At 50.6% G+C, this 57,671-nt stretch carries 46 protein-coding genes, 1 tRNA gene, 3 rRNA genes and 1 other annotated feature (2 of these 51 only partly in view); of the genes, 47 read left to right on the forward strand and 3 right to left on the reverse strand.

The window, feature by feature from the left end; translation table 11 throughout:
- The 11 genes from rfbD to MKX70_RS08745 form a co-directional block, all read left to right on the forward strand.
- A protein-coding gene (gene rfbD, locus MKX70_RS08695) for a dTDP-4-dehydrorhamnose reductase (RefSeq protein ID WP_340841637.1) crosses the window boundary here: on the forward strand, nucleotides 1–605 show its 3' portion. The gene continues 256 nt to the left of window position 1, outside the view; 605 of the gene's 861 nt are visible here — the last part of the coding sequence; its start codon lies off the left edge, out of view; its stop codon occupies nucleotides 603–605.
- A 160-nt stretch (nucleotides 606–765) separates the two neighbouring features.
- The gene (locus MKX70_RS08700; RefSeq protein WP_445323701.1) at nucleotides 766–1,665 is read left to right on the forward strand and encodes a glycosyltransferase family 2 protein; all 900 of its coding nucleotides are present in this window, start codon (nucleotides 766–768) and stop codon (nucleotides 1,663–1,665) included.
- Nucleotides 1,662–3,062: an undecaprenyl-phosphate glucose phosphotransferase gene (locus tag MKX70_RS08705; RefSeq protein ID WP_340839918.1), complete on the forward strand. Its 1,401-nt coding sequence runs from the start codon at nucleotides 1,662–1,664 to the stop codon at nucleotides 3,060–3,062. The genes MKX70_RS08700 and MKX70_RS08705 overlap by 4 nt, the downstream gene beginning before the upstream one ends.
- 121 nt (nucleotides 3,063–3,183) lie before the next feature.
- Nucleotides 3,184–4,050 (forward strand): phosphatidylinositol-specific phospholipase C/glycerophosphodiester phosphodiesterase family protein, encoded by an 867-nt coding sequence (locus MKX70_RS08710; RefSeq protein ID WP_340839919.1) that lies wholly within the window; start codon nucleotides 3,184–3,186, stop codon nucleotides 4,048–4,050.
- A 219-nt stretch (nucleotides 4,051–4,269) separates the two neighbouring features.
- Nucleotides 4,270–4,980, forward strand: coding sequence for a heptaprenylglyceryl phosphate synthase (locus MKX70_RS08715; protein WP_340841638.1), 711 nt, complete (start codon nucleotides 4,270–4,272; stop codon nucleotides 4,978–4,980).
- Between the two features lie 222 nt (nucleotides 4,981–5,202).
- The gene (gene pcrA, locus MKX70_RS08720; RefSeq protein WP_340839920.1) at nucleotides 5,203–7,560 is read left to right on the forward strand and encodes a DNA helicase PcrA; all 2,358 of its coding nucleotides are present in this window, start codon (nucleotides 5,203–5,205) and stop codon (nucleotides 7,558–7,560) included.
- A 76-nt stretch (nucleotides 7,561–7,636) separates the two neighbouring features.
- Nucleotides 7,637–9,649 (forward strand): NAD-dependent DNA ligase LigA, encoded by a 2,013-nt coding sequence (gene ligA / locus MKX70_RS08725; protein ID WP_340839921.1) that lies wholly within the window; start codon nucleotides 7,637–7,639, stop codon nucleotides 9,647–9,649.
- Nucleotides 9,650–9,876: 227 nt separating this feature from the next.
- Nucleotides 9,877–11,598 (forward strand): alkaline phosphatase, encoded by a 1,722-nt coding sequence (locus tag MKX70_RS08730; protein WP_445323702.1) that lies wholly within the window; start codon nucleotides 9,877–9,879, stop codon nucleotides 11,596–11,598.
- A gap of 2 nt (nucleotides 11,599–11,600) precedes the next feature.
- A complete protein-coding gene (locus tag MKX70_RS08735) occupies nucleotides 11,601–12,329 on the forward strand; it encodes an ABC transporter ATP-binding protein (RefSeq protein ID WP_340781918.1) in 729 nt (242 codons plus the stop codon).
- Nucleotides 12,326–13,600: an ABC transporter permease gene (locus tag MKX70_RS08740; RefSeq protein ID WP_042240037.1), complete on the forward strand. Its 1,275-nt coding sequence runs from the start codon at nucleotides 12,326–12,328 to the stop codon at nucleotides 13,598–13,600. The genes MKX70_RS08735 and MKX70_RS08740 overlap by 4 nt, the downstream gene beginning before the upstream one ends.
- Nucleotides 13,601–13,613: 13 nt before the next feature.
- Nucleotides 13,614–14,558, forward strand: coding sequence for a hypothetical protein (locus MKX70_RS08745; RefSeq protein WP_340781920.1), 945 nt, complete (start codon nucleotides 13,614–13,616; stop codon nucleotides 14,556–14,558).
- Nucleotides 14,559–14,661: 103 nt separating this feature from the next.
- Here the strand turns inward: MKX70_RS08745 and MKX70_RS08750 are convergent, their stop codons facing one another.
- On the reverse strand, nucleotides 14,662–15,936 hold the full coding sequence (locus MKX70_RS08750; RefSeq protein WP_340839923.1) for a molybdopterin-dependent oxidoreductase: 1,275 nt from the start codon (nucleotides 15,934–15,936) through the stop codon (nucleotides 14,662–14,664).
- Between the two features lie 183 nt (nucleotides 15,937–16,119).
- On the reverse strand, nucleotides 16,120–17,370 hold the full coding sequence (locus tag MKX70_RS08755) for an MFS transporter (RefSeq protein WP_042240029.1): 1,251 nt from the start codon (nucleotides 17,368–17,370) through the stop codon (nucleotides 16,120–16,122).
- Between the two features lie 402 nt (nucleotides 17,371–17,772).
- Between MKX70_RS08755 and MKX70_RS08760 the strand changes: the two genes are divergently transcribed.
- The 12 genes from MKX70_RS08760 to pssA all read left to right on the forward strand — a co-directional run bounded on the left by MKX70_RS08760 (nucleotide 17,773) and on the right by pssA (nucleotide 33,068).
- Nucleotides 17,773–19,330, forward strand: a 16S ribosomal RNA gene (locus tag MKX70_RS08760).
- Between the two features lie 103 nt (nucleotides 19,331–19,433).
- Nucleotides 19,434–19,509, forward strand: a tRNA-Ala gene (locus MKX70_RS08765).
- A gap of 301 nt (nucleotides 19,510–19,810) precedes the next feature.
- Nucleotides 19,811–22,741 (forward strand): 23S ribosomal RNA (locus MKX70_RS08770).
- Between the two features lie 127 nt (nucleotides 22,742–22,868).
- Nucleotides 22,869–22,985 (forward strand): 5S ribosomal RNA (rrf, locus tag MKX70_RS08775).
- Together the 16S, 23S and 5S rRNA genes with 1 tRNA gene alongside form the textbook arrangement of a ribosomal RNA operon.
- A 435-nt stretch (nucleotides 22,986–23,420) precedes the next feature.
- Nucleotides 23,421–24,593: a GNAT family N-acetyltransferase gene (locus tag MKX70_RS08780; RefSeq protein ID WP_042240025.1), complete on the forward strand. Its 1,173-nt coding sequence runs from the start codon at nucleotides 23,421–23,423 to the stop codon at nucleotides 24,591–24,593.
- A gap of 364 nt (nucleotides 24,594–24,957) precedes the next feature.
- Nucleotides 24,958–25,419: a CtsR family transcriptional regulator gene (locus MKX70_RS08785; RefSeq protein ID WP_039298529.1), complete on the forward strand. Its 462-nt coding sequence runs from the start codon at nucleotides 24,958–24,960 to the stop codon at nucleotides 25,417–25,419.
- A gap of 30 nt (nucleotides 25,420–25,449) precedes the next feature.
- Nucleotides 25,450–25,974 carry a UvrB/UvrC motif-containing protein gene (locus tag MKX70_RS08790; protein WP_039298531.1) on the forward strand — a complete coding sequence of 175 codons (525 nt, stop codon included), beginning with the start codon at nucleotides 25,450–25,452 and terminating at the stop codon, nucleotides 25,972–25,974.
- Nucleotides 25,975–26,003: 29 nt separating this feature from the next.
- Entirely contained in the window at nucleotides 26,004–27,068 is a 1,065-nt protein-coding gene (locus MKX70_RS08795; RefSeq protein WP_039298534.1) for a protein arginine kinase, read from the forward strand.
- Between the two features lie 36 nt (nucleotides 27,069–27,104).
- A complete protein-coding gene (gene clpC, locus MKX70_RS08800) occupies nucleotides 27,105–29,582 on the forward strand; it encodes an ATP-dependent protease ATP-binding subunit ClpC (RefSeq protein WP_042240021.1) in 2,478 nt (825 codons plus the stop codon).
- Nucleotides 29,583–29,804: 222 nt separating this feature from the next.
- Nucleotides 29,805–31,172, forward strand: a complete 1,368-nt coding sequence (gene radA, locus MKX70_RS08805) for a DNA repair protein RadA (protein WP_340839924.1) — start codon at nucleotides 29,805–29,807, stop codon at nucleotides 31,170–31,172.
- Between the two features lie 13 nt (nucleotides 31,173–31,185).
- Entirely contained in the window at nucleotides 31,186–32,262 is a 1,077-nt protein-coding gene (gene disA, locus MKX70_RS08810; protein ID WP_039298543.1) for a DNA integrity scanning diadenylate cyclase DisA, read from the forward strand.
- Between the two features lie 65 nt (nucleotides 32,263–32,327).
- Nucleotides 32,328–33,068, forward strand: coding sequence for a CDP-diacylglycerol--serine O-phosphatidyltransferase (pssA, locus tag MKX70_RS08815; RefSeq protein ID WP_039298546.1), 741 nt, complete (start codon nucleotides 32,328–32,330; stop codon nucleotides 33,066–33,068).
- A gap of 123 nt (nucleotides 33,069–33,191) precedes the next feature.
- Here pssA and MKX70_RS08820 read toward each other — a convergent pair whose 3' ends face one another.
- Nucleotides 33,192–33,587, reverse strand: a complete 396-nt coding sequence (locus MKX70_RS08820) for a hypothetical protein (protein WP_039298549.1) — start codon at nucleotides 33,585–33,587, stop codon at nucleotides 33,192–33,194.
- A 212-nt stretch (nucleotides 33,588–33,799) separates the two neighbouring features.
- Here MKX70_RS08820 and MKX70_RS08825 point away from each other — a divergent pair, with 212 nt between their 5' ends.
- The 24 genes from MKX70_RS08825 to fusA form a co-directional block, all read left to right on the forward strand.
- Nucleotides 33,800–34,888: a PIN/TRAM domain-containing protein gene (locus MKX70_RS08825; RefSeq protein ID WP_042240017.1), complete on the forward strand. Its 1,089-nt coding sequence runs from the start codon at nucleotides 33,800–33,802 to the stop codon at nucleotides 34,886–34,888.
- A 94-nt stretch (nucleotides 34,889–34,982) separates the two neighbouring features.
- Nucleotides 34,983–35,681, forward strand: a complete 699-nt coding sequence (gene ispD, locus MKX70_RS08830; protein WP_042240015.1) for a 2-C-methyl-D-erythritol 4-phosphate cytidylyltransferase — start codon at nucleotides 34,983–34,985, stop codon at nucleotides 35,679–35,681.
- The gene (gene ispF / locus MKX70_RS08835; protein ID WP_042140144.1) at nucleotides 35,678–36,166 is read left to right on the forward strand and encodes a 2-C-methyl-D-erythritol 2,4-cyclodiphosphate synthase; all 489 of its coding nucleotides are present in this window, start codon (nucleotides 35,678–35,680) and stop codon (nucleotides 36,164–36,166) included. Before ispD ends, ispF begins: the two co-directional genes overlap by 4 nt.
- A 55-nt stretch (nucleotides 36,167–36,221) precedes the next feature.
- Nucleotides 36,222–37,685, forward strand: coding sequence for a glutamate--tRNA ligase (gene gltX, locus MKX70_RS08840; RefSeq protein WP_042240012.1), 1,464 nt, complete (start codon nucleotides 36,222–36,224; stop codon nucleotides 37,683–37,685).
- A gap of 519 nt (nucleotides 37,686–38,204) precedes the next feature.
- Nucleotides 38,205–38,897 carry a serine O-acetyltransferase gene (gene cysE, locus MKX70_RS08845; protein ID WP_340781923.1) on the forward strand — a complete coding sequence of 231 codons (693 nt, stop codon included), beginning with the start codon at nucleotides 38,205–38,207 and terminating at the stop codon, nucleotides 38,895–38,897.
- Nucleotides 38,898–38,949: 52 nt separating this feature from the next.
- Nucleotides 38,950–40,356 carry a cysteine--tRNA ligase gene (cysS, locus tag MKX70_RS08850; protein WP_042240007.1) on the forward strand — a complete coding sequence of 469 codons (1,407 nt, stop codon included), beginning with the start codon at nucleotides 38,950–38,952 and terminating at the stop codon, nucleotides 40,354–40,356.
- A complete protein-coding gene (locus MKX70_RS08855) occupies nucleotides 40,353–40,790 on the forward strand; it encodes a Mini-ribonuclease 3 (protein ID WP_039298565.1) in 438 nt (145 codons plus the stop codon). Before cysS ends, MKX70_RS08855 begins: the two co-directional genes overlap by 4 nt.
- A 60-nt stretch (nucleotides 40,791–40,850) precedes the next feature.
- A complete protein-coding gene (gene rlmB, locus MKX70_RS08860; protein ID WP_042140140.1) occupies nucleotides 40,851–41,612 on the forward strand; it encodes a 23S rRNA (guanosine(2251)-2'-O)-methyltransferase RlmB in 762 nt (253 codons plus the stop codon).
- Nucleotides 41,613–41,614: 2 nt separating this feature from the next.
- Nucleotides 41,615–42,136, forward strand: coding sequence for an NYN domain-containing protein (locus MKX70_RS08865; protein WP_042240004.1), 522 nt, complete (start codon nucleotides 41,615–41,617; stop codon nucleotides 42,134–42,136).
- Between the two features lie 138 nt (nucleotides 42,137–42,274).
- A complete protein-coding gene (gene sigH, locus MKX70_RS08870; RefSeq protein WP_020427086.1) occupies nucleotides 42,275–42,919 on the forward strand; it encodes an RNA polymerase sporulation sigma factor SigH in 645 nt (214 codons plus the stop codon).
- A 364-nt stretch (nucleotides 42,920–43,283) separates the two neighbouring features.
- Nucleotides 43,284–43,433, forward strand: coding sequence for a 50S ribosomal protein L33 (gene rpmG, locus MKX70_RS08875; RefSeq protein WP_074086515.1), 150 nt, complete (start codon nucleotides 43,284–43,286; stop codon nucleotides 43,431–43,433).
- A gap of 20 nt (nucleotides 43,434–43,453) precedes the next feature.
- Nucleotides 43,454–43,645, forward strand: a complete 192-nt coding sequence (gene secE / locus MKX70_RS08880) for a preprotein translocase subunit SecE (RefSeq protein ID WP_020427085.1) — start codon at nucleotides 43,454–43,456, stop codon at nucleotides 43,643–43,645.
- A gap of 21 nt (nucleotides 43,646–43,666) precedes the next feature.
- Nucleotides 43,667–44,200 (forward strand): transcription termination/antitermination protein NusG, encoded by a 534-nt coding sequence (nusG, locus tag MKX70_RS08885; RefSeq protein WP_020427084.1) that lies wholly within the window; start codon nucleotides 43,667–43,669, stop codon nucleotides 44,198–44,200.
- 75 nt (nucleotides 44,201–44,275) lie between these two features.
- Nucleotides 44,276–44,701 (forward strand): 50S ribosomal protein L11, encoded by a 426-nt coding sequence (gene rplK / locus MKX70_RS08890; RefSeq protein ID WP_020427083.1) that lies wholly within the window; start codon nucleotides 44,276–44,278, stop codon nucleotides 44,699–44,701.
- A gap of 81 nt (nucleotides 44,702–44,782) precedes the next feature.
- Nucleotides 44,783–45,475: a 50S ribosomal protein L1 gene (gene rplA, locus MKX70_RS08895; protein ID WP_039298583.1), complete on the forward strand. Its 693-nt coding sequence runs from the start codon at nucleotides 44,783–44,785 to the stop codon at nucleotides 45,473–45,475.
- A gap of 68 nt (nucleotides 45,476–45,543) precedes the next feature.
- Nucleotides 45,544–45,696 (forward strand) — a sequence feature (ribosomal protein L10 leader region).
- A 64-nt stretch (nucleotides 45,697–45,760) separates the two neighbouring features.
- Nucleotides 45,761–46,264 carry a 50S ribosomal protein L10 gene (rplJ, locus tag MKX70_RS08900; protein ID WP_042240002.1) on the forward strand — a complete coding sequence of 168 codons (504 nt, stop codon included), beginning with the start codon at nucleotides 45,761–45,763 and terminating at the stop codon, nucleotides 46,262–46,264.
- 63 nt (nucleotides 46,265–46,327) lie between these two features.
- Nucleotides 46,328–46,687 carry a 50S ribosomal protein L7/L12 gene (gene rplL / locus MKX70_RS08905; protein WP_039298590.1) on the forward strand — a complete coding sequence of 120 codons (360 nt, stop codon included), beginning with the start codon at nucleotides 46,328–46,330 and terminating at the stop codon, nucleotides 46,685–46,687.
- Nucleotides 46,688–46,820: 133 nt separating this feature from the next.
- Nucleotides 46,821–47,417 (forward strand): class I SAM-dependent methyltransferase, encoded by a 597-nt coding sequence (locus MKX70_RS08910; protein WP_340781925.1) that lies wholly within the window; start codon nucleotides 46,821–46,823, stop codon nucleotides 47,415–47,417.
- Nucleotides 47,418–47,846: 429 nt separating this feature from the next.
- Complete coding sequence (gene rpoB, locus MKX70_RS08915) at nucleotides 47,847–51,392, forward strand: DNA-directed RNA polymerase subunit beta (RefSeq protein WP_042239995.1); 3,546 nt, start codon at nucleotides 47,847–47,849, stop codon at nucleotides 51,390–51,392.
- A gap of 112 nt (nucleotides 51,393–51,504) precedes the next feature.
- Nucleotides 51,505–55,116 (forward strand): DNA-directed RNA polymerase subunit beta', encoded by a 3,612-nt coding sequence (gene rpoC, locus MKX70_RS08920; RefSeq protein ID WP_042239992.1) that lies wholly within the window; start codon nucleotides 51,505–51,507, stop codon nucleotides 55,114–55,116.
- Nucleotides 55,117–55,294: 178 nt separating this feature from the next.
- On the forward strand, nucleotides 55,295–55,546 hold the full coding sequence (locus MKX70_RS08925; protein WP_039298604.1) for a ribosomal L7Ae/L30e/S12e/Gadd45 family protein: 252 nt from the start codon (nucleotides 55,295–55,297) through the stop codon (nucleotides 55,544–55,546).
- 134 nt (nucleotides 55,547–55,680) lie between these two features.
- Nucleotides 55,681–56,100, forward strand: coding sequence for a 30S ribosomal protein S12 (gene rpsL / locus MKX70_RS08930; protein WP_020427075.1), 420 nt, complete (start codon nucleotides 55,681–55,683; stop codon nucleotides 56,098–56,100).
- Between the two features lie 46 nt (nucleotides 56,101–56,146).
- A complete protein-coding gene (gene rpsG, locus MKX70_RS08935; protein ID WP_020427074.1) occupies nucleotides 56,147–56,617 on the forward strand; it encodes a 30S ribosomal protein S7 in 471 nt (156 codons plus the stop codon).
- A gap of 47 nt (nucleotides 56,618–56,664) precedes the next feature.
- Nucleotides 56,665–57,671 carry the start of an elongation factor G gene (fusA, locus tag MKX70_RS08940; RefSeq protein WP_340781926.1) on the forward strand. 1,072 nt of this gene lie beyond the right edge of the window, so only the first 1,007 of its 2,079 coding nucleotides appear in the window; it begins with the start codon at nucleotides 56,665–56,667; its stop codon lies beyond the right edge, outside the window.

A 57,671-nucleotide genomic window follows, 5' to 3' on the forward strand; every position in this document is an offset into this window, starting at 1 on the left:
CTCTTGCCGCTGAGAAGGCTGGGGCTAAGCTGGTCTATATCAGCACGGATTATGTGTTCGATGGCATGGGGGTTCAGCCTTACCATGAATATGATAATACGGATCCTAAAAGTATCTACGGTAAGTCTAAACGAGCTGGAGAGATCCTGGTCCAGTCTTTATCGTCCAAATTCTTTATCGTACGTACCTCTTGGGTTTATGGCAAATACGGCAATAATTTTGTGAAAACCATGCTGAAACTAGGGCAGGAAAAGCCATTGCTGCAGGTTGTAGATGACCAGAAGGGCTCGCCTACCTATACGTTGGACCTGGCAAGATTCTTGCTTGAGCTTATCCAGACTGAAAAATATGGTGTATATCATGCTTCGAACAGTGATTCTTGCACATGGTATGAATTCACCCAGGCCATCTTTGCGGAAGCAGAAGATATTCTGGGGCTGAAGTTCACAGCGAAGCTTGAGCCGTGCGCAACCGAACAGTTCCCGCGTCCTGCACCGCGTCCTCGCAACTCGGTGATGGAGCATCTGGCAATCCGTACTAATGGGTTCCAGGATATCCGTCCTTGGCGGGAAGGTCTAAGAGAATTTCTTTTAAGTCTAAAATAAAGAGCGTATCTTCGATTGTAAGTTCATCCCAAGACCGGCATCGCCGGTCTTTTTTGTGTTATAATAATTGTCGATAGATTACTATATTTGTCAGGAGAGTATAGCAGTGAATGTAGATGTTAGTATAATCATTCTTAATTACAACACATGCCGCCTGACGATGGACTGTCTGAGGTCGGTATATGACTCCGAGACCCGCTACTCCTATGAAATTATTTTAATAGATAATAACTCCCATGATCACTCGGTAGAGACGATAAGCAAGGAATTTCCGGATGTGCTGCTGATCGCCAATTCTGAAAATGTAGGGTTTGCCAAGGGTAATAATCAGGGGATGGAAGTGGCCTCCGGGCGCTATCTGCTGCTGCTTAACTCCGATACGGTGGTGCGTAAGGATACACTAGAGACAATGGCCCAGTTTATGGACAGTCGTCCGGATCTCGGCGCGTCGGGCTGCAAGGTGATACTGCCGGATGGTTCGCTGGATAAGGCCTGCAAAAGAGGATTTCCGACACCATCTGCCTCCTTCTATTATGCGTTTGGCTTCAGTAAGCTGTTCCCGGATCGTCCAAGATTCAACGGCTATCAGCTGGGTTATCTGGACCCGGATGACTCTTACCCGGTAGATTGTCTGGTGGGAGCGTTCATGCTGCTGCGGCGGGAGACCATTGAGCAGGTGGGCGGCCTGGATGAGACGTTCTTTATGTATGGAGAGGATCTGGATTGGTGTTACCGGATCAAAGCGGCCGGCTGGGGGATTTATTACTATCCGCAGACATCGATCGTGCATCTCAAAGGCGGCAGTGCGCGCCGCAGACCGTTTAAGATCGTGTACGAATTCCACCGGGCGATGATTTTATTCCATAAGAAGCATTATAGCAGGCGGTACAACAGTATGATAAACGGAGCGGTATATGCGGGAGTCGGCGTCAAGTTCACGCTTTCGCTGCTGCGCAATGCGCTGATTGCTCCGCGCAAGGTTCCAACACCAGCACAGAGTCTGACAGTCCCCGGGGAAGCCGGTTTACGCAATGAATCGAATGCTGAGGTGAGATTATGATTCGCCGTAATCAGAGATTTTTGACACAGTTATATATGGTTGCCGATTTCCTGGTCATTCAAGTGGCTTTCCTGGCTGCCTGGTGGCTGAAATTCAAAAGCGGTTTGTTGGATTCCTATAGAACACTTCCTGTAGAGTCCTATGCTTACTGGAGTATTATCTACGGAGCTATCGCTATTCTGATCGGAATTGTGCTTCAATTGTATTTGCCGAAGCGCAAGAAACGGTTCATTGACGAATTCATCAAAATCTTTCAGGTTCACGCCATGGGTATCTTCATTCTGCTCGGCCTGATGTTCTTCCTGAAGGAGATTGACGTCTCCCGGCAATATCTCGCAATATATATGGGCTTCAATATTCTTTCCATTATGCTGTACCGTTATGTGCTGAAGAAGATGCTGAAATCGCTGCGTGAAAAAGGCTTCAACCGCCAGTTTGTACTGATTCTCGGCGCAGGTACGCTGGGTAAGAGATTCTACAATAATCTGGAGCAGTATCCTGAGCTGGGGTACGAGGCAATTGGCTTCCTGGATGATTTTCATGAATGGGATGGTCTTGAGGAACAACGGTATAAGCCGATTCTCGGCACCGTGGATCAGCTGGAAGGCATGCTGGAGATGCTGCCGGTCGATGAGGTCATTCTGGCGCTTCCGCTGGATGCCCATTCGAAATATCCGACCATTATTGCTACCTGCGAGAAGGCGGGTGTAAGGACGCTGATTATCCCTGACTTCTTCGACTACCTGCCGGCCCGTCCTTACTTCGATAACTTCGCGGGGATGCCGATGATTAACGTACGCGACATTCCGCTGGATATGGCCGGGAACAAAATGGCTAAGCGGGCGTTTGATCTGGTGTTTTCCCTGTTCGCCATTATTATGTTGTCTCCTGTCATGCTGATTGTAGCGCTGGGTGTGCGCCTAACCTCGCCCGGACCTATTATTTTCAAGCAGGAGCGCGTAGGACTTAACCGCCGTAACTTCATGATGTACAAGTTCCGTTCGATGAAGATGCAGACAGACGGCGAAGTGGATACAGGCTGGAGTACGCGTGAAGATCCGCGCCGCACACGTTTTGGGACCTTTATCCGGCGAACCAGTCTGGATGAGCTGCCGCAATTTTTCAATGTGCTGTTTGGCCAGATGAGTGTGGTCGGTCCGCGTCCGGAGCGCCCGTACTTTGTAGAGCAGTTCCGCGGTGAGATTCCGAAGTATATGGTGAAGCACCATGTGCGTCCGGGGATTACCGGCTGGGCTCAGAGCAACGGTCTGCGCGGGGACACGTCGATTGAGGACCGGATCAAACATGACATTTTCTATATTGAGAACTGGTCGCTATTGTTCGACATCCGGATCATCGCCAAAACCATCCGCAACGGCTTCAAGAACGCTTATTAATAGACGGGTCTCATACTATATTATTCCATAGAAACGGTTGCTGCCCCCCTGAGGACGACACAGCCGTTTCTTCTTGTTTTCAGGCCAACTACTCTAACACTTGCAAAGGAAACCTGCCATCATGGATAGAAAAAAGATTATCGCTTCCGTCATTATGATCGTAGCTATCGCACTCCTGCTTGTACTCACTCTTGGGGGAAAAGAGAAACAGCCGGCTACCGGCTTTGCAGCCCATAGAATTGTAGCTCATGCTATGGGAGGGATTCATAACTATACGTATACGAATACTCTGGATGCTTTTATCGCTAACTATGAGCAGGGAACCCGGGTTTTTGAGGCGGACCTGCTGCTGACAAGCGATGACAAGCTGGTTGCCCGCCATGAATGGACTGCCAATATGAGCAAGCTGCTGGGCCAGCAGGCTGTTCTTCCTGCCGCTAAGCAAGGGATCGTGCTAAATTATGAGGATGTCATGAACAGTCCGGTTCTGGAGATCTACTCTCCGCTGGATATTGAGAAGATAATGAACCTGATGGTGATCTACCCGGATGCCTATATTGTAACGGACACGAAGGAGCTTGAACCGGAACGGGTAACGAAGCAGTTTCAGCTTATCGTGGAAGCGGCGGAGAAGCGGGACCCTGCTCTGCTCAAGCGGATCGTTCCGCAGATATACAGCAGAGATATGCTGGATGTAGTGAACCGGGTGTATGCTTTTCCTGAAGTGATTTTTACACTTTATCAGACGCAGGACAGCGACGAGGTGGTCATCGAATTCGCCAAGCAAGCCGGAGTGGATATCACGATGCCGACGGTAAGAGCTACCAAGAGCTTCGTACGCAATCTGAAAAAAGTAGGTGCAAGAGTCTATGTGCATACAGTGAATGACGAGAAGGAAATTTCGGAGCTGTCCCGGATGGGAGTCGACGGATTCTATACCGATTTTGTCTCTGAGGACGACTTAAGCCGGATCAAGGGTATCCGCTAGTAGTTGAACGTGCGGGCTTCTGTACATCAAAAGCTGCCGCTCCAAAAACGCGAAAAAATGTTCGCATTTTTGTTCGCTTTAAATTGACACCCGCCTTCGTACTGACTTAGACTAGAGATACGGCTTTTGCGTGTGCAGGAGTATATTTGTTGTTATGAAATACATGGAAATAGAATGTTTACTTAAGATGAACATTGAGGATGGACGATAATGAATGGAATGCGGCAAATGATCAAGCCGTGGCGGCATGTGTTCAAGCTGGACCCGGACCGGGAGCTTGCTGACAGGGAGCTGGCGGCTGTCTGTCTCTCGGGAACCGATGCGATACTGGTAGGCGGCTCCACTGGTGTAACTTATGAGAATACGGTGAGTCTTCTCTCGAGAATCCGGCAGTATGACCTGCCTTGTGCGCTGGAGGTGTCGGATCTGGAAGCCGCTGTGCCCGGTTTTGATCTGTATATGATTCCCATGGTGCTCAACACTGCCGATACTTCATGGATTCTTGGCCATCACCGCCGGGCAATTGAACGGTTCGGCAGTCTGATTCCATGGGAATTGCTGCTGACAGAGGGCTACATTGTGCTCAATGGCGATTCATCCGTAGCACGGCTTACAGGAGCAGACCACTCGCTTAGCGCAGACGGGGCAGCGGCTTATGCACAGATTGCGGACAAGCTGATGAATCTGCCGGTGGTTTATCTGGAGTACAGCGGAAGGTTCGGAGATATGGAGACTGTGCGTGAGGTCAGGGCAATGGTCGAGCACAGCCAGCTTTTTTATGGAGGCGGTATTACAGGTGAGGAAGAAGCCATGCAGGCAGCTGCTCTATGTGATACAGTAGTGGTCGGCAATATTATTTACTATGATCTGGAGCAGGCGCTGCTGACCGTTCAGGCGGTGAGAAATACGTCGCAGCTGGACTGGTTATAAACTAATAAAAGCCGAAAGGAACAGAGGGGAAATTTGGAACTGTAGGAGCGGTAGCGACCGCCTTTGTCACCGGATTTCAACCGCAATAAGCGGTATTCAATCAAGAAATCTGGAGACAACAGCGGCCGGAGGGCCAAATATTCACCGCAGTGACGACTAAGGCTAAGTAAACATCTTAACTCAGTTTATACAAGCTTATATTCAGAAAGGAGCATGTCACACATGCAACTTGTTAACATACAAGACGCCGTAAGCCGGCTGAATCCCCCGCAGCGTCAGGCTGTAGAAGCTACCGAAGGGCCTTTATTGATCATGGCCGGAGCGGGCAGCGGTAAGACCCGCGTGCTGACCCACCGGATCGCCTGGCTGATCGCTAACCGCAAGGCACCGCCTTGGGCGATTCTGGCGATTACTTTTACGAACAAGGCCGCCCGGGAGATGCAGGATCGTGTCTCCAAGCTGGTAGGGCCGGATGGCCGGGATATTTGGGTATCCACCTTCCACTCGATGTGTGTGCGGATCCTGCGGAAGGATATTGAGCGGATAGGCTTCACTTCGAACTTCTCCATTCTGGATTCGACGGACCAGTTATCCGTTATCCGCAATTGTATGAAGGATCTGGACATTGATACCAAGAAATTCGAGCCGAAGGCCATTCAGGCTGTGATCAGTACAAACAAGAATGAGCTGATTACACCGGCGCAGTATGAGCAGAAGATCGGCGATTATTTTGAAGGCCTTGTGGCCAAAGTGTATACCAAGTACCAGCAACGGCTGAGAAGCAATAACTCGCTGGATTTCGATGACCTCATCATGAAGACGATCCAATTGTTCAAGGAAGTTCCTGAGGTATTGGATTTCTACCAGAAGAAGTTCAAATATATTCATGTCGATGAGTATCAGGATACGAACCGGGCGCAGTATATGCTCTGCCGGATGCTGGCCGAGGGTCATCACCGGATCTGCGTAGTCGGGGACAGTGACCAGTCGATCTACCGCTGGCGCGGGGCGGATATTTCGAACATCCTTAATTTTGAAGAAGACTATCCCGAAGCCAAAACCATCCTGCTGGAGCAGAATTACCGTTCAACCTCCAATATTCTAAATGCAGCCAATGGTGTTATCGCACTGAATACCGGACGCAAGCCGAAGAAGCTGTGGACCGATTCGGACGAAGGCGCGAAGATCAAGGTGTTCCGCGGGGACTCCGAGCATGATGAAGGTTACTTCGTCACCGGAGAGATCAGCAAGAATGTGAAGCAGGGCCAGGCGTACCAGAATCATGCGATTCTATACCGTACGAACGCCCAGTCCCGTGTAATAGAAGAAATTCTGATCAAATCGGATATTCCTTATCAGATCGTCGGCGGGATCAAGTTCTATGACCGCAAAGAAATCAAGGATCTGCTGGCGTATCTGCGCCTGCTCTCCAATCCTGATGATGATATCAGCCTGACGCGGATTATCAATGTTCCTAAGCGTGGCCTCGGGGATACGACTGTCGGTAAATTGGCGGCAGCAGCGGCTTCCCAGGGAGTATCGATCTTCCGGGCACTGCAGACGGTGGATGATCTGGGCTTTGCCGGCCGGACGCGTAATACGCTGGTGGAGTTCTATGATATGATCGAAGCCCTGCACCGGATGGTGGAATTCCTCTCGGTAACGGAGCTGACAGAGAAGATTCTTGAACTGTCCCAGTACCGACTGGAGCTGCAGAATGAGAATACTCTTGAATCCCGTTCCCGTCTGGAGAATATCGATGAATTCCTGTCCGTAACGATGGAATTCGAGAAGAACAACGAGGATAAGTCGCTGGTCTCCTTCCTGACGGATCTGGCGCTGATCGCTGACATTGACAGCGTGAATGACGAAGAAGAGCGCAGCGATGCCGTCGTGCTGATGACGATGCACAGCGCGAAGGGCCTGGAGTTCCCGACCGTGTTCATCATCGGAATGGAAGAGGGCGTGTTCCCGCACAGCCGTGCTTTCCAGGACAATGATGAACTGGAAGAGGAGCGCCGGCTGGCGTATGTGGGCATTACCCGTGCGGAGAAGCAGCTGTTCCTCAGCTGTGCACGGATGCGCACGCTGTTCGGGCGGACGACCGCGAATGCGCCGTCCCGCTTCCTGGAGGAGATTCCGGAGGAGCTGAAGGAAGACACCGTTAAGGAATCAGACCGCTTCCGGCGCGGAGGCGCGGAGGTTGGCGGTGCTTACGGCGGCCGCGGCTTCGGCGGAGGCAGCCGGGGGAACTTCGGCAGCCGCACCGCTGCTGCCGGGAATGCGCCGGCAGGCGGCGGTGCCGCCAGCTTCGGCAGCGGCAGCTCGGCGAGCGCGGTGCCCGGCGCGGGCCGCGTAGTGGTGACGACCGGAGGCGCGCAGAGCGCTCCGGGAGCAGGGGCCGCAGCGTCCGCCGGCTTCAAGGCGGGCGACAAGGTCTCCCACGGCAAATGGGGCATAGGCACCGTTGTGGCCGTGAAGGGCAGCGGCAACGATACGGAGCTGCAGATTGCCTTCCCGGCGCCGGTGGGCGTGAAGCGGCTGCTGGCCGGCTTTGCACCGATCACCAAAGTTGAATAAAGCAAGCTGCGATTAACGATTGTGTTTTTGGATCACGCTAACCGTAGGAAACCTATTTGACGGAGGGATGTGCCGGATGGATATGATGTTCACGATGGAAGAGCTCGTAGCCGAGCTGAATCAATATAACTATCATTACTATACAATGGATGCGCCGCAGATCAGCGACAAGGAATATGATGCACTCTACGACAAGCTGGTGGCGCTGGAAGCGGAGAGCGGAATGGTACTGCCGCATTCTCCAACCCAGCGAGTAGGCGGGGAACTGCTGAAGGGCTTCACGCCACACCGCCATCTGGCGCCATTGTGGAGTCTTGACAAGGCGCAGAACATTGAACAGCTGCGCACCTGGAACGCCCGTGTGCTGAAGCTGGTGAATGACTACAACACCAAGAATCCGGAGAATCCTCTGCCTGACCCGTGTTATGCGGTGGAGCTGAAGTTTGACGGCTTAACGCTGAACCTGACCTACCGTGACGGCGTACTTGTCCAGGCGGCAACACGGGGCAACGGCGTAACAGGCGAAGGTATCCTTGCTCAGGTGAAGACGATCAAATCCGTTCCTTTGAACATCCCGTTCAAGGAAGGGCTGATCGAAGTGCAGGGCGAGGGGATCATGAACCTGTCTGTTCTGGCTGACTATAATACACGTGCGGCGGAGCCGCTGAAGAATGCACGTAACGGTGCAGCCGGCGCACTGCGCAACCTGAATCCGAAGATGACTGCAGACCGCAGATTGAATGCCTTCTTTTATAATGTGGGGTACTCGGAGGGTGTGCAGTTTGCCGATCACCAGGAAATGATGGATTTCCTTCGCAGCAACCGGTTCAAGGTCAACCCGTATCTCAATTACTTCAGTAATTTCGATGACGTTACCGAGCAGCTGGCTGAGATCGAAGAGAGCCGTTCCGGCCTTGATTATCTGATTGACGGGGCAGTCATCAAGGTGACAGATTTCCGGATCCGTGAAGCACTAGGCTATACAGATAAGTTCCCCCGCTGGGCGGTTGCCTATAAATTCGAGGCGGAAGAAACCACGACAATCCTGGAGTCGGTCAGCTGGAACGTAGGCCGTACTGGCAAAGTGACGCCACTGGCACGGGTAGAGGCTGTGGAGCTGGCAGGTGTTACTGTGCAGAATTGCACACTTAACAACGTGGGAGACATTGAACGCAAGAACCTGAAGTTCGCGCTGGGCACACGGGTATTCATCCGCCGCTCCAATGATGTGATTCCGGAGATTCTGGGCAAGGTGACGGAAGAGAGTGACGGCGGGGAGATTATTTTCCCTGAGAATTGTCCGGCCTGCGGGTTCCCGCTGGAGATGCGCGGTGCGCATCTGTTCTGCAACAACAAGCTGGACTGTAAACCTCAGATTGTTAGCCGGATCACGCATTTCGCGTCACGCGATGCCATGGATATTGAGACATTCAGTGAGAAGACGGCTGCTCAGCTGCATGAAGAGCTTAGTGTACGTGAGCCGGCCGATCTATATGAATTGACCTTCGAGCAACTGGTGAAGCTGGACCGTTTCGGGGAGAAGAAGGCGGATAATCTGCTCCAAGCACTGGAAGAGAGCAAAGGGCGGGATCTCGCTTCCTTCTTATATGCCCTCGGTATCCCGAATACCGGAAAGGCTACCACCAGAATGCTGGCTGACCACTACCGCAGTCTGGAAGCTGTAATGTCCGCAACGGCGGAGGAGCTGGCGGGTCTGCCGGATATCGGCGGGATTGTGGCGGAGAGCATCGTGAATTATTTTGCCGACCCGTTTGTGGTTGTAAGCATTAACCGCATGCTGGCGCTGGGTGTAGAGGCTAAGGCGCCCGAAGCTCCGCGTGTAGTCAGTACGAATACTTTCTTTAGCGGCAAAACCGTTGTGTTGACCGGTTCTCTGCAGAAAATGACCCGCGAGGAAGCGGCCGAGCGTCTGGAGGCTCTCGGGGCTAAGGTGTCCGGCAGTGTCTCCAAGAAAACCGATCTGGTCATTGCCGGCGAGAAGGCAGGCAGCAAGCTGGCTAAAGCGCAGCAACTCGGCATTCAGGTCATTGAGGATGAAGATGAACTGATCCGGCTTTTGGAGATGTAGGTAAGCAGACATTCCCAAATAACCAGTTAAACCCATAGAGTCCTGTAATCATTCGCTTTGCAGCGAAGGTTGCAGGGCTTTTTCTGTGTGAAAGAATTCCGGATAAACGTTATAGCAATATATGAGTAACTGATAATTTAATACAACCCCGTACTTAATTTGACAATTGGTTAACCTTTCCAAGGTAAGCTTGGATAAGAATCACCATAATGAGGAAGGGGTATATGATGAAGAAGCTAATGAAGGGCATTGTCTTTGGAGGATTGGCTGCAGCTGTAGTTTCGGGGGCGACGCTCGCAGGAGCAGCGCAGAGCCCGGCGGGCACTGGGGGGACTGCAAAAGCCCAGTCTAAAAATCTTATCGTTCTGATTGGCGACGGCATGGGCCCGGCCCAAATTTCTGCGGCCAGATATTTTCAACAATACACCAAAAGCGTCAATCATCTGAACCTCGATCCTTACTACGTAGGACAAGCTACTACATATGCAGACCGGGGAGAGGACGGCGGGAAAGTCGTTTCCGGGATCGTCACAGACTCTGCTTCAGCCGGTACTGCATTTGCTACAGGCCATAAAACTTACAATGCAGGCATCAGCGTCTCCAATGAGGACGTATCGAAGCCATTCGCATCCATTATTGAAGCTGCCGAGAGCACAGGCAAGGCAACCGGCCTTGTGACCACAGCCCGCATCACCCATGCTACACCAGCCGTTTACGCTTCTCATGTCCGCAGCCGTGATAATGAATCGGCGATTGCCTCGCAATATCTGGAGAGCGGCGTAGATGTTCTTTTGGGCGGCGGCAAGCAGTTTTTTGTAACCAAAGATGAGAAGGGTAAACGCACAGACAAGAACATCCTCCCTGATTTCAAAGCCAAAGGATACACTGTGGTTGAGAATACTTCGGCCTTAAATGCGCTCACCTCCAAAAACACCAAGGTGCTGGGCTTGTTCGGCAGCTCGCATGTTGCCTATGTCCCGGACCGGACTGCAGAAATTCCGAGTCTGGCGGCGATGACCTCTAAAGCGCTGAATATTTTGTCTACGGATAAAGACGGATTTGTCATGATGATTGAAGGCGGGCGTATCGACCATGCCGGTCATGCCAACGATCTGCCGACGCTTGTTCAGGAAACGCTCGACTTTGATGCTGCATTCAAGACAGCCATTGATTTTGCGAAGAAAAATGGCAACACTTCGGTGGTAGTCACTGCTGACCATGAAACAGGCGGCCTGTCACTCTCGCGCGACAATATTTACGAGATCAACATCGATCTGTGGAACAAGCAGAAGCATTCCTCCGAAAGTTTGGCAGCAGATCTTGAAGCGGCACAGACACCGGAAGAGATCCGCAGTATCGTGACGGCGAATACATGGATTACGGATCTCTCTGAAGAGGAAGTTACTCAGATCATGAATGGCGACGGTTCTTCTTACAAACGTGAAGGTGCGTATAATGCGGTGATTTCCAAGCGTCTGCTGGTAGGCTGGTCTGGTCACGGACACTCGGCTGTGGATGTGGGGGTCTGGGCTTATGGTCCAATTGCGGACAAGGTGAAAGGTCAGGTAGACAACACTCAAATCGCAACGGCAGGCGCAGGTATACTGGGTATCGATTTGAATAAGCGTTCGGCAGAGCTGCAGTCCAAATATGTGTATCCGAAGTTTAAAATCAGCCGTGACAATGAGGTGCTCTACCCGGCAGAGGCTCTGGCCAAAGCGCTTGGAGGAACCTATAAAGGGGATACAGCCGCTGCTAAGCTGACTTTTGCGAAGAATACGATTGATGTTAACCTGACGGATAAGACAGCCAAGCTGAACGGCAAGGCAGCATCGTACACAGTAGATATTGATAATGGCGTGCTGTACCTGCCGCTTAGTGCATTCAACCAGCTGAAGGGAACAACCTTAACTTGGGATGCTTTGTCTGAACGTATTCTATTGAGATAGGAGTGGCCTTATTGCTCCAAATTCGGGATTTGAAAAAACAGTTCAAAGTGGACGGAAGATTTGTGCCGATTCTCGATATCCCCCAGTGGTATGTTGAAAAAGGAGAACACGTAGCCATTACCGGACCCAGCGGGTCCGGTAAAAGCACGTTCCTGCATTTAATTAGCGGAATGATGAGTGCGGACAGCGGCGGGATTGTTGTGGACGGCCAACCGCTTCACAATATGACAGAGTCGAAGCGGGATGCTTTCCGGGCTTCTGCTATCGGCTATGTGCTGCAGGACTTTCATCTGCTTCCTTCGCTGACAGCCAGGCAGAATGTCGAGATTGCTATGACCTCGCGGCTTCCGCATAAGGAGAGGAAGCAGATTGTTGACAGCTTGCTGGAACAGGTGGGCCTGGCGGACCGCAGCAAGCATCTTCCTTCCCAGCTGTCGCGCGGACAACAACAGCGGGTTGCAATTGTAAGGGCATTAGTGAATCAGCCGCCGCTGCTGTTGGCTGATGAGCCTACGGGCAGCTTGGATTGGGAGACTGCAGATGAGATTTCCTCGCTTTTGCTGGACCTTAGTAGGACTCACGGCCATACTCTAATCGTTGTAACACATGATCTCAATATGGCGGACCGTTTCCCGCGCTGTCTGAACATTCAGGAGATTAATAAAGTGCACCGGGATGCACTGCCTAAGCAGCAGGTCCCTCTCGGGAAACGGGAAAAGGTGACGTTATGAGTCTGTTTAGACTGACCCTCCGCAACGTGCTGCACCGGCGGTTCCTGTCCTTACTTACCGTATGTGCAGTGGCCATCACTGTTGGTTTTATCGTTCTGCTGACACTATCCCGCGAGAGCGTGGAGCAGGGGGCGAAGAAAGGCTATGGGCCATTCGACCTTGTTATAGGAGCGGCAGGCAGCGAGACTCAGCTGGTGCTCAATACTTTTTATCATATCGGTGCGCCCACGGGGAACATTCCGCTTGCAGTTCTGGATCAAGCGAAGCAGGATCTGTCTGTCGATGTAGCCTTTGCGATGACAACAGGAGATAACTTCAAAGGTTATCCGATTGTCGGGCTGGATTCCGGTTATTTCTTTACCCGGTATGGTGACAGCAAGCTTCAGGAAGGCACGATGTATGGACATACCGGAGAGACGATTATAGGTTCGTATGTGGCCCGGGCCCTGGGACTGAAAGTAGGAGATACCTTTACGGGGGCACACGGGCTTGTGCAGGACGAAGGTCATGCGGGGGCAGAAACGGAGCATGAGGAGGATCATGGGACTGAGGAAGCAGCTGGACATGTGGAGGACGAAGAGCATGGAGGAGAACATGACGAGGAGCATGCGCACGAGAGCTTCCAATACACCGTTGCAGGCATTCTCCCTGAACTTCACACCCCGGATGACCGTGCGGTGTTTACGACCGTGGACTACGCCTGGGCTGTGCATGGGCTGGCACCTGAGGAGCGGGAGATTACTGCTGTGCTGGTCAAACCGTCCAGCTTGCTTGGAGCTCATGATCTGAAACAGGCGCTTGACGGCAGCAATGGTGTTCAGGCGGCTTATACAAGCAAGGCGGTCTCCGATGTGCTGAATGCGGTAGATCAGGGCTCCCGGCTGCTCGGTGTATTGACGGCTATTTGCGTGCTGCTCGCCGGCATTGCCATTTTATTATCCATGATTGCAGCTGCCTCAGAGCGGACCAAGGATGTGGGGATTTTACGACTTCTCGGGAAATCAAGGGTTTATGTATGGCTGACGTTAACCACTGAAGGCCTGCTCGTGACGGTAACCGGACTGATCACCGGTCTGTTGCTGGGTCATCTCGGAGCCTACCTGCTGAAGGATATGTTATTCTCGCAGGCAGGTATTCAAATAGAGTCTTTCCATTGGACGCCGGAGCATTGGTATATCGTCCTTGGCGCCATTGCCATTGGTCTGCTGTCCTCACTGGGGCCGGCATTCCGGATGTACCGGATGCATCCGCTCGCTTTGTTCAAATCTTAGGAGGGATACACACTTGATACGAGTACAGGGAAGGATGATCCTGATATTGGCATCCGTCATAAGTCTGCTGCTGTTTCCGGCCTGCGGACAGAACAACGCAGCGGAGGGCAGCGGACAATCCTTTGCTGCGGCAGTAGAGGCATCAGATAGAACGGACGAGCCAGCAACGGAAGCACAAGCGGCGGATGTCCCGCAACCAGCTTCTCAAATTGCCCGGGCTCCGGCCTCACCCTCCCCTGCTGTGAAGGATGCTCCGGTAGTGCAATCAACAAATGCAGACTCCGGATCTGAGATAGCAGAGGCTCAAGCGGGTGTCACGTCCCAACCTTCAGCTATGCCTTCTGCAACTTCGGCAATTGAATCTGCTGTGGCTCAGGAGTCTCCCAAGAAGACTGCTGATGATGCTGTCACAAGCTCTGCATCTCCTTCTCCTGTGGAGAGCACAAAGCCGCAGCCGTCACCCGGGCAACCGGCAAAGGTAAAGGACGCGGGGAATCCTAGTGCTGAGCCAGCAGCAGCTAAAGCCGGCGATGTCCCGGCGTCCAGCCCGGCACAGCCTGCCAATACGCCGAATACAGCGGCAGCAGCCCCTGCAGGGAAGACTGATATTGACTGGAACGGTTTCTTTGACGGTGACGATCAGACCCGGCCCTCAGAGAAGTTCTGGGATCTAAGCGGCAGCCACGTTACGATCAAGGGCTTTATGGGCGAAGTCCTTTCTTTTGAAAAGAACTGGTTTCTCCTTATTCCAGAACCGGGTGCAGAGTGCCCGTTTGATAATGGTGATGAGACCTACTGGAACAAGATTATGATCGTCTTTGTCCCTGAAGGCAGCAAGCTCCGTCATACTTCCGGTCCGCTGGAAATATCGGGCCGTCTGGATGTAGGTATCAAGATTGATGAGTCAGGCTACAAAACCATGTTCCGTCTATATGATGCTTCATTCAAAAACTTATAGTACATGAAAACAAGCCTCCGTACCCTGATGGGAATGGAGGCTTGTTATCTTGATGACCACAGCTGCGGTTCAAACCCGCATGATATGGAGGCGCCAGCAGCAGTTATACCCGTTTGGCATTAGGCAGCCAGGCATCAATGTCATACCCGCGCTGTTCCCAATAGCCGACATGATCACCTGCGATCAATTCGATGCGGTTGAGCCATTTAACTGACTTGTAGGCATACATTTGCGGAGTAACCAAGCGTACAGGTCCCCCGAGCTGATTAGGGATAGGTTTGCCGTCATGCATTACAGCCACCATGATATCCTCCATCCGCGCTTGAGCCAGCGTTAGTGAGTCCGTGTAGACCCCGTCTCCCGAGTAGAGCTTGACCGTGACAGCTTCATCCTGCACACCGGCCATATCCAGCAGCTTATAGAGTGGAAGACCCTCCCATGTGTTTTTATAGACGGACCAGCCGGTTACACAGTGAAAATCACTGACCTGCACCTCGCGCTGCAGCTTGACGAATTCTTCCCAGTTCCAGGTGAACTTTTTGTCCACCAGACCATCGATAGTAAAGGACCAGTTGGAGTTATCGAAGGCGGGAATGTCAGTGACGGTGTATACACGAAAGCTGCCTTCGGCACCCCCGCCGATGGGAGGGGTTGATTCCGCCAGCGGAACCGGATCGGGAATCAGGGCATTGGCATTAGAGGCCGCATAATCGGCTGTACCCGGAAGCTGCAGGGATTTGCCGATCCAGCGTACAAAGGTTGGGCCTAGCGTTACGGCGAGACCTGCTCCTACAGCCACTTTGATGAAACCGCGGCGTGTGTACATAGGCTGAGCTTCTGACGAAGCTGCGGGTCGTGGCCGTACAGTAGGTTCAGTATTACTCTCTACAGGTAACGTCTCCGCTACGATAGAGCGCTTCTTAGGCTCCTTCAGCCATTTAACCCGGGTAACGGAATGGTAGATGATCACCGGGAGTCCTATCCAAGTCAGCAGATCATGAATGAACAGCGCACTATTAGCCGCTCTGGGCCCGGCAAGCCTGAATTGCCACAGGACAACTCCGGAGACCAGCCAGCCGGTCAAAAGAGTAAGGACGAAGATGACATTAGCCTTTTGTCCCGTTTTGCCCTTCAATCGCTTCCAATGCTTCGCAGCCAGCAGTAAATAGTAGACTACAGGGATCAGCAGCGCCACTCCAAACACAATATGGCCCCATTTCAGCCACACTCTGCCTTCCCCCAGTATCTCCCTCCAGAAGCCGCCCACCAGCATCAGGCCGCTGAGCGCGAGGAACAAGACCAGCCAGGCATTCCACATGTGAATGGATACTAGCTTTTTACCGTACCCTTTGCGGATTTTCGTAAGTATATTCTTCAATTGCCTACCTCCTTAGGAGTCTTCAGCCTGACGATGATTAATTAAAGTTTAAACTAATTGTACCGCAAAAAAAGTCCCCTGAATAATTCTCTGCGATTGACCGCGTTTTTTACAAAAATAGCCCATCTTTCCCGCTCAGGGAAGGATGGACTGTTCTCATACAGAGATAGCGGGTCCAGTTGTTTACTCTGCCGCCCATTCCTCAAGCTTCCTGTCCCCTGGCAGGAGGAGGGCCAGCAGGCCAAGCAGAGGAAGGAATCCGCAGGCTACGAACACCGTCCCGATTCCGATCGTATCAATGAAATGTCCGATTACAACAGATCCTATACCGCCAAGACCGAAGGCAAGTCCGGTAATCAGACCTGAGACCGTACCGATATTGCCGGGATACAGCATCTGCGCGTAGATCACAGTTACGGAGAAACTGGATAGTAGGATGAACCCGGAGATGATCAGCAGCACTGCCGCCCAGAACTGGCTCACAAAAGGCAGAGCCAGCGCAAACGGCACCGTCCCGATCATCGAGACCAGGATGAGATTGCGGCGGCCGAAACGGTCCGCGAGCGGCCCCCCGAAGAACGTCCCGACTGCACCAGCCGCGAGATACATGAAAATATAGATCTGAGCATCATCAAGTGTCATTCCGTATTTGTCCATTAAGTAGAAGGCATAATAGCCGCCGATGGAGGCACCGTACCAGGATCGCACGAACACAATGAAGACCAGAATGACCGTTGTAATCAGAATACGTTTGCTGCGGGCGGGGTCAATGGAGCGGGACACTGATTTTTTGCGAAAAGTATACCCGGAATCAAGCATCTCCCGGTACCAGCGGGCCACATAAGTCTGGATGGCGATCCCGGCAGCGGCGATTACGGTGAACCCGAGGGCCCCCATCTGCCCGAAGGGGATGAATACCCATTTCATCAGAAGCGGACCCAAGGACTGACCGGCGTTGCCGCCCACCTGAAAAATAGATTGCGACAGCCCCTTCCGTTGACCGGCGGCCATATGGGCTACACGCATGCCTTCCGGATGAAAGGCGGCTGAACCAAAGCCTACGAGCATCACGGATATGATGACAAGTACGTAGTTCCCGGCAAAAGCGAGTAAGAAGACGCCGGCAAAAGTGCAGCACATCCCCAGAGGAAGCAGAATTGGGCGGGGTTTGCGGTCAGCGGCAAAGCCGATAATGGGCTGAATCACCGAGGAGGTGAGGTTAAGCGCGAACGCAATCCAGCCAATCTGGGCATAAGAGAGCAGCATGTTATCCTTCAGTACAGGAAACATCGCCGGAATAAGCGCCTGGATGGAATCATTGAACAGATGAACAAAACTGACTGCGAGTAAAATCCGGTAAATGGTTGCCTGCTGCAAATTGCGGGATTCCTCAATAGCGGTGGCAGGAGCAGCGGGTATAGACTTGTTGGACATAAGGACTCCTTTCAGAGACGGGAATTAGCAGGAGCATCTATAAGATGAAGATAAATCCTATTGTAGCCATAAGCGATGTATTATGGGAATCAATTTGTGCGGTATAGAGGGTATTTATGCGTTCTTGATTTTATTTATAAAAAAGGCTTGCAAACATCTGATTCGCATGATATATTATCTCTTGTGCTTATGAGACATCGACGCTGAAACAAGCGGCGAAGAAAAAATAAGTTGACAAGAAATACGCAAACATGATATGATCTAATTCCTGTGCAAGATACATAGTGTTGAAATGCCGGGAGCAAGTTCTTTGAAAACTGAACAAATGGAACGCGTTAATTTTTACAAGATTCATTTAATGAATCGTCAGTTTCAAAATGAGCAATCGCTCTTTCTAAATACAATTTGGAGAGTTTGATCCTGGCTCAGGACGAACGCTGGCGGCATGCCTAATACATGCAAGTCGAGCGGAGTTCATTTGAAAGCTTGCTTTCAAATGAATTTAGCGGCGGACGGGTGAGTAACACGTAGGCAACCTGCCCTCAAGACTGGGATAACTACCGGAAACGGTAGCTAATACCGGATAATTTCTTTCCTCTCCTGAAGAGAGAATGAAAGGCGGAGCAATCTGCCACTTGGGGATGGGCCTGCGGCGCATTAGCTAGTTGGTGGGGTAACGGCCCACCAAGGCGACGATGCGTAGCCGACCTGAGAGGGTGAACGGCCACACTGGGACTGAGACACGGCCCAGACTCCTACGGGAGGCAGCAGTAGGGAATCTTCCGCAATGGGCGAAAGCCTGACGGAGCAATGCCGCGTGAGTGATGAAGGTTTTCGGATCGTAAAGCTCTGTTGCCAGGGAAGAACGTCCGGTAGAGTAACTGCTACCGGAGTGACGGTACCTGAGAAGAAAGCCCCGGCTAACTACGTGCCAGCAGCCGCGGTAATACGTAGGGGGCAAGCGTTGTCCGGAATTATTGGGCGTAAAGCGCGCGCAGGCGGTCATTTAAGTCTGGTGTTTAAACCTTGGGCTCAACCTGGGGTCGCACTGGAAACTGGGTGACTTGAGTACAGAAGAGGAAAGTGGAATTCCACGTGTAGCGGTGAAATGCGTAGATATGTGGAGGAACACCAGTGGCGAAGGCGACTTTCTGGGCTGTAACTGACGCTGAGGCGCGAAAGCGTGGGGAGCAAACAGGATTAGATACCCTGGTAGTCCACGCCGTAAACGATGAGTGCTAGGTGTTAGGGGTTTCGATACCCTTGGTGCCGAAGTTAACACAGTAAGCACTCCGCCTGGGGAGTACGGTCGCAAGACTGAAACTCAAAGGAATTGACGGGGACCCGCACAAGCAGTGGAGTATGTGGTTTAATTCGAAGCAACGCGAAGAACCTTACCAGGTCTTGACATCCCGATGAAAGCATTAGAGATAGTGCCCCTCTTCGGAGCATCGGAGACAGGTGGTGCATGGTTGTCGTCAGCTCGTGTCGTGAGATGTTGGGTTAAGTCCCGCAACGAGCGCAACCCTTGACTTTAGTTGCCAGCAGGTAAGGCTGGGCACTCTAGAGTGACTGCCGGTGACAAACCGGAGGAAGGTGGGGATGACGTCAAATCATCATGCCCCTTATGACCTGGGCTACACACGTACTACAATGGCCGGTACAACGGGAAGCGAAACCGCGAGGTGGAGCCAATCCCAGCAAAGCCGGTCTCAGTTCGGATTGCAGGCTGCAACTCGCCTGCATGAAGTCGGAATTGCTAGTAATCGCGGATCAGCATGCCGCGGTGAATACGTTCCCGGGTCTTGTACACACCGCCCGTCACACCACGAGAGTTTACAACACCCGAAGTCGGTGGGGTAACCCGCAAGGGAGCCAGCCGCCGAAGGTGGGGTAGATGATTGGGGTGAAGTCGTAACAAGGTAGCCGTATCGGAAGGTGCGGCTGGATCACCTCCTTTCTATGGAGAATCGTTGCCGGAAGCGGTGACATTCAAATCGGAAGCTAAAGCTTCCAAAAGATACTTAACGCGTATCCATTTGTTCGGTTTTGATGGAATTTGCGGGGCCATAGCTCAGCTGGGAGAGCGCCTGCCTTGCAAGCAGGAGGTCAGCGGTTCGATCCCGCTTGGCTCCACCAACAAACTTCATCAATTTGTTATGTCTAGAAACTTTAATATCGTCTGAATTTTTGAACATCACAGTCGTGATTGTCCCGAAATTTCAGCACCTTGATCCTTGAAAACTGGATACCGAAACGAATTTGCGTTTTAGAACATCTTTTAGCTGAAACTTGTATAAGCAAGTTGAAATAGTTATTAGTGCAGAACGAAGGTTTTCGATTGTGCAGCGACCTTTGGCTTTGAATGTGTTGGTGAATGGAGCAATCCATGAGCAGTATTCAAAACAAGATGAGCAAGCAAGCGAAACACCGGAGTGACGGTTAAGCTAATAAGAGCACACGGAGGATGCCTAGGCGCCAGGAGCCGACGAAGGACGTGGCGAACAACGAAACTGCCTCGGGGAGCTGTAAGCAAGCTTTGATCCGGGGGTGTCCGAATGGGGAAACCCAGCTGTGGTAATTCGCAGTTACTCGTATCTGAATACATAGGATACGCAGAGGCAGACCAGGGGAACTGAAACATCTAAGTACCCTGAGGAAGAGAAAACAATAGTGATTCCGTCAGTAGCGGCGAGCGAACGCGGAACAGCCTAAACCAAGGGGCTTGCCCCTTGGGGTTGTGGGACGTCTCACATGGAGTTACAAAGGAATATGGTAGGTGAAGAGGTCTGGAAAGGCCCGCGATAGAGGTAAAAGCCCTGTAGCCTAAACTGTGTTCTCTCCGAGACGGATCCCGAGTAGTGCGGGGCACGTGAAACCCCGTATGAATCCAGCAGGACCATCTGCTAAGGCTAAATACTACCTGGCGACCGATAGTGAAACAGTACCGTGAGGGAAAGGTGAAAAGCACCCCGGAAGGGGAGTGAAATAGAACCTGAAACCGTGTGCTTACAAAAAGTCAGAGCCCTATTACTGGGTGATGGCGTGCCTTTTGTAGAATGAACCGGCGAGTTACGTTTAACATGCAAGGTTAAGTCGAGAAGACGGAGCCGCAGCGAAAGCGAGTCTGAATAGGGCGAATGAGTATGTGGACGTAGACCCGAAACCGTGTGATCTACCCCTGTCCAGGGTGAAGGTGCGGTAACACGCACTGGAGGCCCGAACCCACGCATGTTGAAAAATGCGGGGATGAGGTGGGGGTAGCGGAGAAATTCCAATCGAACTCGGAGATAGCTGGTTCTCCCCGAAATAGCTTTAGGGCTAGCCTCGGTGAATGGAGTGGTGGAGGTAGAGCACTGATTGGGTGCGGGGCCCGCAAGGGTTACCAAGCTCAGTCAAACTCCGAATGCCATTAACTTCTTGCCGGGAGTCAGACAGTGAGTGCTAAGATCCATTGTCAAAAGGGAAACAGCCCAGACCATCAGCTAAGGTCCCCAAGTGTGTGTTAAGTGGGAAAGGATGTGGAGTTGCACAGACAACCAGGATGTTGGCTTAGAAGCAGCCACCATTGAAAGAGTGCGTAATAGCTCACTGGTCGAGTGACTCTGCGCCGAAAATGTAACGGGGCTAAACACACCACCGAAGCTATGGCTAGATACTTTGTATCTGGGGTAGGGGAGCGTTGTATGTGGGTTGAAGGTGTACCGTAAGGAGCGCTGGACAGCATACAAGTGAGAATGCCGGTATGAGTAACGAAAAGATCAGTGAGAATCTGATCCGCCGAAAGCCCAAGGTTTCCTGAGGAAGGCTCGTCCGCTCAGGGTAAGTCGGGACCTAAGGCGAGGCCGAAAGGCGTAGTCGAAGGACAACAGTTTGAAATTACTGTACCACCGTAATCCGCTATGAGCGATGGGGTGACGCAGGAGGGTAGTGACGCGGACTGATGGATGTGTCCGTCTAAGCAGTGAGGCTGATGTGTAGGCAAATCCGCACATCAATAAGGCTGGGCTGTGATGGGGAGCGAAAATTGTAGTAGCGAAGGTCATGATCTCACACTGCCAAGAAAAGCCTCTAGCCAGGAGAAGGTGCCCGTACCGCAAACCGACACAGGTAGGCGAGAAGAGAATTCTAAGGCGCGCGGAAGAACTCTCGTTAAGGAACTCGGCAAAATGACCTCGTAACTTCGGGAGAAGAGGTGCCTCGGTAGGGTGAATAGCCCGAGGGGGCCGCAGTGAAAAGGCCCAAGCGACTGTTTAGCAAAAACACAGGTCTGTGCGAAGCCGCAAGGCGAAGTATACGGGCTGACGCCTGCCCGGTGCTGGAAGGTTAAGGGGAGTGGTTAGGGGTTAAACCCGAAGCTGTGAACCGAAGCCCCAGTAAACGGCGGCCGTAACTATAACGGTCCTAAGGTAGCGAAATTCCTTGTCAGGTAAATTCTGACCCGCACGAATGGCGTAACGACTTGGGCGCTGTCTCAACGAGAGATCCGGTGAAATTTTAATACCTGTGAAGATGCAGGTTACCCGCGACAAGACGGAAAGACCCCATGGAGCTTTACTGCAGCTTGATATTGAATTTGGGTACGATCTGTACAGGATAGGTGGGAGCCGTTGAGGCAGGAGCGCAAGCTTCTGCGGAGGCGCCGTTGGGATACCACCCTGATCGTATCTAGGTTCTAACCTAGTACCCTAAGCGGGTACGGGGACCGTGTCAGGCGGGCAGTTTGACTGGGGCGGTCGCCTCCTAAAGAGTAACGGAGGCGTTCAAAGGTTCCCTCAGAATGGTTGGAAATCATTCGCAGAGTGCAAAGGCATAAGGGAGCTTGACTGCGAGACCTACAAGTCGAGCAGGGACGAAAGTCGGACTTAGTGATCCGGTGGTACCGCATGGAAGGGCCATCGCTCAACGGATAAAAGCTACCCTGGGGATAACAGGCTTATCTCCCCCAAGAGTCCACATCGACGGGGAGGTTTGGCACCTCGATGTCGGCTCATCGCATCCTGGGGCTGAAGTAGGTCCCAAGGGTTGGGCTGTTCGCCCATTAAAGCGGTACGCGAGCTGGGTTCAGAACGTCGTGAGACAGTTCGGTCCCTATCTGTCGTGGGCGCAGGAAATTTGAGAGGAGCTGTCCTTAGTACGAGAGGACCGGGATGGACGTACCGCTGGTGCATCAGTTGTTCCGCCAGGAGCATGGCTGAGTAGCTACGTACGGACGGGATAAGCGCTGAAAGCATCTAAGCGTGAAGCCCCCCTCAAGATGAGATTTCCCAACTAGTAAGACCCCTTGAAGACGACGAGGTAGATAGGTTGGAGGTGGAAGTGCAGCAATGCATGGAGCTGACCAATACTAATCGGTCGAGGGCTTATCCAAATTTCTTAGAGCGCAGATTCGTTTCGGATTCAGTTTTCAGGCGATCAAGCCTGTACGCCATGAAATTCATTCACACATCCGTGATGAACCGAATTTCAAGCGGCAGCGTCTGTTTCACAGACGCATGTTTGGTGGCGATAGCGGAGGGGTTCCACGCGTACCCATCCCGAACACGACCGTTAAGCCCTCCAGCGCCGATGGTACTTGGACCGAAGGGTCCTGGGAGAGTAGGACGCCGCCAAGCACATGAAGCCATTGTTGAGCAATCGACAATGGCTTTTTTGGTTTGTGCAGGGTTGTGGAAAAGCTGTGGATAAATTTCAGCAACTGCTGAAAACTTACGCACATGTGGATACAATTTCAGGAAGAAGTCTTTTCCCTGATAATGTGGACTGAAACGCATATTCAGGCGAATGAGTCAAGAAAAAACCTAAGTAATCCACTGTTTTTGTGGATAAAAAGTGAATTTTGTGGATAGATAAATATGAATCGTGGATAACTAATTTTTGCGGGGAAGAAACTCTTTCCGGTTTTTTGTTTTACTGTACCAAGCCTGTGGATAACTTTTGTTCACGGGCTATTTTTGTACCTCATTAGCTTCTGGGCAATTTGCTTGATATACTCAATCTGAGCAACTATTGGACTCTATCTCTATAAATTCATTAACGGGGTGAGCAGCATGGAAATAAGGCAATTGCATGCAGATGATTTTGAAGAAGGCTTAGGCTTGTCTGAATATGCTTTTCAGTACAAGGTGTCCGGAGAAGACAGGGAACGCGCCAGAGAGAAGTTCAAGCCCGAACAAATATGGGGAGTATTCGAAGGACCGAGTTTATGTGCCAAGCTGGTACTTCTTCCCCTGCAGGCATACATACAGGGCAAGCCCGTATCTATGGGCGGAATAGCCGGTGTAGCCACGTGGCCGGAGGACCGCAGGCAGGGATATGTGGCCAAGCTGCTGACCCATGCGCTGCAAACAATGAACGAGGCGGGTCAAACGCTGTCTTTTCTGCACCCGTTTTTAATCCCCTTTTACCGGAAATTCGGCTGGGAAGTCTATTGTGAATATAAGAAATACAACATACCTGTGGATAAATTTCCGCGGAAGGCTGAAATACGAGGCTCTGTGAAGCGCGGGGCGGCTGATATTAAAGTATTGCAACAGCTGTATGTCTCATTTGCAGCCCGGTACAACGGGACACTGCAGCGTACGGAGGAATGGTGGAAGGAAAAAGTACTCGATGAAGATACACATCAGTGTGTATTTTATTCGCAGCAGGGTGAACCGGAAGGGTATGTGCTGTATAAAATAGTGAACAAAGAACTGGTCATTGATGAATTTGTCTATCTGAATGAGAAGGCCCGCCAAGGGCTGTGGACTTTTCTGGCTAACCATGACTCGATGATCACCGGAGCTTCATTGAAGCTGGTGCCTTCTGATGATATCCTGCCGTATCTCCTTCCCGATCCGCGGATTACGCAGGAGAATTATCCATATTTCATGGCACGTATTGTTAAAGCTAAGGCTTTTGTGGAGAACATGACTTTAAACGTGCTAAGCGGCGTTCAGGAACGGCTGCTTTATATTGAAGATGAGCATGCCCCCTGGAATAACGGCCTGTGGCGTTGGACAGCAGCTGAACATGGGGAGGTATCATTTACTCAGATCCAGGGGGATAGATCAAACGCTGATCTTATATGCAATATTGGTACACTTACCGCGCTGTTGATGGGATATAGACGTCCAGCTGAAATGGCCCGATATGGACAGTTATCCGGTACACATGAAGCTGTAGATTGGCTGGAGGGGCTGATCCCGCAGGCGCAAACGGCTTTATTTGATTTTTTCTGACAAACCTGAAGGCTCTTCCGCTTACCGTAGAAGCAGGGGGAGCCTTATATACATAACTCCTTGCAATGGGATCCGTGAAGCTATTCGGAATACAATACGGTTAAAAAGTAAAAAATAAGAGCAACCACTTGGAATTCAGTGAGAATATGTTATAATATGAAAAAAGTCAAAGAAAGTCAAAGTCAACGCGAGCCTGGCAGCAGTGTTCTTAGGATTGTAACAGTTGGTGGTCGGGCTACGTACGAAGGCTATTGCAGCCGATTCGCACTTCAGTCCCCGGGTTAAATTCTTTAGAGCTATGTATGGACGGCGGACGTTGGCACAGCACAAGCTTAACCAAGGCTTACACACTGGAGGATGAGTGATGCGTAATATCTCCGATATTATTGAACAATATCTGAAGAATATTTTGCATGAAAGTCCCGAAGGTACGGTGGAAATTCAGCGCAATGATCTGGCGGACCAGTTCTCCTGTGTGCCGTCACAGATCAATTACGTCATCAGTACACGCTTTACTTTGGAAAAGGGATATGTAGTGGAGAGCAAACGCGGCGGTGGAGGGTATATCCGGATTCAGCGCTTCGAGCTGCCTCAGAATGTGGCACTGTATGCACACCTGAACTCCACAATAGGGAATGATATTGACCAGAATTCCGCCGAAGGACTGATTTATCAGCTGGAGGAGGCCCGTTTTCTCTCCAAGCGTGAAGCGTGTCTTATGCGGTCCGCTGTTTCCCGGGAATGCCTGACGGTTAATCTGCCGTACCGGGATGAGATTCGTGCCAAGCTAATGAAGGCCATGCTAATCTCTTTGTTAGGTAAATAATTGTCAAAATGTGAGGGAGGGACACCGCTTATGCTATGCCAGGAATGCGGGGTCAAACCGGCTACACTCCACTTCACGAAGATCGTGAACGGAGAGAAGACAGAATTTCATATTTGTGAAAGCTGTGCGCGGGAAAAGGGGGAGCTTATCCCCGGTACTGCCGGAGGATTCTCCATACACAGCTTGCTTTCCGGACTGCTTGATCTGGAGAGCGCAGGCAAGGGCAAGTCAGAGGCCGCACAGACTGTGCAGGGGCTGCAGTGTGAGAACTGCGGTATGACCTATTCACAGTTCAGCAAGCTGGGACGTTTCGGCTGCAGCTCCTGCTACAAATATTTTGACAGCACGCTAGACCCGCTCTTCAGACGGGTACACGGAAGTACGGCCCATGTGGGCAAGCTTCCCAAACGCGCCGGTGCACAGATCATGTGTAAACGCCAAATTGACGAGCTGAAGCAGGAATTACAGCAGAGCATTATGCAGGAGGAGTTTGAAACTGCAGCTGAGCTGAGGGACAGAATCCGCAAACTTGAAAAAGAAATGCCACAAGAGTAAAGTCTTTGATATATAGGAGGGGATTCCACATGTCAAGTCTCCGGTTTACCGAACAAGCACTCAGTGACTGGATGCGCTGCGGCGGGAGTCATTCCGAGATTGTTATCAGCAGCCGCATGCGTATTGCCCGTAATCTGGAGCACCTTCCTTTCCCGCTACTAGCGTCTGCGCAGCAGTCGGAAGAGGTGCTGGAGCAGCTTGCTCCTGTATTTCAGGGAGAAGCCTCTGCGGATTTCGGCAACTTTCAGCTGCTGAGGCTGGATGAGCTCGATGAGCTGGATAAAAAAGTACTGGTGGAGAAGCATCTGATCAGTCCTAATCTGGCTGATGATTCCAAAGGTGGAGCAGTCATTCTTAATGAGGACGAGTCAGTCAGCATTATGATCAACGAGGAGGATCATCTCCGCATTCAATGCCTGTTTCCGGGCCTGCAGGTCAGAGAGGCTTGGGTAAGGGCAACAGCCATCGACGATATCTTTGAGGCTGCTGTGAATTACGCCTTTGATGACCGCAGAGGGTACCTGACCAGTTGTCCCACCAATGTGGGGACAGGGCTTAGGGCTTCAGTAATGGTTCATCTGCCGGCGCTGGTCATGACCCATCAGATTAACCGGATTCTATCCGCAGTTAATCAGGTTGGTCTTACCGTTAGAGGAATTTATGGTGAAGGCAGCGAAGCAGTAGGAAATATCTTTCAGATCTCCAACCAGATTACGCTTGGTCAGACCGAGAATGAGATTATTGAGAATCTCCACAGCGTAGTCACCCAGATTATAGAGCATGAGCGGAACGCGCGGGAACGCCTGCTTGTGGATTCCGCCCTGCGGATTACCGACCGCATCAAACGTTCATACGGGATTCTAGCCTACGCGGCTGTGATGGAGCTTAAAGAGTCTGCACAGCGGCTCTCCGATCTGAGGCTTGGTGTAGATTTGGGGATACTGGAAGGGCCATCGATTTCAGTGCTTAATGAGCTGAATGTCAAGACTCAGCCGGGCTTTCTGCAAAAGCTGTTCGGCGACGAGCTTTCGTCTACCGAACGCGATATGTACCGGGCGAAGCTGCTCCGGGAGACACTGGGATCACAACATTAATTATAGATATATATTATCCGTGGAGGTGCAGGAGATATGATGTTTGGAAGATTTACGGAACGAGCACAAAAGGTGCTGGCGCTGGCGCAGGAAGAAGCCGTTCGTTTGGGACACAACAACATTGGGACAGAACATATTTTGCTCGGATTGATTCGTGAAGGTGACGGCATTGCCGCCAAGGCACTGATCGGACTCGGTCTGGGTCTGGAGAAGATTCAGGATGAAGTGGAAACGCTGATTGGCAGAGGTCAGGAACAACCGACCAACATCGCTTATACTCCTCGTGCCAAAAAAGTTATCGAGCTGTCTATGGACGAAGCCCGCAAGCTGGGACATACGTACGTGGGCACTGAGCATATTCTGCTCGGACTCATCCGTGAAGGAGAGGGCGTAGCTGCCCGTGTGCTGAACAATCTCGGGATCAGCCTGAATAAGGCCCGTCAGCAGGTGCTGCAGCTTCTGGGCAGCAGTGAAGCCACTTCAAGTCATAGCGGTGCTCCGGTAAATGTCAGCACACCAACGCTGGATGGTCTGGCCCGTGACTTGACTGCCTATGCCAAGGACGGCAACCTCGACCCGGTTATCGGCCGCAGCAAGGAAATTGAACGTGTCATTCAGGTGCTCAGCCGCCGTACCAAGAATAATCCGGTACTGATCGGTGAGCCAGGGGTTGGTAAGACAGCAATTGCTGAAGGCCTGGCCCAAAAGATCATCAACAATGAAATTCCCGAAACCTTGCGCGACAAACGCGTAATGACCCTGGATATGGGTTCTGTAGTTGCCGGTACGAAATACCGCGGTGAGTTCGAAGACCGCCTCAAAAAAATCATGGATGAGATTCGCCAGGCAGGCAATATCGTGCTCTTCATCGATGAGCTGCATACCCTGATCGGAGCCGGTGGTGCGGAAGGTGCAATTGATGCCTCCAACATCCTGAAGCCCGCTCTGGCCCGTGGTGAATTGCAGTGCATCGGTGCCACAACGCTTGACGAATACCGCAAATACATTGAGAAAGACGCTGCACTTGAACGCCGTTTCCAGCCGATTACGGTGGATCAGCCTTCTCCTGCAGAAGCTGTACAGATCTTATTCGGTCTTCGGGACCGTTATGAAGCCCATCACCGGGTGAAGATTACGGATGAAGCTATTGTGGAAGCTGTGAAGCTGTCCGACCGCTATATCCCTGACCGGTTCCTGCCGGACAAAGCGATTGACCTGATTGATGAAGCAGGCTCCAAGGTAAGACTTAACTCTTACACGATCCCGCCGAATCTGAAGGAACTCGAAATGCGTCTGGATGATATCCGCAAGGAGAAGGATTCCGCTGTACAAAGCCAGGAATTCGAGAAGGCTGCAGCGCTGCGCGATACCGAGCAGAAGATCCGTGAAGAGCTGGACACAACGAAGAACCAATGGAAAGAGAAACAGGGCCGTACGGACTCCCAGGTTACACCTGAGGATATCGCACAGGTGGTTGCCAGCTGGACCGGCATTCCGGTCAGCAAGCTGAAGGAAGAAGAGACAGACCGTTTGCTGAACATGGAGTCTTTGCTGCATGAACGTGTAATCGGGCAGGATGAAGCCGTTAAGGCTGTCAGCCGGGCACTCCGCCGGGCGCGTGCGGGTCTGAAGGATCCGAAACGTCCAATGGGCTCCTTCATCTTCCTCGGTCCAACCGGGGTCGGTAAAACAGAGCTGGCACGGGCACTTGCCGAAGCAATGTTCGGTGACGAGAATGCGGTAATCCGTATCGATATGTCGGAGTACATGGAGAAGCACTCTACATCCCGTCTGGTCGGGGCTCCCCCAGGCTATGTAGGATATGAAGAAGGCGGACAGCTGACTGAGAAGGTACGCCGCAAACCGTATTCCGTTGTCCTGCTGGATGAGATTGAGAAGGCTCACCCTGAAGTATTCAATATTCTGCTGCAGGTACTGGAAGACGGCCGTCTGACCGACTCCAAAGGCCGTGTAGTCGATTTCCGCAATACCTTAATTATCCTCACCTCTAACGTAGGCGCACAAGCGATCCGTAAGAATTCGACTCTGGGCTTCACGGCGGTACAGGATGCCGGTGCCGATTACGGCAATATGAAGGGCAAGGTAATGGAAGAGCTGAAGAAGAGCTTCCGCCCTGAGTTCCTGAACCGGATCGACGAGATCATTGTCTTCCACTCTCTGGATGAGAAGCATATCGCCGAGATCGTTACCCTGATGTCCGAGGAGCTGCGCAAGCGTCTGCGTGAGTATGATGTAGACTTCCTGCTTACCGACGGCGCCAAGGCGTTCCTGGCCAAAGAGGGCTATGACCCGGCCTTCGGTGCCCGCCCGCTCCGCCGGGCGATTCAGAAGCACATCGAAGACCGCCTTTCCGAAGAGCTGCTTAAGGGCAACATCAAGAAAGGTGATTCCCTCAACATTGATGAGGTGAACGGTGAGCTTGTGGTAACCAAAGTGGAAGTGCCGGCCGAGCTCTCCCTGGAGAAGGAAGAGAAGGAAGTCGAAACTGAATAATTTTCCAGCAATATGAAACAAAGCTCCCGCTCCTCCGTATAGAGGGGCGGGAGCTTTTATATGTCCGGAGTGATTAATTCTGCCCCGAATCAGGCAGGTTAAGGAGGACGCAAACGAAAAGTAGATCTTAAGTGACCTTTCGTTCAGTGTGCAGAAATGGTAAACTTTGATTAAGAGAAAATTATCCGCAATTTTAGCAAGTTCGGACCGTAAGGAGCGCACATGGCCAAACCAAAAACAAAATTTTTCTGCACCGAATGTGGTTACGAATCACCGAAATGGTTCGGGAAATGCCCGGGCTGCCAGGAATGGAACTCCATGGTGGAAGAAACGGAAAGCGTAGTCAAAACCCAAGGCATGAATGCACCTATTTTTCAGAGTAAAGAAAAGGCGCAATCGATCATAAATATAGAAAGTGACAAAGAGCCGCGTATCCTTACAGGCATCGGAGAGCTTAACCGTGTGCTTGGCGGCGGTATCGTTCCCGGCTCGCTAGTACTGGTCGGTGGTGACCCCGGAATCGGGAAGTCCACACTGCTGCTGCAGACATCGCACGCCCTTACAATACAGGGGCTCCGCGTTCTGTATATCTCCGGGGAAGAATCGGTGCGCCAGACTAAGCTTCGGGCTGACCGCCTCGGGGCGTTGTCGGCGGAACTGTACGTTCTCTGTGAGACGAACATGGAGAGCATTGAAGAAGCAATCGAGCAGATTAAGCCGCAGTTTCTGGTCATCGACTCGATCCAGACCGTATTTATGCCTGAAGTGACCAGTGCGCCAGGCAGTGTAACACAGGTGCGGGAATGTACGACAAGATTTATGCGGATTGCCAAGATCCGTGGAATTGCAACGGTACTTGTAGGACATGTAACGAAAGAAGGCGCAATTGCCGGTCCACGGATGCTGGAGCATATGGTGGACTGTGTGCTCTATTTCGAAGGAGAACGTCATCATACGTACCGGTTGCTACGGGCGGTGAAGAACCGCTTTGGCTCAACCAATGAAATCGGTATTTTCGAGATGGGTGAGGTTGGCCTTACCGAGGTGGAGAACCCTTCCGAGCTGTTCCTTTCTGAACGGCCGCTCGGAGTGGCTGGTTCCGCGGTTGTAGCCAGCATGGAAGGCACAAGACCGGTGCTTGTCGAATTACAGGCGCTGGTTGCAGCAACCCATTTCCCTTCGCCCCGCAGAATGTGCACAGGTATGGATCATCAGAGAATGGCGCTGATCATTGCTGTCCTGGAGAAACGGATGGGCATGTTCCTGCAGAATCAGGATGCTTACCTCAATGTTGCCGGAGGTGTTAAGCTGGATGAGCCGGCGGTGGATCTGGCAGTCGCCATCAGTATTGCTTCCAGCTTCCGGGATATTCCGACCAAGCCGTATGATGTGTTTTTTGGGGAGGTAGGACTTACCGGCGAGGTGAGAGGGGTGTCACGCGCAGAGATGCGGGTGAAGGAGGCCGCTAAGCTCGGCTTCCGGCGGGTAATTATGCCTGAGAAAAGCATGAAAGGCTGGAAGCATCCGCAGGATATCCAGATTATAGGCGTCAGCACCGTAGCAGATGCACTAGCGGTCGCGTTAGATTAGGGGGCACAGGGACATGAAAGAATACAATCCATTAGATAATATGAATGATCTGCTTAGAATGGCCGCACCCGGAACACCTTTCCGGGAGGGGCTGGAGAATGTGCTGCGCGCGAAGACCGGGGCACTTATTGTTGTCGGATACAGTCCGGAAGTGATGGAAGTTGTCGATGGCGGATTCTCCATTAACTGCGATTTTTCACCCAATTATTTATACGAGCTGGCCAAAATGGACGGAGCGATCATCCTGAGTGAGGATCTGAAGCGGATTCTGTATGCCAACACCCAGCTGATCCCCGATTCCTCCATTTCATCCATCGAGACCGGCATCCGTCACCGGACCGCTGAACGGGTGGCTAAACAGACCGGCAAACTGGTTGTTTCCATTTCCCAGCGGCGGAATATAATCACCCTGTATCAGGGCTCTATCCGCTATGCGCTGAAGGAGATAGGAGCGATTCTGGCCAAAGCCAATCAGGCGATTCAGACCCTAGAGAAGTACAAAGCCGTGCTGACACAGGGGTTGACTAACCTTTCTGCTGCCGAATATGAGGGGCTTGTGACGGTGGCTGAGGTAGTCGGCGTGATCCAGCGGGTAGAAATGGTATTGCGGATCAAAATGGAAATTAAGCGTTATATTAACGAACTCGGCAATGAAGGCCGGCTGATCAGCATGCAGATGGAAGAATTGGTCGGAAATACAGAGGAAGAAGCCTGGCTTCTGTACAGAGACTATGCAAGAGAGGAGCAGGAGGACAAAATCCGCGAAATTATCGCCGGGCTGAAGCGAAGCAGTGACGATGAACTGATGGATGACAACCATATTGCCCGCTTGCTGGGCTATTCCTCCACGGCTATTGCATCCGAGGAAGCTGTAACTCCGCGCGGTTACCGTCTGCTCAACAAAATTCCGCGGCTGCCGAATGTGATCATCCACAATCTGGTGGAACGCTTTGAAATGCTGCCTAATCTGATGACAGCGAGCATTGCTGAACTTGATGAAGTGGACGGCATTGGCGAGGTGCGGGCACGCAATATTCAGGACGGACTGAAGCGGCTCCAGAAACAAGTTCTTATTGACAGGCAAATGTAAATAACATACAATCACGTAATATTGGGAACCCATGAAGTTCAAAGTAGGAAAATTGAGGTGAAGAAATGATACAAAAATCTATTCCGAGTCTTTTTACCATCGGTAATCTGATGCTTGGAATGTTTGGTATCATGATGGCGTTTGACGGTAAGCTGAGCATGGCCGCTATCATGGTGATTATCGCTATGCTGCTCGACGGGCTCGATGGCCGTGTTGCGCGCGCGCTGAAGTGTGAGAGCGAGTTCGGCAAGGAACTGGATTCCTTATCCGATGTAGTATCTTTCGGCGTGGCACCAGCGCTCATTATGTATCTCACAAGCCTGCAGGATTTAAACTCTGCACTAGGATGGACCATTACAGCGATTTTCCCGGTGTTTGGAGCTTTGCGTCTGGCCCGGTTTAATGTCCGCCCGGGAATTCCGGGATATTTTGTAGGATTGCCGATTCCTGCTGCAGGTGGCGTTCTGGCCACGCTGGCACTTTTTCATAAAGATGTATCTGCACCGTTTATGATTGTCGCTACCCTGCTGTTGTCTTACCTGATGGTCAGCACAGTGAAGTACCCTAACTTCAAGAAGATCGGCTTTCCCAAAAAGGCAGTTATAGGTGCCCCTGTAGTAATTGTGATCGCCGTAGCGGTAGCTGTTGTTTTCCCTGAACAGATTGCCAAGCTGATCTTTGCTTTGCTTGCGTTATATGCCCTATACGGGTTCAGACAGAGCCTGGGCCTCTTGACAGCCCGCCGTCAACGCCGCCGCAGGAAGAGACATGCGGAGGATAAGGTGTATCACTCCAAGAACGGATAATTCTAACTACGTACGTATTACTTTTTTTTATCTATACAGAAAAGGCTGTGCCCTTCCTGACTCAGGGGAAGGCACAGCCTTTTCTGCATTGGTAACGGATGAAGGAGAGCGCGGGCAGCCCTGCTAGGACAAGTTAAATAATCCGAGTGTAGCGCATTTTTGCGATTCCTTAGACACAACCTCGTCCATATTAATATCGAGCAAATTGCAAAGTGCAGACATATAGAACAGCTCCCGGCCCAGTTCTGAGGCAATGACCTCCCGGCAGTTCTCACACAGTTCACCTTCTAGGTGGGTTCCGGCAAGCTCTTTGGCTTGTTCAAGTCCCAAAGCCGGTTCGAAGACCTGCTTGGTTGCGTGAAGCTGAATGCAGCCGCATTCAGTAATGGATTTGACGACAGCTCGGTTGACGGATGCACTGCTCTGTCCGTTCTTGGACATTACATCCAGAAGACTGCGGTGACGGAGCAGCAGTTCGGAAACTTGATCCTGGAAAGCCTGTAAACTTGGTGCGCTCATTTTCCATTCACCCCTGGGTTCGTAATTGAGTTCATTATATGCCAGGGCCTCCCCTGTTTTCAATAAGGAATAGAAGTTTACGGCTGGGCTTTGCAAACCAGAAAATTAATGGATTCAGAAAAAATAACGGTTCCCCGGATTATCGTCCTAAAAATTGGAACATACTGGTGAGGTATAGATGATTTTTGGATGAATAGAAGGAGGTGCTGGTTATGTGGAAAAAGATTATTTTGACGCTTGCCGGGTTATGTGGAGCCTGGTCCGGTTATTCGCTATATCATGCAGCAGAAAGAGGGTTCCCGGAAGGCATGGGAAAACTGGGTGATAGCTTGCCCGTGGAAGGAAGCATTTTGTTTGCGGTGCTGGGTGCCATTATTTTTTTGTTTGCGGGGACGTTATGCGCGGATTGGGCGGGTACAAAACTGCAGGAGGCGGTTCAGTATTGTTCGCGTATACCGATGAGCGAACTCGCTGCAGGCGCTGCAGGGCTTACAGGAGGTCTGCTGCTGTCACTGCTGCTGTATCCGGTCATGGCCTGGCTCGGCAAGGCCGGAGAGCTGCTGCAGGTGGCAGCAACCCTGGCTCTGGGTTATATGGGCCTGCGGATCGGGCTGGAGAAGAAGGAAGAGCTGGCTTCGCTATGGACTACCGGACGCTGGGGGCGTTCTGCTGAACCGGAGGGCCGGGGACCTGAGGAGCATAAGATTCTTGATACGAGCGTTATTATCGATGGCCGGATTGCTGATATCTGCAAAACGGGTTTCATTGAAGGAACCATCGTTATTCCCGAGTTTGTTCTTGAGGAGCTTCAGCATATTGCGGATTCGTCAGATCTGCTGAAGCGCAACCGCGGACGCAGAGGGCTGGATATCCTAAACAAGATTCAGAAAGAACTGGATGTCAAAGTGCTGATCTACGAAGGCGATTTCGAGGAGATTTCCGAAGTGGACAGCAAGCTGGTCAAGCTGGCTAAGGTGCTGCATGGCAAGGTTGTTACCAATGACTTCAACCTCAACAAGGTTTGCGAGCTCCAGGGCGTATCGGTGCTGAATATTAACGATCTGGCCAACGCGGTGAAGCCGGTGGTTCTGCCTGGTGAGGAAATTATTGTGCAGGTGATCAAAGACGGCAAAGAACATGGACAAGGCGTGGCTTATCTTGACGACGGCACCATGATTGTCGTGGAAGGCGGCCGTGATTATATCGGCACTACGATGGAGGTTCTGGTTACCAGTGTGCTGCAGACTTCCGCAGGCCGGATGATTTTTGCCAAACCGAAGCTGCTGGAAAAAGCGCAATAAGGGTTAATCAGCCCCTGGAGCGGTCTTATAGGCTTGGAAATGCCGTCCAAACACGTTATGATGGGGATATACGTGAAAGACAGGAGCCGAAAGAATGTCAAACAGTGTAGGCGCCGTTATAGTGGCGGCAGGCAGAGGGACACGAATGGGAACGGCAGAGAGCAAACAATATCTGCTGCTTCATGGCAAACCTATTATCGTGCATACCCTGGAGGTATTCCAGAAGCATGAACTCATCTCTGAAATCGTGCTTGTCACCGGTGAAGAGGATGTGCAGCGCTGCCGGCAATGGGTGCAGGCCTACAAGCTGGACAAAGTGTCTGTTGTTATTCCGGGAGGGGCTGAACGCCAGCACTCGGTACGCCGGGGACTGGGAGAACTTACGACCACCTGGGTAATGGTACATGATGGGGTCCGGCCTTTCGTACAGGGCAGTGAGATTGAAGCTTGTTATGAACGGGCCAGATCTGCCGGAGCCTCTGTGCTTGCAGTTCCGGTTAAGGATACGATCAAGCAGGTGGATGGTGAAGGCAACGTGCTGTCTACGCCGGACCGGCGAAGTCTGTGGGCGATTCAGACCCCGCAGACTTTTCGTTTGTCCGAACTGTTGTCAGCCTATGACGAGGCAGAGCGTGACGGCTTCCTCGGTACAGATGACTCCAGTCTGGCGGAACGCAGCGGAATTACCGTTTCTGTAGTAGAAGGAAGCTACAGGAATATTAAGATTACGACACCGGAAGACCTGGATTTCGCTGAATTCACAGAAAGAAGCAGGGGAGAGGAACAGAGATGATCGCTGTAGGACAAGGATTTGACGTGCATCAGCTGGTGGAAGGAAGGCCGTGTATTATTGGGGGAGTGACTATTCCCTATGAGAAGGGGTTACTGGGACACTCTGACGCGGATGTGCTCCTGCATGCAGTAAGCGATGCTATACTTGGGGCGCTTGGACTGGGGGATATCGGCAGACATTTCCCAGATACCGATCCTGCCTTCAAGGATGCAGACAGCCTGAAGCTGCTGGAGCATGTATGGGCGCTTGCCCGTGACCGGGGATACCGGCTGGGAAATATAGATTCGACCATCATTGCCCAGAAACCCAAAATGGCGCCTTATATTCCGCAAATGACCGAGGTTATTGCCCGTGCACTGGATGCGGACCTCTCAAAGGTCAATGTAAAAGCGACAACTACCGAGCAGCTCGGCTTCGCCGGACGCGGAGAAGGAATTGCCGCACAATCTATTGTCTGTCTGCTCCAAGATGTGATATCATCTTGAGATGGCTGAAGTAACAACAGCCTAATAATAACCAATATGAAGCGGAGGGAAACCCATGACGGATCAAGTCCGGGTGCGTTACGCACCGAGCCCTACGGGACATTTACATATCGGAAATGCCAGAACGGCGTTATTTAACTACCTGTTCGCCCGCAATCTGGGCGGCCAATTCATTATCCGGATCGAAGATACAGACCTTAAGCGTAATATCGCGGAAGGCGAAGAAAGCCAGTTGAAATATTTGAAATGGCTGGGAATGGATTGGGATGAGAGCGTAGATGTAGGCGGAGAATATGGCCCTTACCGCCAGACAGAACGTCTGGATCTGTACCGTGTCTACTGGCAGGATCTGCTGGACCGCGGCCTTGCTTACCGCTGCTATTGTACAGAAGAGGAGCTGGAAGCAGAGCGTGAAGAACAGACTGCACGTGGCGAAACCCCGCGTTATTCCGGCAGACACCGTAATCTGACGGAGGAGCAGCGCCTTGCCTATGAGGCGGAAGGACGCATTGCCAGCATCCGTTTCCTGGTTCCTGAGGACCGAACTTATACCTTCAATGATATCGTTAAAGGCAGCATTTCGTTCAACACCAAAGAAATGGGCGACTTCGTCATTGTGAAGAAGGATGGTATTCCAACCTATAACTTCGCTGTAGCTGTAGATGATCATTTGATGGCCATCTCCCATGTGCTGCGCGGGGAAGACCATATCTCGAACACGCCTCGTCAGCTCATGATTTATGAAGCCCTTGGCTGGGAAGCGCCGCTGTTCGGCCACATGACACTGATTGTCGGCGATGACCACAAGAAGCTGAGCAAACGGAATGAATCGATCATTCAGTTTATCGAGCAGTATGACCAGCTTGGCTATCTGCCGGAAGCGCTCTTCAACTTCATCACATTACTCGGCTGGTCGCCGGAGGGGGAGGAGGAGATCTTCAGCAAGGAACAGCTGATCTCTATCTTCACTGCCGACCGTCTGTCGAAGAGCCCGGCTGTATTCGATACGAACAAGCTGGCACATCTCAATAATCACTATATCAAGCATGCCGATCCTAAGCGGATCGCGGCACTTGCTATTCCCCATCTGCAGAAGGCGGGACGTCTGCCGGAGGTTCTGAGTGATGAGCAGCAGATCTGGGCAGAAAGCCTGGTTGCACTGTATCAGGAACAGATGAACTCCGCTTCGGATATTGTAGGACTCTCCGAGCTCTTCTTCCGCAGCCATCTGGAACTGGAGACGGAAGCGGCACAAGTACTTGCCGAAGCCCAGGTTCCTGAAGTGCTCTCCGCTTTTCTCGCTAAAGTGGAAGCTGCTGAGGATTTCGGCGCTGCTAATATGGCTGTGCTGATCAAAGAAGTCCAGAAAGAAACCGGACACAAAGGCAAAGCGCTGTTTATGCCGATCCGTGTCGCTCTGACTGGTCAGATGCATGGCCGTGATTTGAATGCGACCATCGCGCTGCTTGGCCGGGACCGGGTCATCGAACGTCTGAAATCGCAGATCAAAGGCGCATAAACCGGGGGATATGAGGGTAGAACCCCTTGTCAGCCCTGCGGCTTTTCGCTAAGATAGAAGAATATAATAACTAATAATAGCTGTGATCAGGAAAAGTACGCGTATACGGGCAATTGCCAGAGAGAATAACCGCTGAGGGAGATTTCCCTTGCAGGCTGGGAGTTATTCATTTGTCTGCCGCTGAACATGCACCTGTGAGCTGCACGGTTGAGCGTCCCTGTCTGTCAGGGGACAGTAGACTGTGCCGGGGACGTTGCCGTTACAGACGCCAAGAGGAACACCGCATGCAACTGCCGCGAAGTTAACGGCAGTCTGATTGTGCGAATGTTCAAGCAGAGTGGGACCGCGGTTAAACGTCTCTGCAGCATAATGCTGCAGGGGCGTTTTTTGTTGAACTATAAGGATACCGATTGAATGCTCACAGCATACAGATGAATAGAGCAAGTGGGCTGAAGACACTATCTTCCTTTGCGTACCTGTAAACAGGAGGTGGGGAAGTCAAAGAAGAGGGGAACCCTGATGTTTAAGCATATCAAGTCGGACATTCGGGCAGTATTCGACAACGATCCCGCTGCCCGCAGCAAGTTCGAGGTTGTCTTCACCTACGCCGGGCTTCATGCTATATGGGCACACCGGATTGCCCACTCTTTATATAAACGCCGCTGGTTTACACTGGCACGCATCGTATCGCAGATGAGCAGATTTATGACCGGAGTGGAAATTCATCCGGGTGCGGTTGTCGGCAGCCGGTTGTTCATCGACCATGGAATGGGTATAGTCATTGGTGAAACCTGTGAGATTGGTGACGATGTCATTATCTATCAGGGGGTCACACTTGGAGGGACAGGGAAAGAAAAGGGCAAACGTCATCCTAGCGTCGGCAACAATGTTGTCATTGGCTCCGGTGCCAAAGTACTGGGATCGTTTAGAATCGGCGATAATTGCAATATCGGTTCCAATTCAGTGGTTCTGCGTGAAGTGCCCAGCAACAGCACCGTTGTAGGAAATCCAGGACGCGTGGTTAAGCGCAACGGGGAACGCGTGTCCGATCGGCTGGATCATACCCAGATGCCGGATCCGCTGATTGATTCCCTGCGTTTTCTGCAAAAGGAAATCGAAGAGCTGCGCGAGCAGATGGGCACCGAAGACAAGCAGAAGAAGGAACAGCGGCGGCTGGAGAGCCAGCAGTATATCGGCGATTATGAAATATAACCATATGGAGATTTAAGAGAATCCAGGGGGAACAGAAAGGATTGGGAACAGAATGGCTGTACAGATTTATAACACAATGACACGGAGCAAGGAAGAATTCGTACCGCAGGAACCTGGCAAAGTGAAAATGTATGTATGCGGTCCAACCGTTTACGGCTATATGCATATCGGGAATGCTAGACCGGTTATCGTTTTTGACATGGTCCGCAACTACCTGGAAGCCCTCGGCAATGAAGTCCGCTATCTGACGAACTTTACCGATGTGGATGATAAAATGATCCGCAAAGCGGAAGAGATGAACATTACTGTAGCTGAGGTCGCGGAAATGTTCATCTCCGCCTATCAGGAAGACCTGGCCGGACTTGGTGTAAAGCCGGCAACAATGAATCCGCGCGTAACAGAGAGCATGGACAAGATCATTGAGTTCATTAAGGAGCTTGAAGAGAAAGGATTTGCTTACGAGAACGGCGGAGATGTGTACTACCGGACCGGCAAGTTTGCCAATTATGGCAAGCTGTCAGGCCAGAATCTGGAGGAACTGCGCTTTGGTATCCGTGTTGAGGTGGATTCGCGCAAGGAGAACCAGGAGGATTTTGTGCTCTGGAAGGCAGCCAAGCCGGGTGAGGTACACTGGTCCAGTCCATGGGGAGAGGGGCGTCCGGGCTGGCATATCGAGTGCTCGGCAATGGTCCGCGAATATTTGGGCACAACGATCGACATCCATGGCGGCGGAGAGGATTTGAAGTTCCCGCACCATGAGTGCGAATGCGCGCAAACAGAAGTGCTGACGGGTGAGCCGCTGTCGAAGTATTGGATGCACAACGCATTTTTGAACATTGGTGAGGAGAAAATGTCGAAATCACTTGGAAATGGTCTGCTTGTGAAGGATATTCGTGCACGTTTCAAAGCGGGGACTATCCGTTATTTCATGCTTTCAAGCCATTACCGCAATCAGCTGAACTTCTCGGAGGAAGCACTGCTCTCTGCTGAGAAAAGCGTGGAGCGCATCACTACGGCAGCAGGTAATGTGAAGCATCGGCTTGAACTGGATACGGACGGGGCAGAGGGAGCGGCAAGCTCACAGATCGTTGAACGCCTGGCAGCTATTGTTGGCAATTTCCACGCCAGAATGCAGGATGATTTCAATACGCCGGATGCGATTACCGCTCTGTTTGACTGGGTAAGCCTGGCTAATTTGACGCTTGCTGATAATGACGCGCATTCCGCAGACTTTGCAGCACTGCTGAAGGCTTTTGCCGAGATGAATTCGGTACTGCGCCTTACTCAGGAGGCTGAAGAAGAGGTCGCCAGTGAAGAGGTTGAGCGCCTCATTGCTGAACGCACAGAAGCGCGCAAGAATAAGAACTGGAGCCGGTCCGATGAAATCCGCGATGAGCTGAATACTCTGGGCATTCTGCTGGAAGACACTCCACAGGGAATGCGGTGGCGGCGTAAATGAGCGGGCAGTTTGATCTGAACAGCGCATGGTTTCCGTACGAACCGTCCAAGCCGGCCCGTTTGCTCTCGCCGATTGTTCTGGCGTATGCAGGAGATGCCATTTATGAAGTGGCTGTGCGGCAGTATCTGATTTCGCTGCCCAATCTGCGTCCGAATCATCTGCACCGCTCGGCAACGGGACTGGTCTCGGCCAAAGCCCAGAGCACGATTCTTGCCTACCTTGAGCCGGTGCTCACGGAGGAAGAGAAGGACGTGGTAAGACGAGGGCGCAATGCCAAGTCCGGCACGATTCCCAAAAACGCAGATGTGCTGGAATACCGCCACGCGACTGCTTTTGAATGCCTGATCGGGCATTTATATTATACAGGACAGCAGGCGAGAATCCAGGAGCTTGTTCACAGCAGCATCGAATACATGTTGAATCGGACCAAATGAGTTTAAACAGGCAGCGGAGTTTATAGTTATATATGGGTACTTAGAACAGGAGACATGAACATGGAAGAATTGAGAACGGAAGAGGAAATACTGGCGGGCAAGCATTCAGTCCTTGAAGCGCTTCGTGCCGGCCGGACACTGAATAAAATATGGATCGCCGAAACTGCACAAAAGCACTTAACGGCACCTATCGTCGCTGAAGCCCGCAAAGCAGGAATTGTAATTCAGCATGTAGATAAGCGGAAGCTGGATCAGCTCGCACCGGGAGTTCAGCATCAAGGGGTGGTAGCACAGGCGGCACCGTTTGCCTACACCGAGGTTGCTGATATTCTTGCGGCGGCTGAAGCCAAAGGGGAACCGCCTTTTCTTCTTTTGCTGGATGAAATTGAAGACCCTCATAACCTGGGATCTATCTTGCGCACTGCCGACTGCACTGGTGTGCATGGTGTCATTGTACCGAAACGGCGTTCTGCGCAGATTACAGCAACAGTATCCAAAACCTCTGCCGGTGCAGTGGAATATGTGCCTGTTGCACGCGTAACCAATCTGGGCCAGACGATAGACCGCCTTAAGGAACTTGGGGTGTGGGTGGTTGGAACCGATGTGGATACGGATCAGAATCTCTTCGGATCTGATATTTTTACCGGACCGGTAGCGGTGGTTATCGGCAATGAGAATAAAGGAATGGGCCGCCTGATCCGTGAGAAATGTGACGTGCTCCTGAAGCTGCCGATGGCGGGAAGAATCAACTCTCTTAATGCTTCCGTAGCAGCCGGTGTAATTATGTACGAGGTGCTCCGCCGCCGGCAAGAACAGGGATAACTATGGCAGACTGGCGCGATATACTGCTCGTGGACGGATACAACATGATCGGCGGCTGGCCGGAGCTTGCGGCGCTGTCGCAGACCGGCATGCAGGGGGCCCGCGACCGGCTGCTCGATATGCTGGCCGATTATCAGGCATTCTCCGGGCTGCGCGTCATAGCCGTATTCGATGCATACCGTGTGCCGGGACTTGGACGGTCGTTTGTACAGGGGAAAGTCCAGGTATTCTTCACTAAGGAAAAGGAAACGGCAGATGAGTGCATTGAGCGGCTGGTGGGAGAATTCACTCACCGCCGCAGACAGATTTCTGTGGCGACCAGCGATTTTGTGGAGCAGCATGTTGTTTTTGCGCAAGGGGCGCTCCGGATCTCGGCAAGAGAACTGAGACTGGAGATTGAAGAGAATCAGAAACAGGTTAAAAAGGCTATTGAACCGGGAAGTGTAAGCAGCACCCGTCACTCCCTGGAAGACAAGCTGCCTCCGGAAACGCGGAAACGTCTCGAAGACTGGCGCAGACAGTGATTAAGAAATGCCATAATATGTTATAGAAGATTGTTTTTGGACAATCTTCGGTTGACGTTGTAAGGTAACATAATATATACTGATCCTATATTTCGCGAAGTAACGATGTGTCTTGCGTTGCAGCCGGGGGGATTCTTGGTGAGTGTCGACCTCAAGGAATTAATGCTATCCGAGTATGATTTCATAAGTGATGAAGAAATTGTCGAGATCTTCCGTGGTGGCGACAGTGGCGCATTGGAACATTTAATCAACAAGTACCGTAATTTCGTACGTGCCAAGGCTCGTTCCTATTTTTTGATCGGGGCAGATCGTGAAGATATTGTACAGGAAGGCATGATTGGCTTATATAAGGCAATTCGTGACTTCAAGGGGGACAAGCTTTCCTCGTTCAAGGCGTTTGCCGAGCTGTGCATCACCCGTCAGATTATAACTGCCATTAAGACAGCGACCCGCCAGAAGCATATTCCGCTGAACTCATACGTCTCGCTCGACAAACCCATCTATGATGAGGATTCCGACCGGACGCTGATGGATGTGATTTGCGGAACGCAGGTGCTTGATCCTGAAGAACTGATTATCAACCAGGAGGAGTTCATCGGACTGGAAGATAAGATGGCGGAGATCCTTAGTGATCTGGAACGCAAGGTTCTAATGCTCTATCTGGATGGACGGTCCTATCAGGAAATTGCTGAGGACTTGAAGCGGCATGTGAAGTCTATTGACAATGCACTGCAGCGAGTGAAGCGTAAGTTGGAAAGATATCTGGAAGTGCGTGACAATTAATGATATAATGAACTAGAAAGGCTCGGGACTCGAGTCTTTTTTTAGTGTCCTGCAAGATTTCATCGTGATGGAAATGTGTTTTGTTAGACAACAGTAGGCTGCAGGTTTATACCACGGCGGAATGATCCATAATGGTAGTGAAGACAGCGAGTGGCAAAGGAATGCCAAGACCAGAGATTATGTACGGCACCAGGCTACACCACCTGGAAATACCCAATGCGATGGGGGAATTCTTTCGTTGACACGGGCGATGATATTATGCTAAAGTGTTTTAGGTAGGCCTAAATTCGCGGCTTTTTTTTTGAATCAATATTTGCGTCTTCTAATTTAACGGTTAGAAGTACGTCTTCGGGAGGTGCATATCATGCGGGTAATTATCACTTTGGCTTGTACAAGTTGCAAACAAAGAAACTATGCAACAACCAAAAACAAGCGAAATCACCCCGACCGCTTGGAGATGAAGAAATTTTGCAAGTTTTGTAACGAGCAAACTCCTCATCGCGAAACCAGATAGTCTTTGGAGGTGTAGTCGGCGTGAAACGTAGTTTCAAGTCTTTGTTTTCCTTTTTCACTGAGAGCTGGAGTGAACTCAAAAAGGTTCGCTGGCCTAGCCGTAAGGAACTGAAAAACTATACATTGATCGTTCTCGGTACAATTGTAGTTATCGCTCTTTACTTCTGGGTTCTGGACATCGGTATTTCCGCTGTGATTGAAGCGATTATTTAGAGAGGTCCCAGGTGGCTTGATATGGAAAAAAGATGGTATGTCGTTCATACCTATTCCGGGTATGAGAATAAGGTCAAGGCCAATTTGGAAAAACGCGTTGAGTCCATGGGCATGGAAGACAAAATATTCCGCGTTCTTGTTCCTATGGAAGAAGAATTGGTAAACAAGGATGGCAAGAAAAAAACTGTCATGCGTAAAGTTTACCCCGGTTACGTTTTGGTCGAAATGGTACAGACTGATGATTCCTGGTATGTAGTCCGCAATACGCCGGGCGTTACCGGATTTGTCGGTTCAACTGGTTCGGGGTCCAAGCCTACCGCTCTGCTCCCTGAAGAGGTTGAACAAATTCTGAAGCATATGGGCATGGTTGAACCTAAAGCGAAGATTGATTTCGAAATTAAGGAATCCGTACGTATTATGGTCGGTCCGTTTGCGAATTTTGTGGGCTCCGTGGAAGAGATTTTGGCAGACAAGAGCAAGATCAAGGTACATGTCAACATGTTTGGACGGGAAACCCCGCTCGAGTTGGATTTCACTCAAGTGGAGAAGATATAACAAGCGCAAGGGTTTCTTGTGGGAGAATGCTGTTTAGCATTCGAATACCACTATTTACGCAAGGAGGTGTCACTCATGGCTAAAAAAGTTATTAAAATGGTGAAACTGCAGATTCCTGCAGGGAAAGCGAATCCAGCGCCTCCAGTAGGTCCGGCGTTAGGTCAAGCAGGTGTCAACATCATGGCATTCTGTAAGGAATTCAACGCTCGTACTGCCGACCAGGCTGGCCTGATCATCCCGGTTGAAATTACAGTATTTGAAGACCGTTCCTTTACCTTCATCACTAAAACTCCTCCGGCTGCTGTTCTGCTTCGCATCGCTGCAAAAGTAGAAAAAGGATCCGGTGAACCAAACAAGAAGAAAGTAGCAAAACTCGGCCGCGCAGCGGTTCGTGAAATTGCTGAAACAAAAATGCCCGATCTGAACGCTGCATCTATCGAAGCTGCAATGCGTATGGTTGAAGGTACTGCCCGCAGTATGGGTATCACAATCGAAGACTAATATGTATTCGATGAACCGGTCATTCATGACCGCAATATGTGGGAGGAATTTCCGCTAACACCACAAAGGAGGAACATTTTCATGGCTAAACATGGTAAGAAATACCAAGAATCTGCTAAGCTGATCAACAGCGAAGCAACTTACGAGCCTTCAGAAGCTGTAGAGCTTGTGAAAAAGGCAGCAACTGCTAAATTCGACGAAACCGTTGAAGCAGCAGTTCGTCTGGGTGTAGACCCGCGTAAACAAGACCAAGCTGTTCGTGGTGTTGTTGTCCTGCCTCACGGCACAGGCAAAACTCAACGCGTGCTTGTATTTGCAAAAGGTGAAAAAGCGAAAGAAGCGGAAGCTGCTGGCGCCGATTTTGTTGGTGATGCTGATATGATCAACAAAATTCAACAGGGCTGGTTTGAATTCGATGTCTGCGTAGCTACACCTGATATGATGAGTGAAGTCGGTAAACTGGGTCGTCTGCTCGGTGGTAAAGGCCTCATGCCTAACCCTAAAGCAGGTACAGTTACTTTCGACGTTACCAAGGCTGTTCAAGAAATCAAAGCCGGTAAAATCGAATATCGTCTTGACAAAGCGGGTCAAATTCACGCGCCAATCGGCAAAGTGTCTTTCAACGCTGAACAACTGAACGAGAACCTTAAATCCCTCATCGACGCTCTGAACCGTGCGAAACCGGCTGCTGCTAAAGGTGTATACCTTAAAGGCATCGCTATTTCGTCCACTATGGGACCTAGCGCTCGCGTGAACGCAGCTGCTTTCAGATAATTAAGGGTTGACTCTTTGAGTCATCTTTGATAATCTATAACAGTTGTGAACATTAAGGTGATCAATCTTGAATTTGAATATGCTTACCGTAGACAGTAGGTGCCGTAGGGCTTAATTTCCTACCGAGGTGTTGTGATAGAAACAAAAAGTAACAGGCTCGCCTGACTGCTTTCCGTTTTATCAAGCCTTCGTGAATCTGCGGAGGCTTTTCTAATGCCTGCGTAGGAACGGCGCGGATTCTCCGGAAGAATCGCCGTCACATAAATTTTCAGGAGGTGTATACAATTGGCAAATGCAAAAGTAATCCAAGCTAAACAGGATGCGGTTGATGTTGTAACTGGCAAACTGCAGAACAGTATCTCTACTGTTGTTGCGGACTACCGCGGATTGAACGTTTCGCAAGTGACTGAACTGCGTAAGCAGCTTCGTGAAGCTGGCGTTGATTTTCAAGTCCTGAAGAACACATTGCTTCGCCGTGCAACTGCAGCGGCTGAGTTGACTGATCTGGACGCTGTCCTGACTGGTCCTACAGCGATCGCTTTCAGTGAAACTGATGCGGTAGTAGCAGCCAAAATTTTGAACGACTTCGCTAAGAAGAACGACGCTCTGAAACTTAAAGGCGGCGTTGTAGAAGGTCGCGTTATCGACGCTGACCAACTGAAAGCACTGGCTGAGCTTCCATCCCGCGATGGTTTGCTGTCCATGCTGCTTAGCGTGCTTCAAGCTCCAATGCGCAACTTCGCGCTTGCAGTTAAAGCTGTTGCTGAGAAAGAAGAACAAAGCGCGTAAGCCTTTGCTTCTAGCTTCATAATCATTACCACAAACCAATTCAAATATAATGGAGGTTCAATCATGAGCAAAGAAACAATTTTGGAAGAAATTAAAGGCATGAGCGTATTGGAACTGAACGACCTGGTTAAAGCAATCGAAGAAGAATTCGGCGTAACTGCAGCAGCTCCAGTAGCAGCTGGCGGCGCAGTAGCAGCTGTTGAAGAAGAGCAATCCGAATTCGACGTAATTTTGACAGGCGCTGGCGCTTCCAAAATCAACGTTATCAAAATCGTTCGCGAAATCACAGGTCTTGGCTTGAAAGAAGCTAAAGACGTTGTAGACAACGCTCCAAAAGCAATCAAAGAAAAAGTAAGCAAAGAAGAAGCAGAAGCTACCAAAGCAAAATTGGAAGAAGCAGGCGCTTCTGTAGAAGTGAAATAATTTGATTTAAGTAGGTACTGCCCCGGATATGAAGTGATTCATTCCGGTTCTTGCAACCCCCTTGAACTTGTTCAAGGGGGTTGCTCTATAAGAGATGCTTTGTATATTAGAGCCATGTGAAAGGGAGGATTGTATGTCGCAGCATTATTACTCGCAGCAGCCGGAAGCACGTCATGACAGACGCAGCATCGATACGGTACTGAGAGGCAAAAGCCTCCGTTTTACAAGCGACGCCGGTGTTTTTTCCAAAGGGGATATCGATCATGGTAGCCGAGTTCTGATCGAAGCTATGAAAATTTCGGATGGGGCGGAGGTGCTGGATGTTGGCTGTGGTTACGGACCTATAGGGATTAGTGCAGCACTCCTCACTCCCAAGGGACATGTGACGATGATTGATATCAACAGCCGTGCGGTAGAGCTTGCCCGCGAGAATGCGCAGCATAACGGAATCCACAATGTTACGGTTATGGAAAGTGATGTACTGTCTGCGGTGAAGGGGCGTACATTCGATGTGGTTCTTACCAACCCGCCGATTCGTGCAGGCAAGGCTGTGGTTCATGAGATTTTTGAGCAGGCGCATGCGCATTTGAATGAGGGTGGAAGTCTATGGATAGTCATCCAGAAGAAGCAGGGCGCACCATCGGCCTCCGCCAAGCTGGAAAGCTTATTCTCGGATGTAGAAGAAGTGGGGAAAGATAAGGGATATCGCATTATCAGAGCGAAGAAGTAAAAAATAAATAATACTTATTGACATGCAATGTTGATAGTGTTATTATTATAAAATGTCAGTATTAAGCTAGGCTCCATGTCTTTAGTTTGCTGAAATGTCAAGTGATATATTGTCGCCCGGTAAGCGCATGCCGTACGGCAGGTTTTTGCGAATTCCGTTCTCTATGTTCCTGTCACGGCGAAGGTCGCCGGGACAATAGATAATAGCGCATAAACTGTTGCTTGGTGACGTATAATACACACGTTTTGGGCAAATCTACTGGATAAGGAGTATTTTGGCCGTGGATAGATGCGCTCTTTTTTCGAAAGATTTCGATAAGGGGCTTTTCTGTATTTATGGCTGGATCCTTGTGTTATGGTTCCATTATACGGGTCCAAACAAGGGTTCGCAATCAATTTTTAAGTGAGTAGACATGAGGGGTGAGTAAAGTTGGCAGGACATCTTGTTCAGTATGGTCGACGCACTCGGCGGAGCTATGCGAGAATTAACGAGGTACTCGAGGTCCCGAACCTGATCGAGATCCAACAAAAATCTTATGACTGGTTTTTGGAGGAAGGATTGCGGGAAATGTTCCAGGACATCTCGCCGATCCAGGATTTCACAGGAAATTTGGTACTAGAGTTCATTGATTACAGCCTGGGTGAACCGAAGTATACGGTTGACGACGCTAAAGAGCGGGACGTAACATATGCGGCTCCTCTGCGTGTAAAGGTGCGTCTCATCAATAAGGAGACCGGTGAGGTCAAAGAGCAGGAAGTGTTCATGGGAGATTTCCCGCTGATGACGGAAACCGGCACTTTTATTATCAATGGTGCGGAACGGGTTATTGTCAGCCAGTTGGTTCGCTCTCCAAGCGTCTATTTCAGCACGAAAGTGGATAAGAACGGCAAAAAAACCTACACCGCCACAGTAATTCCGAATCGCGGAGCTTGGCTGGAACTGGAGACCGACGCTAAGGACATCATGTATGTCCGTATCGACCGGACCCGTAAGATCCCGGTAACCGTGCTTCTGCGTGCTCTAGGCTTCGGCAGTGATGCTGAAATTCTGGAACTGCTTGGTAATGATGAATATATTCGCAATACGCTGGATAAAGACAACACGGACTCTACGGAGAAGGCGCTTATTGAAATTTACGAGCGTCTGCGTCCGGGTGAACCACCGACACTTGACAATGCCAAGAGCCTATTGGTCGCACGTTTCTTTGATCCGAAACGTTATGATTTGGCCAATGTAGGCCGTTACAAAATCAACAAAAAACTGCATATTAAGAATCGTCTGTTCAATCAGCGTCTGGCGCAGCCTTTGGTTGATGAATCTACAGGAGAAATCCTGGCAGAATCCGGCCAGATGGTTGACCGCCGCCTGCTTGACGAGCTGATTCCTTATTTCGAGAAGAATGTAGCTGGCAAGAACTACCGTGTTACCGGCGGGGTTATGGACAGTGAAGATATTCCGCTGCAGACTATTGACGTATTCTCGCCAATTGAAGAAGGCCGGATTATCAAGCTGATCGCCAATGGCAACATTGACAAGTCGGTCAAGCATATTACCCAGGCTGATATTATATCCTCAATCAGCTACTTTATTAATTTGCTGCACGGTATCGGTAATACAGATGATATCGACCACTTGGGTAACCGCCGTCTGCGTTCTGTAGGTGAATTGCTGCAGAATCAGTTCCGTATCGGTCTGTCCCGTATGGAGCGCGTGGTGCGGGAGAGAATGTCAATTCAGGACGCTAATGCGATTACACCGCAGGCACTGATCAACATCCGTCCGGTTATCGCGTCGATCAAAGAGTTCTTCGGTAGTTCGCAGCTGTCCCAGTTTATGGATCAGACGAACCCGCTTGCTGAACTTACACACAAGCGCCGTCTGTCGGCACTTGGACCCGGCGGTCTGACCCGTGAACGCGCAGGCTTTGAAGTCCGCGACGTACATCACAGTCACTACGGCCGTATGTGTCCTATCGAAACACCGGAAGGTCCGAATATCGGTCTGATCAACTCCTTGTCTACCTTTGCACGCATCAATGAATACGGCTTTATCGAAGCTCCGTATCGTTGGGTGGATCCAAAGACTGGTAAGGTTACAGAACAAATCGATTATCTGACTGCTGATGAAGAAGATAACTATGTAGTTGCTCAGGCGAATGTACTGATTGATGAGAATGGTACATTTAAGGAAGACATGGTTATCGTTCGTTACAACAAGGATTCAGATAACATTACTACTATGCCTAGTAACCGTGTTGACTACATGGACGTTTCACCTAAGCAGGTTGTGTCGGTCGCTACGGCGCTCATTCCGTTCCTTGAGAACGATGACTCCAACCGCGCACTGATGGGATCGAACATGCAGCGGCAGGCCGTTCCGCTTCTGATTCCGAAAGCTCCGCTTGTCGGCACAGGGATGGAACATAAATCCGCCAAGGATTCTGGCGTATGTATTGTTTCCAAATATGACGGTATTATTGAACGCTCCTCTGCCAATGAAATCTGGCTGCGCCGTGTAGAGGCAGTTGAAGGCAAGGAAGTTAAAGGCGATATCGTTAAATATAAATTACACAAATTTATGCGTTCGAACCAAGGGACTTGCATTAATCAGCGTCCGCTGGCTAAACGTGGCGATATTGTTAAGAAGGGTGATATCCTGGCAGACGGACCTTCCACAGAAATGGGCGAACTTGCTCTTGGCCGTAACGTAGTCGTTGCGTTCATGACTTGGGAAGGTTACAACTACGAGGATGCGATCCTGCTCAGTGAGAAGCTGGTTAAGGAAGATGTATACACTTCGATCCATATCGAGGAATATGAATCCGAAGCCCGTGACACCAAGCTAGGACCTGAAGAGATCACGCGTGATATTCCAAACGTTGGTGAAGAGGCGCTCCGCAATTTGGATGAGCGCGGAATCATTCGTATCGGTGCGGAAATCAATGCCGGCGACATTCTGGTAGGTAAAGTTACTCCGAAGGGCGTAACTGAACTGACTGCTGAAGAACGCCTGCTGCACGCAATCTTCGGTGAGAAGGCTCGTGAAGTCCGTGATACCTCCTTGCGCGTTCCGCATGGTAGTGATGGTATTATCGTTGACGTTAAGGTGTTTACCCGTGAGAACGGCGATGAGCTGCCTCCAGGTGTGAATCAATTGGTTCGTGTCTACATCGCTCAGAAGCGTAAGATTTCTGAAGGTGACAAGATGGCCGGACGTCATGGTAACAAGGGTGTCGTTGCCCGTATCCTGCCAGAAGAAGATATGCCGTTCCTTCCGGATGGTACACCGGTACAGGTTGTCCTGAACCCGCTGGGCGTACCTTCACGTATGAACATCGGACAGGTGCTGGAAGTCCATATTGGTATGGCGGCACTGCGTCTGGGTATCCACGTGGCTACTCCGGTATTCGACGGAGCCCGTGAGTATGACGTGTTCGATACGATGGAAGAAGCCGGTATGCAGCGTAACGGTAAGACTGTGCTGTATGACGGACGTACAGGCGAGCGCTTCGAGCGTGAAGTTACTGTCGGCGTTATGCACATGATCAAGCTTGCGCACATGGTTGACGATAAGATTCATGCCCGTTCTACAGGTCCTTACTCACTCGTTACACAGCAGCCACTGGGTGGTAAAGCTCAGTTCGGCGGACAGCGTTTCGGGGAAATGGAAGTGTGGGCGCTTGAGGCTTACGGCGCGGCGTATACATTGCAAGAAATTTTGACCGTGAAATCCGATGACGTGGTTGGCCGTGTGAAAACGTACGAGTCCATCGTCAAAGGTGAAAATGTTCCAGAACCGGGTGTTCCGGAATCGTTCAAGGTATTGATCAAGGAACTGCAGTCGCTGGGTATGGATGTCAAAATCCTTAGCGGTGACGAGCAGGAGATCGAGATGAAGGAACTGGACGATGAGGACGAGACGTCAGGCGACAAGCTGAGCCTCAATTTGGAAGGCGCAGAAGTCGGCATAGAGTAGTTCACCAGCAAGCCACTAATTTCATTACACAAAGGACCGCGCCCTCTGTTGACTTAACGTCAAGAGAGGGCTGTGGTACTAAATCAGGATATAGGTTAAGGAGGGTTGCTCCTTGTTGGACGTTAACAATTTTGAATTTATGAAAATCGGGCTCGCTTCCCCGGAAAAAATTCGTTCTTGGTCCCGCGGAGAAGTGAAAAAACCGGAAACCATCAACTATCGTACTTTGAAACCGGAAAAAGAGGGTCTTTTTTGCGAACGCATCTTTGGACCGCAAAAGGACTGGGAATGTCACTGTGGTAAATACAAACGCGTCCGTTATAAGGGCGTTGTGTGCGACCGCTGCGGCGTGGAAGTTACCCGCGCTAAAGTCCGCCGCGAACGTATGGGCCACATCGAGCTGGCAGCTCCGGTATCTCATATCTGGTACTTCAAAGGTATTCCGAGCCGTATGGGTCTGGCACTGGATATGTCTCCAAGATCGCTCGAAGAGATTATCTACTTTGCATCTTATGTTGTAACCGATCCGGGTGAAACTCCTTTGGAGAAGAAACAACTGCTATCTGAGAAAGAATACCGCAGCTACCGTGAGAAATACGGCTACGGCTTCCAGGCTGGCATGGGTGCTGAAGCCGTCAAAAAACTGCTTCAGGATATCGATATCGATAAAGAACTGGAATTCCTCAAAGAAGAGCTGCGCACGGCCCAAGGCCAGCGCCGTAACCGGGCGATCAAACGTCTCGAAGTTATTGAGGCTTTCCGCAACTCCGGCAACAAGCCAGACTGGATGATCATGGATGTACTTCCGGTTATTCCTCCGGAGCTTCGCCCTATGGTTCAGCTCGATGGCGGCCGTTTTGCTACGTCTGACCTTAATGACCTGTACCGCCGCGTAATTAACCGTAACAACCGTCTGAAGAGACTGCTGGATCTCGGTGCTCCTGATATTATCGTGCAGAATGAGAAACGGATGCTTCAGGAAGCTGTTGATGCCCTGATCGACAATGGCCGCCGCGGCCGTCCTGTAACAGGTCCTGGTAACCGTCCGCTCAAATCACTCAGCCATATGCTGAAAGGTAAACAAGGACGGTTCCGCCAGAACTTGCTCGGTAAGCGCGTTGACTATTCCGGACGTTCCGTTATCGTCGTAGGACCTTACCTCAAGATGTACCAATGCGGTCTTCCAAAGAAGATGGCACTGGAACTCTTCAAACCGTTTGTAATGAAAGAATTGGTTAATAAGGGCCTTGCCCACAACATCAAGAGCGCGAAACGTAAGGTTGAGCGCGTAAGTCCTGAAGTCTGGGACGTGCTTGAAGAAGTAATCAGAGAGCATCCGGTTCTGCTGAACCGTGCCCCTACACTGCATAGACTGGGTATACAGGCGTTTGAACCGATTCTGGTAGAAGGTCACGCGATCCGTCTTCACCCGCTCGTATGTACGGCATACAATGCCGACTTTGACGGTGACCAGATGGCGGTACACGTTCCTCTATCCGCTGAAGCTCAAGCTGAAGCCCGTATTCTCATGCTGGCATCCGGTAACATCCTGAACCCTAAAGATGGTAAGCCGGTTGTTACACCTTCCCAGGATATGGTCCTTGGTACGTTCTATCTGACCATGGATAACAAGGAAGAAAAGGGAACGGGTATGATTCTGCGTACCGTGAACGAAGCTGTTTCAGCTTACCAACGCGGAACCGCTGGTCTGCATGCGCGTGTTGCTATTCCTGTTAAGGCACTGGGTAAAACCAACTTTACAGAAGCGCAGCAGAATGCATTGCTGATTACAACGGTGGGTAAGATTATCTTCAACGAAATCTATCCAAGCAGTTTCCCATATATCAATGAAGCTACCAAAACAAACCTGCTGCAGGGTACACCAGAGAAGTACTTCATCTATGAAAAAGGCGCGGATGTCCGCGAATTGATCATGGCTGCTCCGGAAGCCAGTGCTGTAGGTAAAGAATATCTGGGCCTAATCATTGCCCGCTGCTTCGAAACCTATCACACTACCAAGACTTCAGTGATTCTGGATAAAATTAAGCAGCTCGGCTTTACGTACTCTACACGTTCCGGTGTTACGGTTGCCGTATCAGACGTTATTGTGCCTGAGGAAAAAGCTACAATTCTTAAAGAATCCGAAGCTAAGGTTGATGTAGTAGCGAATCAATACCGCCGCGGTCTGATTACCAATGATGAACGGTATGACCGTGTTATCGAGATCTGGTCGAAGACTAAGGATGAACTTACGAACGTCCTGCTGAAATCGATGGATCGTTTCAACTCTATCATGCTCATGGTCGACTCCAAAGCGCGTGGTAACAAATCGCAGATTACCCAGCTCGGTGGTATGCGTGGTCTGATGGCTACCCCTTCGGGCCGGATTTTCGAATTGCCAATCAAAGCGAACTTCCGTGAAGGTCTGACCGTCCTCGAGTACTTTATTTCCACTCACGGAGCGCGTAAAGGTCTGGCCGATACAGCGCTGCGTACAGCGGATTCCGGGTACTTGACACGCCGTCTCGTTGACGTGGCTCAGGACGTAATCGTCCGCGAAGAAGATTGCGGTACCGATAAAGGCTTCACCGTCAGCCGGATTCAAGATGGCAAGGAAGTTATCGAGGATCTCTACGACCGTATTGAAGGCCGTTATTCCTTCGAAACTGTGCGTCATCCGGAAACGAAGGAAATCCTCGTTCACCGTAACGATCTGATTGACTCCGATAAGGCTGAAGCAATCGTGAATGCTGGCGTTACTAAATTGCAGATCCGCTCTGTACTGAGTTGCCGTGCCCGTCACGGTGTCTGCAAGAAGTGCTACGGACGTAACCTGGCAACAGGTAAATTCGTGGAAATCGGGGAAGCTGTCGGCATTATTGCTGCACAATCCATTGGTGAACCAGGAACACAGCTTACCATGCGTACATTCCATACCGGTGGTGTTGCCGGAGACGATATCACGCAAGGTTTGCCGCGTATCCAAGAGTTGTTTGAAGCCCGTAACCCTAAAGGTCAGGCGACAATCAGTGAAATTGACGGCGTAGTTAAGGAAATTCGTGAAACCAAGGACCGTCGAGAAATCGAAGTCCAGGGTGAAGCGGAGTCCAAGACCTATTCCATCACTTACGGTTCCCGTCTGCGTGTCAGTGAGGGCCAGGAGATTGAAGCTGGTGATGAATTGACAGACGGTTCTATCGACCCTAAAGAAATGCTGCGCATCAAAGGGATCCGCGGGGTACAGAACTACATTCTGCAAGAAGTACAGCGTGTATACCGTAACCAGGGCGTTGAGATCAATGATAAGCATATTGAAGTTATGATCAAGCAGATGCTGCGTAAAATTCGTATTATCGATGCTGGAGATACCACTCTCCTGCCGGGTGCTTTTGCGGATATTCATGAATATGAAGCAGCCAACAAGGAAGCTATCCTGTCTGGTAAAGAACCTGCAGTTGCCAAACCGGTACTGCTCGGTATTACCAAAGCCTCTCTGGAAACAGACTCCTTCCTGTCTGCGGCCTCTTTCCAGGAAACTACCCGCGTCTTGACGGATGCAGCAATTAAGGGTAAAGTGGATAAGTTGCTCGGTCTTAAAGAAAATGTTATCATCGGTAAGCTGATTCCTGCAGGTACAGGTATGAATCGTTACCGTAATGTGAAGCTTAGTGATCCGAATGAAGAAAGCAAGCAAGCCGCTTTAGAAACGGTTCCAGCTGAGTAATAAATAATCATGGCATTCAGCTTTCGCGTCACGTGATAACCTTGCGTGACGCGGCTGTCTGTTACGAATATTAATATAATTATTGCTGTTTTTCTTGACATCGTGTGCTGAGGATGCTAATATGTCTAAGGTGCGTGAGTAGCCTTGTCATTCTTGTTCAGTGGAGGTAATGTTTTTCATGACTGATGATAGAGGGTTACAGGATGCTCAGGTCAAGATCGGTTCCAAACAAACCGTCAAGGCGGTGGAGTTGGGCCAAGCCGCAGAAGTCTATGTGGCGGAGGACGGAGATCAACGGCTTACTTCCAGAATTGTTATGCTTTGCGGCAAACAAGGTGTGAAGGTCACATATGTGGACACCATGCTGAATTTGGGCAAGGCCTGCGGTATAGAAGTTGGTGCTGCTATGGCAGCCGTCTTAAAACAATAGCAACAAGAGAACGTTTTTGTACCGGGGTACACTTCGGCAGCAAGGACTTTTCATTTGTCTTTTTATGAACCACCTGGGTCTGTGGACTTAATGTTTGTAAATTGACTATCATTTCAGGAAGGGGGTGGCACAACATGCCAACTATTAATCAACTGGTTCGTAAAGGCCGTCAAGCCAAAATCGAAAAATCCAAATCTCCCGCTCTTCAAAAAGGGTTCAACGCCCTCAAGCGTGAGGCTACAAATTTGAGCGCCCCGCAGAAACGCGGTGTGTGCACTCGTGTAGGCACAATGACTCCACGTAAACCAAACTCAGCACTTCGTAAGTATGCCCGTGTTCGTTTGACGAACCGTCTTGAGGTGACTGCTTACATTCCGGGTATCGGACACAACCTTCAAGAGCACAGTGTAGTATTGCTGCGCGGAGGTAAAGTTAAGGACCTTGCAGGAGTTCGTTACCACATCGTTCGTGGTGCACTTGATACTGCAGGTGTTGCTAACCGGATGCAGGCTCGCTCCAAATATGGTGCGAAACGTCCTAAGGCTAAGAAATAAGACAAGCATATCCGAATAATAAACATTTTAAGAAAGGGGGATATCCATGCCACGCAAAGGTCCAGTTACTAAGAGAGATGTATTGCCAGATCCATTGTATAATAGCAAGTTGGTTACTCGTTTGATCAACCGTATTATGCTGGGTGGTAAAAGAGGTGTCGCTCAAAGCATTTTGTACAATTCGTTCAAGTTGATTCAGGAACGTACAGGTAAAGAACCAATGGAAGTTTTCGAAGCTGCCATCAAGAACATCATGCCTGTATTGGAAGTTAAAGCTCGTCGTGTCGGCGGTGCTAACTACCAGGTGCCTATCGAGGTTAAACCTGAAAGACGTACTGCTTTGGGATTACGTTGGCTTGTAAACTACTCACGCAACCGCGGTGAGAAGACTATGGAAGAGCGTTTGGCGGCTGAGATTATCGATGCTTCCAACAACACAGGCGCTTCCGTTAAGAAACGTGAAGACACGCACAAAATGGCTGAAGCGAACAAAGCGTTTGCTCACTACCGCTGGTAGGATTATAGCCGTTCAAATAACTTCTATTTTGAAAGGAGATCCATTTCATGTCAAGAGAGTTCTCCTTAAAAAATACACGTAATATCGGGATCATGGCACATATTGATGCTGGTAAAACTACCACTACTGAGCGGATTCTTTTCTACACAGGCCGTACGCACAAAATCGGTGAAGTTCACGAGGGCGCTGCTACAATGGACTGGATGGAACAAGAGCAGGAGCGCGGAATTACGATTACTTCCGCTGCTACGACCGCTGCATGGAAGGGCCACCGCATCAATATTATTGATACCCCTGGGCACGTTGACTTCACTGTTGAAGTTGAACGTTCCCTTCGTGTATTGGATGGGGCAGTTGGTGTATTTAGTGCGAAAGAGGGCGTAGAGCCTCAGTCCGAAACCGTATGGAGACAGGCTGACCGTTACGGCGTTCCCCGTATCGCTTATGTGAACAAAATGGATATCATCGGTGCAGACTTCCTGAACGTTATCGACAGCATGCGTGACCGCCTGCAAGCCAACGCAATTGCAATTCAATTGCCAATTGGTGCCGAAAACGACTTCATTGGTATCATTGACCTTGTTGAGCAAAAAGCTCACATGTTCAAGGATGACCTGGGACAAAACATCGAAGTTACTGATATTCCTGCTGAATACTTGGAACAAGTTGAGGGACTGCGTCTCGAGTTGATCGAGAAGGTTGCAGAACTTGACGAAGATCTGACTATGAAGTATCTGGAAGGCGAAGAAATCACAGTGGATGAGATTAAGGCAGCATTGCGCAAAGGCGTATGTGATGTTAAAATCTTCCCTGTAATTGTCGGATCCTCCTACCGTAATAAAGGTGTTCAGCTCATGATGGATGCTGTTGTTGATTACTTGCCATCCCCACTGGATGTACCTGCTATTCAAGGTCATCTGGATGACGGTACAGAAGCGGTTCGTCACTCTTCGGACGAAGAACCATTCGCAGCACTGGCATTTAAAATCATGACAGACCCTTATGTAGGTAAACTTACGTTCTTCCGCGTATACTCCGGTGTACTGGAATCCGG

The organism is Paenibacillus sp. FSL R7-0312 (assembly GCF_038004445.1).
Classification (GTDB): Bacteria; Bacillota; Bacilli; order Paenibacillales; family Paenibacillaceae; genus Paenibacillus_AQ.

Bases quoted from the DNA above. Each gene is read 5' to 3' on its own strand.
- MKX70_RS08700 (WP_445323701.1), top strand. From the start codon at position 766: ATGGACTGTCTGAGGTCGGTATATGACTCCGAGACCCGCTACTCCTAT.
- MKX70_RS08705 (WP_340839918.1), top strand. From the start codon at position 1,662: ATGATTCGCCGTAATCAGAGATTTTTGACACAGTTATATATGGTTGCC.
- MKX70_RS08710 (WP_340839919.1), top strand. From the start codon at position 3,184: ATGGATAGAAAAAAGATTATCGCTTCCGTCATTATGATCGTAGCTATC.
- MKX70_RS08715 (WP_340841638.1), top strand. From the start codon at position 4,270: ATGCGGCAAATGATCAAGCCGTGGCGGCATGTGTTCAAGCTGGACCCG.
- pcrA (WP_340839920.1), top strand. From the start codon at position 5,203: ATGCAACTTGTTAACATACAAGACGCCGTAAGCCGGCTGAATCCCCCG.
- ligA (WP_340839921.1), top strand. From the start codon at position 7,637: ATGGATATGATGTTCACGATGGAAGAGCTCGTAGCCGAGCTGAATCAA.
- MKX70_RS08730 (WP_445323702.1), top strand. From the start codon at position 9,877: ATGAAGAAGCTAATGAAGGGCATTGTCTTTGGAGGATTGGCTGCAGCT.
- MKX70_RS08740 (WP_042240037.1), top strand. From the start codon at position 12,326: ATGAGTCTGTTTAGACTGACCCTCCGCAACGTGCTGCACCGGCGGTTC.
- MKX70_RS08755 (WP_042240029.1), bottom strand. From the start codon at position 17,370: ATGTCCAACAAGTCTATACCCGCTGCTCCTGCCACCGCTATTGAGGAA.
- MKX70_RS08780 (WP_042240025.1), top strand. From the start codon at position 23,421: ATGGAAATAAGGCAATTGCATGCAGATGATTTTGAAGAAGGCTTAGGC.
- MKX70_RS08785 (WP_039298529.1), top strand. From the start codon at position 24,958: ATGCGTAATATCTCCGATATTATTGAACAATATCTGAAGAATATTTTG.
- MKX70_RS08790 (WP_039298531.1), top strand. From the start codon at position 25,450: ATGCTATGCCAGGAATGCGGGGTCAAACCGGCTACACTCCACTTCACG.
- MKX70_RS08795 (WP_039298534.1), top strand. From the start codon at position 26,004: ATGTCAAGTCTCCGGTTTACCGAACAAGCACTCAGTGACTGGATGCGC.
- clpC (WP_042240021.1), top strand. From the start codon at position 27,105: ATGATGTTTGGAAGATTTACGGAACGAGCACAAAAGGTGCTGGCGCTG.
- radA (WP_340839924.1), top strand. From the start codon at position 29,805: ATGGCCAAACCAAAAACAAAATTTTTCTGCACCGAATGTGGTTACGAA.
- disA (WP_039298543.1), top strand. From the start codon at position 31,186: ATGAAAGAATACAATCCATTAGATAATATGAATGATCTGCTTAGAATG.
- pssA (WP_039298546.1), top strand. From the start codon at position 32,328: ATGATACAAAAATCTATTCCGAGTCTTTTTACCATCGGTAATCTGATG.
- MKX70_RS08820 (WP_039298549.1), bottom strand. From the start codon at position 33,587: ATGAGCGCACCAAGTTTACAGGCTTTCCAGGATCAAGTTTCCGAACTG.
- MKX70_RS08825 (WP_042240017.1), top strand. From the start codon at position 33,800: ATGTGGAAAAAGATTATTTTGACGCTTGCCGGGTTATGTGGAGCCTGG.
- ispD (WP_042240015.1), top strand. From the start codon at position 34,983: ATGTCAAACAGTGTAGGCGCCGTTATAGTGGCGGCAGGCAGAGGGACA.
- ispF (WP_042140144.1), top strand. From the start codon at position 35,678: ATGATCGCTGTAGGACAAGGATTTGACGTGCATCAGCTGGTGGAAGGA.
- gltX (WP_042240012.1), top strand. From the start codon at position 36,222: ATGACGGATCAAGTCCGGGTGCGTTACGCACCGAGCCCTACGGGACAT.
- cysE (WP_340781923.1), top strand. From the start codon at position 38,205: ATGTTTAAGCATATCAAGTCGGACATTCGGGCAGTATTCGACAACGAT.
- cysS (WP_042240007.1), top strand. From the start codon at position 38,950: ATGGCTGTACAGATTTATAACACAATGACACGGAGCAAGGAAGAATTC.
- MKX70_RS08855 (WP_039298565.1), top strand. From the start codon at position 40,353: ATGAGCGGGCAGTTTGATCTGAACAGCGCATGGTTTCCGTACGAACCG.
- rlmB (WP_042140140.1), top strand. From the start codon at position 40,851: ATGGAAGAATTGAGAACGGAAGAGGAAATACTGGCGGGCAAGCATTCA.
- MKX70_RS08865 (WP_042240004.1), top strand. From the start codon at position 41,615: ATGGCAGACTGGCGCGATATACTGCTCGTGGACGGATACAACATGATC.
- rpmG (WP_074086515.1), top strand. From the start codon at position 43,284: ATGCGGGTAATTATCACTTTGGCTTGTACAAGTTGCAAACAAAGAAAC.
- nusG (WP_020427084.1), top strand. From the start codon at position 43,667: ATGGAAAAAAGATGGTATGTCGTTCATACCTATTCCGGGTATGAGAAT.
- rplK (WP_020427083.1), top strand. From the start codon at position 44,276: ATGGCTAAAAAAGTTATTAAAATGGTGAAACTGCAGATTCCTGCAGGG.
- rplA (WP_039298583.1), top strand. From the start codon at position 44,783: ATGGCTAAACATGGTAAGAAATACCAAGAATCTGCTAAGCTGATCAAC.
- rplL (WP_039298590.1), top strand. From the start codon at position 46,328: ATGAGCAAAGAAACAATTTTGGAAGAAATTAAAGGCATGAGCGTATTG.
- MKX70_RS08910 (WP_340781925.1), top strand. From the start codon at position 46,821: ATGTCGCAGCATTATTACTCGCAGCAGCCGGAAGCACGTCATGACAGA.
- MKX70_RS08925 (WP_039298604.1), top strand. From the start codon at position 55,295: ATGACTGATGATAGAGGGTTACAGGATGCTCAGGTCAAGATCGGTTCC.
- rpsL (WP_020427075.1), top strand. From the start codon at position 55,681: ATGCCAACTATTAATCAACTGGTTCGTAAAGGCCGTCAAGCCAAAATC.
- rpsG (WP_020427074.1), top strand. From the start codon at position 56,147: ATGCCACGCAAAGGTCCAGTTACTAAGAGAGATGTATTGCCAGATCCA.